The organism is Nocardia sp. JW2, from assembly GCF_051843015.1.
GTDB classification, from domain to species: domain Bacteria; phylum Actinomycetota; class Actinomycetes; order Mycobacteriales; family Mycobacteriaceae; genus Nocardia; species Nocardia coubleae.
Genome location: NZ_JBPXLK010000022.1, coordinates 1 through 57,671, shown reverse-complemented (window position 1 = coordinate 57,671; position 57,671 = coordinate 1). Strand labels below are relative to the sequence as shown.

52 protein-coding genes (1 of these 52 running past the window's edge) are annotated in these 57,671 nt (G+C 68.4%); 29 read left to right on the top strand and 23 right to left on the bottom strand.

Features of this window, described 5'->3' with window-relative positions; translation table 11 throughout:
* Positions 1-2,387, bottom strand: partial view of a DEAD/DEAH box helicase gene (locus tag ACSVDM_RS24860; protein ID WP_439268339.1) — the 5' portion only. It extends 409 nt beyond the left edge of the window; the window shows 2,387 of its 2,796 coding nt (coding positions 1-2,387); it begins with the start codon at positions 2,385-2,387; its stop codon lies beyond the left edge, outside the window.
* A 196-nt stretch (positions 2,388-2,583) separates the two neighbouring features.
* Between ACSVDM_RS24860 and ACSVDM_RS24855 the strand changes: the two genes are divergently transcribed.
* Both ACSVDM_RS24855 and ACSVDM_RS24850 read left to right on the top strand, forming a co-directional pair.
* Positions 2,584-2,946, top strand: a complete 363-nt coding sequence (locus ACSVDM_RS24855) for a hypothetical protein (RefSeq protein WP_067490527.1) — start codon at positions 2,584-2,586, stop codon at positions 2,944-2,946.
* A gap of 39 nt (positions 2,947-2,985) precedes the next feature.
* Complete coding sequence (locus ACSVDM_RS24850; RefSeq protein WP_439268308.1) at positions 2,986-3,669, top strand: HNH endonuclease family protein; 684 nt, start codon at positions 2,986-2,988, stop codon at positions 3,667-3,669.
* 12 nt (positions 3,670-3,681) lie between these two features.
* Here the strand turns inward: ACSVDM_RS24850 and ACSVDM_RS24845 are convergent, their stop codons facing one another.
* Positions 3,682-4,500: a sulfurtransferase gene (locus ACSVDM_RS24845; protein WP_439268306.1), complete on the bottom strand. Its 819-nt coding sequence runs from the start codon at positions 4,498-4,500 to the stop codon at positions 3,682-3,684.
* Between the two features lie 251 nt (positions 4,501-4,751).
* Here ACSVDM_RS24845 and ACSVDM_RS24840 point away from each other — a divergent pair, with 251 nt between their 5' ends.
* Complete coding sequence (locus tag ACSVDM_RS24840) at positions 4,752-5,957, top strand: benzoate/H(+) symporter BenE family transporter (protein ID WP_439268304.1); 1,206 nt, start codon at positions 4,752-4,754, stop codon at positions 5,955-5,957.
* 111 nt (positions 5,958-6,068) lie between these two features.
* Here ACSVDM_RS24840 and ACSVDM_RS24835 read toward each other — a convergent pair whose 3' ends face one another.
* Positions 6,069-6,560, bottom strand: a complete 492-nt coding sequence (locus ACSVDM_RS24835; RefSeq protein WP_067641500.1) for an Lrp/AsnC family transcriptional regulator — start codon at positions 6,558-6,560, stop codon at positions 6,069-6,071.
* Positions 6,561-6,731: 171 nt separating this feature from the next.
* Here ACSVDM_RS24835 and pdhA point away from each other — a divergent pair, with 171 nt between their 5' ends.
* The 5 genes from pdhA (at position 6,732) to ACSVDM_RS24810 (ending at position 12,431) form a co-directional block, all read left to right on the top strand.
* On the top strand, positions 6,732-7,814 hold the full coding sequence (pdhA, locus tag ACSVDM_RS24830; RefSeq protein ID WP_439268302.1) for a pyruvate dehydrogenase (acetyl-transferring) E1 component subunit alpha: 1,083 nt from the start codon (positions 6,732-6,734) through the stop codon (positions 7,812-7,814).
* Complete coding sequence (locus ACSVDM_RS24825; protein ID WP_439268300.1) at positions 7,811-8,785, top strand: alpha-ketoacid dehydrogenase subunit beta; 975 nt, start codon at positions 7,811-7,813, stop codon at positions 8,783-8,785. The genes pdhA and ACSVDM_RS24825 overlap by 4 nt, the downstream gene beginning before the upstream one ends.
* A gap of 17 nt (positions 8,786-8,802) precedes the next feature.
* Positions 8,803-10,110 carry a dihydrolipoamide acetyltransferase family protein gene (locus ACSVDM_RS24820; protein WP_243749867.1) on the top strand — a complete coding sequence of 436 codons (1,308 nt, stop codon included), beginning with the start codon at positions 8,803-8,805 and terminating at the stop codon, positions 10,108-10,110.
* A 107-nt stretch (positions 10,111-10,217) separates the two neighbouring features.
* Complete coding sequence (locus ACSVDM_RS24815; protein ID WP_439268298.1) at positions 10,218-11,576, top strand: uracil-xanthine permease family protein; 1,359 nt, start codon at positions 10,218-10,220, stop codon at positions 11,574-11,576.
* A 51-nt stretch (positions 11,577-11,627) separates the two neighbouring features.
* Positions 11,628-12,431, top strand: coding sequence for an SDR family oxidoreductase (locus ACSVDM_RS24810; RefSeq protein WP_439268296.1), 804 nt, complete (start codon positions 11,628-11,630; stop codon positions 12,429-12,431).
* A 5-nt stretch (positions 12,432-12,436) separates the two neighbouring features.
* Here ACSVDM_RS24810 and ACSVDM_RS24805 read toward each other — a convergent pair whose 3' ends face one another.
* On the bottom strand, positions 12,437-12,853 hold the full coding sequence (locus ACSVDM_RS24805) for an acyl-CoA thioesterase (RefSeq protein ID WP_067490558.1): 417 nt from the start codon (positions 12,851-12,853) through the stop codon (positions 12,437-12,439).
* Positions 12,854-12,875: 22 nt separating this feature from the next.
* Complete coding sequence (locus ACSVDM_RS24800; protein ID WP_439268294.1) at positions 12,876-13,826, bottom strand: AraC family transcriptional regulator; 951 nt, start codon at positions 13,824-13,826, stop codon at positions 12,876-12,878.
* An 81-nt stretch (positions 13,827-13,907) separates the two neighbouring features.
* Between ACSVDM_RS24800 and ACSVDM_RS24795 the strand changes: the two genes are divergently transcribed.
* Positions 13,908-14,750: an NAD(P)H-binding protein gene (locus tag ACSVDM_RS24795; protein ID WP_439268292.1), complete on the top strand. Its 843-nt coding sequence runs from the start codon at positions 13,908-13,910 to the stop codon at positions 14,748-14,750.
* A 116-nt stretch (positions 14,751-14,866) separates the two neighbouring features.
* Complete coding sequence (locus ACSVDM_RS24790; protein WP_439268290.1) at positions 14,867-16,147, top strand: MFS transporter; 1,281 nt, start codon at positions 14,867-14,869, stop codon at positions 16,145-16,147.
* 9 nt (positions 16,148-16,156) lie between these two features.
* On the opposite strand, the gene ACSVDM_RS24785 is transcribed toward ACSVDM_RS24790, so the two are convergent.
* The 3 genes from ACSVDM_RS24785 to ACSVDM_RS24775 all read right to left on the bottom strand — a co-directional run bounded on the left by ACSVDM_RS24785 (position 16,157) and on the right by ACSVDM_RS24775 (position 18,917).
* Positions 16,157-17,284, bottom strand: coding sequence for a DUF5925 domain-containing protein (locus tag ACSVDM_RS24785; RefSeq protein WP_439268288.1), 1,128 nt, complete (start codon positions 17,282-17,284; stop codon positions 16,157-16,159).
* Positions 17,285-17,596: 312 nt separating this feature from the next.
* Entirely contained in the window at positions 17,597-18,262 is a 666-nt protein-coding gene (locus ACSVDM_RS24780) for an MspA family porin (RefSeq protein WP_067641479.1), read from the bottom strand.
* Positions 18,263-18,287: 25 nt separating this feature from the next.
* Complete coding sequence (locus ACSVDM_RS24775) at positions 18,288-18,917, bottom strand: MspA family porin (RefSeq protein WP_245655426.1); 630 nt, start codon at positions 18,915-18,917, stop codon at positions 18,288-18,290.
* Positions 18,918-19,103: 186 nt separating this feature from the next.
* Here ACSVDM_RS24775 and ACSVDM_RS24770 point away from each other — a divergent pair, with 186 nt between their 5' ends.
* Genes ACSVDM_RS24770 through ACSVDM_RS24740 form a run of 7 tightly spaced genes read left to right on the top strand, consistent with a single transcriptional unit; the run spans position 19,104 to position 25,263 of the window.
* A complete protein-coding gene (locus tag ACSVDM_RS24770; RefSeq protein ID WP_439268285.1) occupies positions 19,104-20,102 on the top strand; it encodes a FecCD family ABC transporter permease in 999 nt (332 codons plus the stop codon).
* Positions 20,099-21,154, top strand: a complete 1,056-nt coding sequence (locus tag ACSVDM_RS24765; RefSeq protein ID WP_439268283.1) for a FecCD family ABC transporter permease — start codon at positions 20,099-20,101, stop codon at positions 21,152-21,154. Before ACSVDM_RS24770 ends, ACSVDM_RS24765 begins: the two co-directional genes overlap by 4 nt.
* 8 nt (positions 21,155-21,162) lie before the next feature.
* A complete protein-coding gene (locus ACSVDM_RS24760; protein WP_439268281.1) occupies positions 21,163-21,975 on the top strand; it encodes an ABC transporter ATP-binding protein in 813 nt (270 codons plus the stop codon).
* Between the two features lie 22 nt (positions 21,976-21,997).
* Positions 21,998-22,993: an ABC transporter substrate-binding protein gene (locus ACSVDM_RS24755; protein ID WP_439268279.1), complete on the top strand. Its 996-nt coding sequence runs from the start codon at positions 21,998-22,000 to the stop codon at positions 22,991-22,993.
* On the top strand, positions 22,990-24,222 hold the full coding sequence (entS, locus tag ACSVDM_RS24750) for an enterobactin transporter EntS (RefSeq protein ID WP_181697520.1): 1,233 nt from the start codon (positions 22,990-22,992) through the stop codon (positions 24,220-24,222). Before ACSVDM_RS24755 ends, entS begins: the two co-directional genes overlap by 4 nt.
* The gene (locus tag ACSVDM_RS24745; RefSeq protein WP_439268276.1) at positions 24,206-25,045 is read left to right on the top strand and encodes a siderophore-interacting protein; all 840 of its coding nucleotides are present in this window, start codon (positions 24,206-24,208) and stop codon (positions 25,043-25,045) included. Before entS ends, ACSVDM_RS24745 begins: the two co-directional genes overlap by 17 nt.
* A gap of 2 nt (positions 25,046-25,047) precedes the next feature.
* Complete coding sequence (locus ACSVDM_RS24740; protein ID WP_067641464.1) at positions 25,048-25,263, top strand: phosphopantetheine-binding protein; 216 nt, start codon at positions 25,048-25,050, stop codon at positions 25,261-25,263.
* Positions 25,264-25,474: 211 nt separating this feature from the next.
* On the opposite strand, the gene ACSVDM_RS24735 is transcribed toward ACSVDM_RS24740, so the two are convergent.
* Positions 25,475-27,130 carry a (2,3-dihydroxybenzoyl)adenylate synthase gene (locus ACSVDM_RS24735; RefSeq protein WP_439268274.1) on the bottom strand — a complete coding sequence of 552 codons (1,656 nt, stop codon included), beginning with the start codon at positions 27,128-27,130 and terminating at the stop codon, positions 25,475-25,477.
* 86 nt (positions 27,131-27,216) lie between these two features.
* Between ACSVDM_RS24735 and ACSVDM_RS24730 the strand changes: the two genes are divergently transcribed.
* The 5 genes from ACSVDM_RS24730 (at position 27,217) to ACSVDM_RS24710 (ending at position 40,214) form a co-directional block, all read left to right on the top strand.
* Positions 27,217-28,086, top strand: coding sequence for an SDR family oxidoreductase (locus tag ACSVDM_RS24730; protein ID WP_439268272.1), 870 nt, complete (start codon positions 27,217-27,219; stop codon positions 28,084-28,086).
* Entirely contained in the window at positions 28,083-29,255 is a 1,173-nt protein-coding gene (locus ACSVDM_RS24725) for an isochorismate synthase (RefSeq protein WP_439268270.1), read from the top strand. Before ACSVDM_RS24730 ends, ACSVDM_RS24725 begins: the two co-directional genes overlap by 4 nt.
* Before the next feature lie 29 nt (positions 29,256-29,284).
* Positions 29,285-29,941 (top strand): isochorismatase family protein, encoded by a 657-nt coding sequence (locus tag ACSVDM_RS24720; RefSeq protein WP_067490608.1) that lies wholly within the window; start codon positions 29,285-29,287, stop codon positions 29,939-29,941.
* A gap of 123 nt (positions 29,942-30,064) precedes the next feature.
* Positions 30,065-39,181, top strand: coding sequence for an amino acid adenylation domain-containing protein (locus ACSVDM_RS24715; protein ID WP_439268268.1), 9,117 nt, complete (start codon positions 30,065-30,067; stop codon positions 39,179-39,181).
* A 34-nt stretch (positions 39,182-39,215) separates the two neighbouring features.
* Positions 39,216-40,214: an ABC transporter substrate-binding protein gene (locus ACSVDM_RS24710; RefSeq protein ID WP_067641458.1), complete on the top strand. Its 999-nt coding sequence runs from the start codon at positions 39,216-39,218 to the stop codon at positions 40,212-40,214.
* 68 nt (positions 40,215-40,282) lie between these two features.
* Here ACSVDM_RS24710 and ACSVDM_RS24705 read toward each other — a convergent pair whose 3' ends face one another.
* From ACSVDM_RS24705 to ACSVDM_RS24695, 3 genes are read right to left on the bottom strand one after another with little or no spacing between them, the layout of a single operon-like run.
* Positions 40,283-41,701, bottom strand: coding sequence for an NAD(P)(+) transhydrogenase (Re/Si-specific) subunit beta (locus ACSVDM_RS24705; RefSeq protein WP_357147714.1), 1,419 nt, complete (start codon positions 41,699-41,701; stop codon positions 40,283-40,285).
* Positions 41,702-41,718: 17 nt separating this feature from the next.
* Positions 41,719-42,021 carry an NAD(P) transhydrogenase subunit alpha gene (locus ACSVDM_RS24700; RefSeq protein WP_056818017.1) on the bottom strand — a complete coding sequence of 101 codons (303 nt, stop codon included), beginning with the start codon at positions 42,019-42,021 and terminating at the stop codon, positions 41,719-41,721.
* On the bottom strand, positions 42,021-43,163 hold the full coding sequence (locus ACSVDM_RS24695) for a Re/Si-specific NAD(P)(+) transhydrogenase subunit alpha (RefSeq protein WP_439268265.1): 1,143 nt from the start codon (positions 43,161-43,163) through the stop codon (positions 42,021-42,023). The genes ACSVDM_RS24700 and ACSVDM_RS24695 overlap by 1 nt, the downstream gene beginning before the upstream one ends.
* A 398-nt stretch (positions 43,164-43,561) precedes the next feature.
* On the opposite strand from ACSVDM_RS24695, the gene ACSVDM_RS24690 reads away from it, so the two are divergent.
* The 3 genes from ACSVDM_RS24690 to ACSVDM_RS24680 are packed head-to-tail and all read left to right on the top strand — an operon-like array spanning position 43,562 to position 45,545.
* Positions 43,562-44,059 (top strand): HIT family protein, encoded by a 498-nt coding sequence (locus tag ACSVDM_RS24690; RefSeq protein ID WP_245655424.1) that lies wholly within the window; start codon positions 43,562-43,564, stop codon positions 44,057-44,059.
* A complete protein-coding gene (locus ACSVDM_RS24685) occupies positions 44,056-44,898 on the top strand; it encodes a maleylpyruvate isomerase family mycothiol-dependent enzyme (protein ID WP_067490622.1) in 843 nt (280 codons plus the stop codon). Before ACSVDM_RS24690 ends, ACSVDM_RS24685 begins: the two co-directional genes overlap by 4 nt.
* Complete coding sequence (locus ACSVDM_RS24680) at positions 44,898-45,545, top strand: Type 1 glutamine amidotransferase-like domain-containing protein (protein ID WP_439268263.1); 648 nt, start codon at positions 44,898-44,900, stop codon at positions 45,543-45,545. Before ACSVDM_RS24685 ends, ACSVDM_RS24680 begins: the two co-directional genes overlap by 1 nt.
* A gap of 5 nt (positions 45,546-45,550) precedes the next feature.
* On the opposite strand, the gene ACSVDM_RS24675 is transcribed toward ACSVDM_RS24680, so the two are convergent.
* Both ACSVDM_RS24675 and ACSVDM_RS24670 read right to left on the bottom strand, forming a co-directional pair.
* The gene (locus ACSVDM_RS24675) at positions 45,551-46,063 is read right to left on the bottom strand and encodes a GtrA family protein (RefSeq protein WP_245655423.1); all 513 of its coding nucleotides are present in this window, start codon (positions 46,061-46,063) and stop codon (positions 45,551-45,553) included.
* A 60-nt stretch (positions 46,064-46,123) separates the two neighbouring features.
* Entirely contained in the window at positions 46,124-46,417 is a 294-nt protein-coding gene (locus ACSVDM_RS24670; RefSeq protein WP_067490675.1) for a hypothetical protein, read from the bottom strand.
* 300 nt (positions 46,418-46,717) lie between these two features.
* Between ACSVDM_RS24670 and ACSVDM_RS24665 the strand changes: the two genes are divergently transcribed.
* Positions 46,718-48,091: an FAD-binding oxidoreductase gene (locus tag ACSVDM_RS24665; protein ID WP_439268260.1), complete on the top strand. Its 1,374-nt coding sequence runs from the start codon at positions 46,718-46,720 to the stop codon at positions 48,089-48,091.
* Positions 48,092-48,126: 35 nt separating this feature from the next.
* On the top strand, positions 48,127-48,411 hold the full coding sequence (locus tag ACSVDM_RS24660) for a GNAT family N-acetyltransferase (RefSeq protein WP_439268258.1): 285 nt from the start codon (positions 48,127-48,129) through the stop codon (positions 48,409-48,411).
* A gap of 4 nt (positions 48,412-48,415) precedes the next feature.
* Here the strand turns inward: ACSVDM_RS24660 and ACSVDM_RS24655 are convergent, their stop codons facing one another.
* From ACSVDM_RS24655 to ACSVDM_RS24630, 6 genes are all read right to left on the bottom strand, one after another.
* A complete protein-coding gene (locus ACSVDM_RS24655) occupies positions 48,416-49,084 on the bottom strand; it encodes a hypothetical protein (RefSeq protein ID WP_439268256.1) in 669 nt (222 codons plus the stop codon).
* A gap of 207 nt (positions 49,085-49,291) precedes the next feature.
* Positions 49,292-50,449 (bottom strand): acyl-CoA dehydrogenase, encoded by a 1,158-nt coding sequence (locus ACSVDM_RS24650; RefSeq protein ID WP_067641442.1) that lies wholly within the window; start codon positions 50,447-50,449, stop codon positions 49,292-49,294.
* Positions 50,450-50,619: 170 nt separating this feature from the next.
* Positions 50,620-51,279 (bottom strand): TetR family transcriptional regulator, encoded by a 660-nt coding sequence (locus tag ACSVDM_RS24645; RefSeq protein WP_439268254.1) that lies wholly within the window; start codon positions 51,277-51,279, stop codon positions 50,620-50,622.
* Between the two features lie 63 nt (positions 51,280-51,342).
* Positions 51,343-52,224, bottom strand: coding sequence for a hypothetical protein (locus ACSVDM_RS24640; protein WP_439268252.1), 882 nt, complete (start codon positions 52,222-52,224; stop codon positions 51,343-51,345).
* A gap of 108 nt (positions 52,225-52,332) precedes the next feature.
* Entirely contained in the window at positions 52,333-52,839 is a 507-nt protein-coding gene (purE, locus tag ACSVDM_RS24635) for a 5-(carboxyamino)imidazole ribonucleotide mutase (RefSeq protein WP_439268250.1), read from the bottom strand.
* A 45-nt stretch (positions 52,840-52,884) separates the two neighbouring features.
* Complete coding sequence (locus ACSVDM_RS24630) at positions 52,885-54,108, bottom strand: 5-(carboxyamino)imidazole ribonucleotide synthase (RefSeq protein WP_439268248.1); 1,224 nt, start codon at positions 54,106-54,108, stop codon at positions 52,885-52,887.
* A 39-nt stretch (positions 54,109-54,147) separates the two neighbouring features.
* Here ACSVDM_RS24630 and ACSVDM_RS24625 point away from each other — a divergent pair, with 39 nt between their 5' ends.
* Positions 54,148-54,690, top strand: a complete 543-nt coding sequence (locus tag ACSVDM_RS24625) for a GtrA family protein (protein ID WP_357146913.1) — start codon at positions 54,148-54,150, stop codon at positions 54,688-54,690.
* Between the two features lie 18 nt (positions 54,691-54,708).
* Here the strand turns inward: ACSVDM_RS24625 and ACSVDM_RS24620 are convergent, their stop codons facing one another.
* The 3 genes from ACSVDM_RS24620 to ACSVDM_RS24610 are packed head-to-tail and all read right to left on the bottom strand — an operon-like array spanning position 54,709 to position 57,277.
* On the bottom strand, positions 54,709-56,016 hold the full coding sequence (locus ACSVDM_RS24620) for a sensor histidine kinase (protein WP_439268245.1): 1,308 nt from the start codon (positions 56,014-56,016) through the stop codon (positions 54,709-54,711).
* Positions 56,017-56,022: 6 nt separating this feature from the next.
* Positions 56,023-56,712, bottom strand: coding sequence for a response regulator transcription factor (locus tag ACSVDM_RS24615; RefSeq protein ID WP_067490653.1), 690 nt, complete (start codon positions 56,710-56,712; stop codon positions 56,023-56,025).
* Positions 56,713-56,743: 31 nt separating this feature from the next.
* On the bottom strand, positions 56,744-57,277 hold the full coding sequence (locus tag ACSVDM_RS24610) for a PH domain-containing protein (RefSeq protein WP_439268243.1): 534 nt from the start codon (positions 57,275-57,277) through the stop codon (positions 56,744-56,746).
* 128 nt (positions 57,278-57,405) lie between these two features.
* On the opposite strand from ACSVDM_RS24610, the gene ACSVDM_RS24605 reads away from it, so the two are divergent.
* On the top strand, positions 57,406-57,671 hold a 266-nt coding region (locus tag ACSVDM_RS24605; RefSeq protein WP_439268241.1), incomplete at its 3' end, for an acyl-ACP desaturase.

Here is a 57,671-nt window from a genome sequence, read left to right as displayed (position 1 = left end):
GTGCCGAACCGTTCGGTGAGGAACGGCAGGATCAGGTCCCCGAACTCACGGAATTGGGTGAACAGCAGGGCCTTCTCGCCGTCGGCGAGGACGGCGTCGAGGATGTCCTCCACCAGGGCGAGCTTGCCCGAGCGATGGCCCCCGCGGCGCATGATGGGCGAGGCGTCGCCGAGGAAATGCGCGGGATGATTGCAGACCTGCTTGAGCCTGGTCAGCGCGCCGAGCACCGCACCCTTGCGCGCCATGCCCTTGGCGTCTTTGAGCTTCTCCAGCATGTCGTCGACCACGGCCTGATACAGCGCGGCCTGCTCGACGGTGAGATTCGCGCGCACCGTCATCTCGAGCTTCTCGGGCAGATCGCTGATGACCGCCGGATCGGTTTTGAGCCTGCGCAGCACGAACGGTTCGGTGATGAGCCGCAACCGGTCGATGGCGTGCTGGTCGCGTTCGCGTTCGATGGGCGCCGCGAAGCGGGCACGGAAGGACTGCGGACTGCCGAGCAGCTTGGGCATGGCGAAATCGAACAGGGCACGCAGTTCTTCCAGCCGGTTCTCCACCGGTGTTCCGGTGAGCGCCAAGCGATGCCGGGCCCGCAAGGCGCGGGCAGCCCGTGATTGCCTGGTGGTCGCGTTCTTGATGTGCTGGGCCTCGTCGAGAACCACCCGCTCCCAGTGCTGTTCGCTCAGCAACGTGGCATCGCGCGCGAGCAGGGCATAGGTCGTGACGACCAGATCCGCATCCGCGACCGCGGCGGCGAAATCCGCGCCCTTGCGCCGATCGGTCCCGTGGTGCACGAGGACGCGCAGGTCGGGTGCGAAACGTTCGGTTTCGCGCTGCCAGTTGCCGACCACCGACATGGGGCACACCAGCAGCGTCGGCCCTACCGGGCCGACGGCCTCGCGTTCGTGCACGAGCAGCGCGAGTACCTGCACGGTCTTGCCGAGACCCATGTCGTCGGCCAGGATCGCGCCGCAATCGAGCCGGCTCATGGTGGCCAGCCAGCTCAGGCCGCGCTCCTGATAGGGGCGGAGCTGGGCTTTCAGGCCGATCGGCACCGGAACCGGCTCGGGATGGCCGTGTCCGGTGAACAGTTCGGCCGCCCAGCCGTCGGCGGTGACCTCGGTGACCGGCACATTGTCGACCCGTTCGGCGGCGAGCTCGCCGATCATGTCGGCCAGGGTGATCGGGGTGTCGTCGGCGTGCAGTGCCACGTACCGGGCGGCGGCCGCCAACGCGCGATGGTCGGCCTGCACCCATTCACCGCGCAGCTGGACGAGATCGGATTTGCTGCGCACCAGCCGTTCCATCTCGGCCGGGGTGAGCACCATGTCCCCGAGCGCCAATTCCCAACGGTAGGAAAGCAATCCGCTCAGACCGACGGTGGATTCGGCGGCGGCCGGGCTGCTCACCCGCAGGCGCATGCTCGGCTCGGCGATGTTCCAGGCGCGCGGCAGCAGCAGGCGAATCCCGGCCTCCTGTAGCGCATGCGCGCCGTGGGCGACCAGGTCGGCGACCACCTGGGTCGGCAGCAGGAGGTCGAGTCCGCGCGGGTCGGTCGGCAGGTCACGCAGACGCGGGTAGGCCTTGCGTGCCTGGCCCAGCTTCTCGGCGGCAGTGCGCACCAAGACCGGATCATCATCGAGGGCAACAGGTTTCGGCGCGTCGTCGACGGGGCGCAGGCACACCTGTAGTCGCCACAGCGCCACCGAGTCGTCGTCGGTGCCGAATTCGCCGTCGGGTTCGCACAGGCGAAGGACCAGTTCGGGTTCGTCGGCGGCGTATCCCTCGCGCCACTGCGACAGCGTTTCGGCCAGCCGGTAGGAGCCCTCGTCGAGCGGGGTGTCGCTCATCAGCGCCGCCAGCAGCGGGTGCGTCATCGAACGGTGGCTCAGGTATTCGCGGGCGATCGGGTCGGTCAGTTCGGTGACCAGGTCCTCGAGCACCCCGGCGGGCGACCCGGCCACCCGCAGCGCGGCGGGCATGGCCGTGGCCAGCTCGGCGAGCCACGCCCGCTGACGTTGCCCGCCGACCAGCCGCCACCGCACCCACCACTGCCCGTCGGCACGATCCACCTGCGGCACCACCCGACCGGCCCGCACCCAGCGCTCGATGCCACGGGCGACGTGCGCGAGGAAACGCAGGTCGCCGGAGATGTGCTCGCGGGGCAGCCTGCTGCGCAGCACGACGGCGGCCGTCGGCGGCGCGAGCGCGTGCGCGCGGACCTCGGCTCGACCCGGTGCGCCCGCCTCGTCGACGACGAGCACCTCGGCGCGGTGCCGGAACCGCGCGCGCTCGAGAATGTCGCCGAGCACCGAACCCACCGCAACGGGCTGCCCGTCGTGCCACAGCAGCAGGCCCGAACCGGGGGACCACAGACCGTGCAGCATGGTTGCCATCCAAGCAGGAGCCACCGACACCCCGCGCTCGGCCATCGCTCTGGATTTCTGGGCTCCCACGGAACATACTTGGATATTCCCTGGTCACGGCCGGAAGATCACCGGCGACAACTGCATACTCACCCAGGCGAACCGGCCACGAACCGGCTCGGCCGATGAACCCCCTGAATGCGTGCGGAGGGCAGCGATGACGATTCTGCTCCAGGTTCTCGAGCAGAGCTACACCCCCACCACCCCGTGGGAGCGGCGCAAGTTCACGTTCGTCGATGCCGGGAAGATCGTCGGCATGCGCCTGGACGGCCAGTCCGGCGTATGGATCGATCTGTCCCGGCCCGGTGAATCCCAGCGGCTGGCCCACACGGCCGACCCGCGCGATTCCATCACCTTCCTGCTCACCGTGTTCGCCAAGATCGCCGAGTGCGAGGACCGGGGTGGTTCGTGGTTGATCGGCCACGACGGCACCCACATCTCCTCGATCGCGGCCACCCGGTTCCCACCACATGCCGCCGAGCTCGCGGCAGACGACATCCTGGCGCGCGCCTGGTTGTAGTACGGCGAAGTTGTCGGTGGGGTCGGCTACAACCTGTGCATGGGGAGACTCGCGTGGCTGGTCCTGCTGGTGCTCGCGTGCGCGGGTTGCGGGGTGCTGGCGCCCGAACCGATCGCGCCCGCGCCGGGTAGTCCGACGCGGGCAGAGGTGAGCGCGCTGCTCGATCAGGTGCGCGTGATCGATGCGCGACCGCACCCCGGCGGGTACGAACGCGGCTGCAAGGCCGGGCAGGGTTGTGTGTTCGGTCCGGCCTGGTCCGACGACACCGACGCGCCCGGCGGTCACGACGGCTGCGACACCCGCAACAACGTGCTGGCCGCCCAGCTGCGCGATGTGGTTCGCCGGGGTCGCTGTGTGGTGGTGGAAGGCGTGCTCACCGACCCCTACACCGGCACCGACATCGCTTTCCGCAAATCCGACGGCGGCGACATCCAGATCGACCACGTCTATCCGCTCGCCGCCGCCTGGGATATGGGCGCACACGCCTGGCCACCGGAACGCCGTCTGCGCTTCGCCAACGACCTCTCGGTCAATCTGCTGGCCACCAGCAAGGCGACCAATCAGTCCAAAGGCGACGACATGCCTGGCGAATGGCTACCACCCGCGAAGCCCAATCACTGCTTCTACGCGGCGAAGTACCTCACCGTCGCCGTGGCCTACGACTTACCGATCACCGCCGCCGACAACGCCGCCCTCCACGACGTCGCCCGAACATGCCCTTGATGGGTCTCGTCGTCAGGCGCCCGTCGCCACCGGGCGCTTGGGGTCGTTGGACCACTGCGACCACGACCCCGGGTAGAGGGCGGCGTCGATCCCGGCGATGGCCAGGGCCGCGATTTCGTGCGCAGCGGTGACGCCGGAACCGCAGTAGACCGCGACCGGTCCGTCACCGAACTCGGCGAAGCGCTCGCGCAATTCCTCGGCGGTGCGGAAATGTCCTGTGGGGTACAGGTTTTCAGCGGTCGGTGCGCTGACAGCGCCGGGAATGTGACCGGCCTGCGGATCGACCGGTTCCACCTCACCTCGGAAACGTTCGCCCGCGCGAGCATCGAGCAAGACACCCGACCATTTCGCGGCGGCGTCCGCATCGATCACGGGCAGCGCGCCGGGGCGAACAACCAGGTCACCGGGGGTCGGGTCGGGTTCGGCACCGGTCGCGAGTTCCCCGCCGGACGCGGTCCAGGCGGGCAGCCCACCGTCGAGAATGCGCACGTTGTCGACACCGGCCCAGCGCAACAGCCACCATGCGCGGGCCGCCGCCATGCCGCCGGTCGCGTCGTAGACGACCACGGGCTCATCAGTGCCGAGCCCCCAGCTGCGGGCGCACTTCTCGAAGGTTCCGGGGTCGGGCAAAGGGTGCCTGCCACGGGCCGGTGACGGTGCGGCGGCCAGTTCGGTCTCCAGGTCGACGAACACCGCGCCCGGAATGTGCCCGTCGAGATAGTGCTGCGGACCGTCCGGATCACCGAGCGCCCACCGCACGTCCAACAGGTGAATCTTGTTCGCCGCCAGCTCCTCCCGAAGCTCGGCCGCCGAAATCAGCACCGCACCCACGCCAACTCCTCACTCCCGGTCCGTCCCCCGCCGCCACCCTACGCACTCCCCGCCCACCCACACCCGAAACGGCACCCCACGCATCGGACGGAGGCTGGACAGATGATCGTTACGCTCCGGTGGCGGCAACGGCCGAGAGCCGCACGCCACCAGAGCGTGGTGACCGAGCGGCCGGCACCGCGGGCCGGATCAGGCCAGTTTCGCGCTACTGGCCGGTGACGCTCCCAGACCCGTCGGGCAGGATTTGCCGAATGTCGCAGGTCTCCACCAGTTCGTCGTCCGATGTCACCGAGAAACCGGCCGGGATAGGTCAGCCGCTCGGTGCGGGCGCGGTGACGGCACTGGTCGGGTTCACCAGTTCCTTCGCGGTGGTCCTGAGCGGGTTGCGGGCGGTGGGAGCGAGTCCGGCGCAGGCGGCGTCGGGGCTGCTCGTGCTGTGTTTCACGCAGGGCATCGGCATTCTGCTGCTGAGTTTCCGGTACCGGATTCCGATCACCCTTGCCTGGTCGACACCCGGCGCGGCGCTGCTGGTGAGCACCGGCCTGGTGGCCGGTGGGTGGCCGGGCGCGGTCGCGGCGTTCGCTGTGACGGGCGTGCTGATCTTCGTCACCGGTCTGTGGCAGCGGCTCGGTTCGCTGGTCGCGGCGATTCCGGTGCCGATCGCGCAGGCCATGCTCGCCGGCGTGCTCGTTCCGCTGTGCTTGGCTCCGGTGCAGGCATTGCGTACCTCGCCCGCCGTGGTGGTTCCGGTGATCGTGGTGTGGCTGGTTCTGCAACGGTACGCACCGAAGTGGGCGGTGCTCGTGGCCTTCGCGACGGCGGCCGTCGGCACCGGCATCGACATCGTGGTCGCCGACCGGCATCTCGACCTGTCCGCCATGATCCCCACCGTGGAACTGACTGCCCCACAATGGCATTGGCAGGCGATCATCGGCATCGCCGTTCCGCTCTACATCGTCACGATGGCCTCGCAGAACATCCCCGGCGTCGCCGTGATGCGTTCTTTCGACTACCAGGTGCCGTGGCGGCCTGCCATGCTCGTCACCGGGATCGGCACCGTCCTAGGCGCCCCGGCGGGCGGTCACGCCATCAATCTCGCCGCCATCAGCGCCGCGCTCGCGGCCGCCCCGAGCGCGAGCCCGGACCCGAAGCGCCGTTGGATCGCCGCGGCCACCGCTGGCGCCTCCTACCTGGTCCTCGGCCTGGCCTCCGCCGCCCTGGTCACCCTCATCGCCGCCGCCCCCGCGGGCACCCTCGAAACCGTCGCGGGCCTGGCCCTGCTCGCCACGCTCGCCGCTTCCCTCTCCGCCGCCCTCACCGATCCGGGCGACCGCCTCGCCGCCCTGGTCACCTTCCTGGTGGCCGCCTCCGGCACCACTCTGCTCGGCATCGGCGGCGCCTTCTGGGCGCTGCTCGCCGGCCTCATCGTCCGCCGCATACTCCCAGCTCAGAAGTAGGTGCGCTGAGGTCGGTCCGGACCTCACCGCCTGACCCGCGCGCTCCGCCGAGCCTTCAGCCCGGGCCAAGTGAATCGGCCCTCACGGCGTGACCCGCAGGTTCCGTCGATCTCAGTCCGGGTCGGCGAGGCGGTCGAGGAGGGGTGCGGTGCGTGGTCCGACCAGTTCGCGCATGACGAGGGCCATGTTGGTGCGTTCGACGCCGGGGATCTTCAGGATGGCGCCCGCGATGCGGTAGAGGTCGTCGGCGTCGCGGGCCACGATGCGGACGGTGAGGTCGGTTTCGCCGGTCATGCCGCAGACCTCGGTGACCTCGGGAACGTCGGCGAGCTCGTCGACCACCGCGTCCAGCTGGTGCTGATCGACGACCACCGCGACGAAGGCTGCCAGCGGATAGCCGAGAGCACGCGGTTCCACGCGGCGCTCGAAACTGCCGAGCACCCCACCGCTGTCCCAGCGCGCGAGTCGCGCCTGCACCGTATTGCGTGACAGCCCGAGGCGGGCGGCCAGTTCCACCCCGGTGGCTCGGGGGCTGGCGATCAGTTCGCGCAGCAATCGCGCGTCGGTCGCGTCGAGGGTCACGGCGGGTTCGCGACTGGTCATACAACGCAGTATGACAGCGCGTCACCCCAGCACAACGTGCATTCTGCTCAGTCACGTGTCGTTCACTTGCGCAGGCGGCGGTATCGTGGATGCTGTGTGATACACATCGCACTCAGCGATCAGTCGTACCCGCATCGGCCCACAAGGCGCGGTGGAGAGGAGGCGATCTCGATGCCGGAGAAGCAGACCTACCCGGTCCAGTTGATCCAGCCGGACGGACGTCGCGTATTCGATCGTGAGCACGGCGCGCTGGTCGCCGATATCGATGCCGAACGATTGCGGGGCCTCTACCGGGACCTCGTCGTGACCCGCCGGATCGATCTCGAGGCGACCGCACTGCAACGCCAGGGTCAGCTCGGCCTGTGGCCACCCATGCTCGGCCAAGAAGCGGCACAGGTCGGTTCGGTGCACGCACTGCACCCCGACGACTACATCTTCTGCTCGTACCGCGAGACCGCGGTGGCGTACTGCCGTGGCGTACCGCCCGAGCAGCTGACGCGGCTGTGGCGCGGAGTGGCCCACCACTGCTGGGATCCCGACGCGGTGAACATGACCAACGCCAATATCGTCGTCGGCTCCCAGGGTCTGCACGCCACCGGTTACGCCTACGCCGCCCACCTCGACGGCGCCGACATCGCCACCATCACCTACTTCGGCGACGGCGCGACCAGTCAGGGCGATATCGCCGAGGCGCTCGGTTTCGCCGCCACGTGGAGCGCACCGGTGGTGTTCTTCTGCCAGAACAACCAGTGGGCGATCAGCGAACCGGTCACCGTGCAGAGTCACGCGCCGCTGGTGCGCCGGGCCGACGGGTACGGCATTCCCGGTGTGCAGGTGGACGGCAACGATGTGCTGGCCGTGCTCGCCGTCACCCGCCAGGCGGTCGAACGCGCCCGCAGCGGCGGCGGCCCCACCTTCATCGAGGCGATCACCTACCGGATGGGCCCGCACACCACCGCCGACGATCCGAGCAGGTACCGCACGGCCGCCGATATCGAGTACTGGGAGCGGCGCGATCCGATCGAGCGGGTGCGACTGTTGCTCGAACGCGAGGGTCTGCTCGACGACGAGTTCGCCCGCTCGGTCGCACGCGCGGCCGACGAGGTCGCCGACCGGGTACGCACCGCGACACTGCAGATGCCCGACCCCGACCCCCTCCGCATGTTCGACCACGTCTACGCGACCGAGCACCCACTGATCACCGAAGAGGCACACCAGTTCTCGGCCTACCTCGCCGAAGGAGCGCAGTCATGATCACCACCTTCGCCGCCGCTCTCAACACCGGTCTGCGCCGCGCCATGGAAGACGAGCCGAAGGTGGTGTTGCTCGGCGAGGACATCGGCAAGCTGGGTGGTGTGTTCCGGGTGACCGACACGCTCCAGAAGGATTTCGGCGACAATCGCGTCATCGATACGCCCCTGGCCGAATCCGGCATCGTGGGAACGGCTTTCGGAATGGCCTTGCGCGGCTACCGGCCGGTGGTGGAGATCCAGTTCGACGGTTTCGTCTACCCCGCGTTCGACCAGATCGTGTCCCAGGTCGCCAAGATCCACTACCGGACGGGTGGAAAGGTGAAGGCGCCGTTGACGATCCGCATTCCGTTCGGCGGCGGTATCGGTGCCGTCGAACACCATTCGGAGTCGCCGGAGGTGTATTTCGCGCACACCGCCGGTCTGCGTGTGGTGTCGCCCAGCACGCCCTTCGACGCGTATCACATGATCCGGCAGGCTATTTCGCTCGACGATCCGGTGGTCTTCTTCGAGCCGAAGCGCCGGTACTGGGACAAGGCGGACGTGGACTTCCACAGCGAACCCGACCTGCCACTGCACAAGGCGCGTGTGCTCACCGAGGGCACCGATGCCACCGTCCTCGCCTACGGCGGCACCGTCGCCACCGCGCTCACAGCCGCGAAAATCGCTGGCGAGGAAGGCAACTCGATCGAGGTGATCGATCTGCGCAGCCTGTCCCCGCTGGATGTCGACACCATCGCCGAATCCGTCGACAAGACCGGACGGCTGGTGATCGTGCACGAGGCGCCGGTGTTCGCCGGGCTCGGTGCCGAGATCGCGGCGCGGATCACCGAGCGCTGCTTCTATCACCTCGAGGCGCCCGTGCTGCGTGTAGGCGGCTACGACATCCCCTATCCCCCGGCTAAGCTCGAAAAGCACCATCTGCCTGATCCCGATCGCATCCTCGCCGCGGTCGACCGTTGCCTAGCCGCATGACGACGAAAGGTGCGCCCGTGCCGCAACCAGCTGGCGACGACGGACACGTGCTCGAATTCCGTCTCCCCGACCTGGGTGAGGGCCTCGCCGACGGCGACCTGGTGTCGTGGGCCGTCGACGTGGGCGACACGGTGGAACTGAACCAGACCATCGCCGAGGTGGAGACCGCCAAGGCGGTGGTCGCGCTGCCGTCGCCGTTCTCCGGGACGGTCGTCGAATTGCTTGCCTCGCCCGGCGATACGGTGCCGGTAGGCGCCCCGCTGATCCGGGTGCGCAACGATCTCGAGGTCACCGACCCGCCCACCGCCGAGGACCGCAGGGACGTGCTGGTCGGGTACGGGCCCGAGGCCGAAGCCACCTCACGACGGCGCAAGCCGACACCGTCGATGGCATCCACCACGCCGAGCACGCACCGGGCAGCTGCCACGCCCGCGGCCCGGAAACTGGCCAAGGAGCTCGGGATAGACCTGTGGTACGTCGCGGGTTCGGGACCCGAGGGGGCGGTCACCGTCGAGGACGTGCGCTCGGCCGTGCCGGTCACCGGGCCGCGCGCCAAGCCCGGGGCCGAGCTCGCCGCTGTCGCCCAGCAGAACGGTCACGACGCGGGTCTCATCGAGTCGAGGGCTCGCGAGGAACGCACGCCCGTCACCGGAATCCGCAAGCGCACCGCCGCCGCGATGCTGGCCAGCGCCCGCACCATTCCGCAGGCGAGCACATTCGTCACCGTCGACTGCACGGCCTCGATGGAACTGCTCGACCACCTGCGCACCACGAAGTCGTTCGAAGGACTCACGCTCACCCCACTCGCCCTGGTCGCGCGTGCCGCCCTGGCCGCCATCGCCGAACACCCCGGCGTCAATGCCGCCTGGGACGAGCAGAATCAGCAGATCGTCACCAAGCACTACGTGAACCTGGGCATCGCGGTCGCCTCCGACCGTGGGCTGCTCGTTCCGAACCTCAAAGACGCGCAAACCCTGAGCCTGCGCGAACTGTGCCGCGAGATCAGCTGGGCCGCCGACACCGCCCGCTCCGGCAACGCCACCCCCGCCGACCTCCTCGGCGGCACCTTCACCATCACCAATGTCGGTGTCTTCGGCGTCGACACCGGCGTCCCCCTGGTCAACCCCGGCGAAGCCGCCATCCTCTGCCTCGGCTCGATCCGCAAGCGCCCCTGGGTATTCCGCGACGAACTGGCCGTCCGCTGGACAACCACCCTCGGCCTCAGCTTCGACCACCGCATGATCGACGGCGAACTGGGCGCCCGCTTCCTCGCCACCACCGCAACCTTCCTCGAGGACCCCCTGACCCTCCTCAGCCGCGTCTGACCTGGCCAGACCGCCCCTCCTGACCGGACCGGGGAATATACGAGTCCCGCAACGCAGGCGAAACACGGTGCGCTCCCGCTGTAAAAATCGGGGGCTACAACCTGTGTATGAGCGAGGCACATCCTGTCGACACCCGGTTGCCGTTGGGTCGGCAACTGGCCTTCGGCCTGCAGCACGTCCTGATCATGTACACCGGATGTATCACCGTGCCCTTGGTGTTCGGGGCGGCGGCGGGGCTGGACAGAGCGACGATCGGGTTGTTGATCAGCGCCGACCTGCTGGTGGCGGGCATCATCACGCTGGTGCAGAGCCTGGGGGTCGGGAAGCTGGCCGGGGCGAGGCTGCCGATCGTGTGTGGGGCCACGTTCGTCGGGCTCAATCCGATGATTCTGATCGCGAAGGAGTACGGGCTCGACGCGGTGTACGGGTCGATGCTGATCGGTGGCGTGGTCGGTGTGGCGCTGGCGTGGCCGTTCGCGCGGGTGGTGCGGTTCTTTCCGCCGCTGGTCACCGGGACCGTGCTGACTGTGGTGGGTGTGTCGCTGATCGGGGTGGCCGGTGGGCTGATCATCGGCAGCGATCCGAAGGCGCCGAGCTTCGCGTCGCCGTCCACTATCGGGTTGGCGGCGGTGGTGGTGCTGATCGCGGTCGGGTTCGTGTGCCTCGGTCGTGGCGTGTGGTCGCAGCTCGGCGTGCTCATCGCGCTGGTCGCCGGCATCGTGATCGCGCTGCCGATGGGGCTGGTCTCGACGGCGGGCGTCGGTGCCACCGACTGGATCGGCATTCCGCAACCGTTCCACTTCGGGTCACCGCAGTTCCCGGTGACCGCCGTGGTGGCGATGAGCATCGTGATGGCGGTGGTGTTCGCCGAGTCGACCGCGAGCATGCTGGCGATCAGCGAGATCACCGGAAAGCCGCTCGGCAGAGGCGATCTCGCGCGTGGCCTGGTCGGTGACGGCCTGTCCGGTGTGCTCGGCGGCATCTTCACCGCGTTCATCGACACCATCTTCAACCAGAACGTCGGTGCGGTCTCGACGACAAGGGTCTACAGCCGGTACGTGACCGCGGTGAGCGGGGCGATCCTGGTGCTGCTCGGGCTCGTCCCCCGCATCGGTGAAGTAGTGGCGGTGATCCCGAAACCGGTGGTCGGCGGCGTGGGGCTGGTCCTGTTCGCGACGGTCGCCGTGGTCGGCGTGCGGACCTTGCTGCAAGCCGACCTCACCGACCGGGTGAACGCAACCATCGCGGCCACCGCCATCGGCATCGGTCTGCTGCCGGTCTTCACCAAGGACATGTTCGACAAGTTCCCCACCTCGGCGCAGATCCTGCTGGACAGCGGCGTCACCCTCGGCGCGGCCACCGCCTTCCTGCTGAACCTGGCCTTCAACCACACCGTCCTCGGCACCCTCGCCCGCAGCGCGAAGGCACCCGTCGAACCGGTCCGCGAGCCGGTGGCCGCCACCTGAACCGTCCGCGATCCGGTGCGGGACCGGCGGCACCGCCGTTAGGGTGCCAGCATGGAGACAGCAGGCAAGGTCGCGATCGTCACCGGCGCGGGTGCGGGCATCGGTGCCGCGCTCGCCGCCCGGCTGGTCGCCGGTGACGCACGGGTCGTCGTCGCCGATCTCGACGGTGACAGCGCGGCGAAGGTGGCCGCCGAACTCGGCGACAAGGCGACAGCAGTCGGTGGCGACGTGGCCGACGAACAGGTGGTCGCGCAGCTCATCGCCACCGCCGAACGTGAATTCGGCCCCGTGGACATGTATTTCGCGAATGCCGGAATCGGCGGTGGGCCCGGCCTCGACAGCACCGAGGACCAGTGGGCCGCCGCGATCGATGTGAATGTGATGGCGCATGTGCGGGCCGCGAAGCTGCTCGTGCCGGGCTGGGTCGAACGGGGGGGAGGGTACTTCGTTTCCACCGCGTCGGCGGCGGGCCTGCTCACCCAGTTGGGTTCGGCACCGTACTCGGTGACCAAGCACGCGGCGGTCGCGTTCGCCGAATGGCTGTCGATCACCTACGGCGACAAGGGTGTTCGCGTGAGTTGCCTGTGCCCGATGGGCGTGGACACGCGGCTGCTCAGTGGCGACCTCATCCCGGAGAACCCCGACGCGGCGGCCTTCGCGATCAAGGCGGTGAAGACTGCGGGCGCGGTGCTGTCGGCCGAGGAGGTCGCCGACACCGTCATCGAGGCGATGGCCGCCGAACACTTCCTGATCCTGCCGCACCCCGAGGTGCTGCAGATGTATCGCAACAAGGGCGCCGACTACGACCGATGGATCGCGGGCATGCGCCGCTTCCAGGAAGCATTGCGCGCGTAGGACTGTTACTCGGTCACGAGTTCCGCGGCGGCCGCCCGCACCACTTCGGGGATCGGCACCGGCTTGCGTGTCTCGGTGTCGACGTAGACGTGCACGAAATCGCCGGTGGCCGCCAGCTCGAGACCACCGTCGGTTTCCCGGAAGATCGCCAGGTCGTAGGTGATGCTCGACTTGCCGAGCCGGGAGATGCGCAGCCCCACCTGGAGCTGGTCGGGGAAGCTGACCGAGCCGTGGAACCGGCACGAGGTCTGGGCGACCACACCGAGCGCGGGCAGCGCCGTGATGTCGGTGCCGGTGGCCCGCATGAGCCAGGCATTGACCGCGGTGTCGAAGTAGGAGTAGTAGGTCACGTTGTTGACGTGACCGTACTGGTCGTTGTCGGCCCAGCGGGTCGGCATCGGCCACAGCACGGGGTAATCCATGCCGTCATGATGCCAGCCCCGTTCAGGCCGACGACGACAAAGCCGCTCCCCCACCCTGCCGGTGGTCACGCGGACTCACCCCGAAGTGCCGTTTGAAGGCGGTACTCAGGGCGAACGCACTGCCGTAGCCGACCTGGCGGGCGATGGATTCCACGGTCGAATCGGTTTCGGCGAGCAGGTCGGCGGCCAGCGACAACCGCCATTCGGTCAGAAAGGTCATGGGCGGTTCGCCGACCAGTTCGGTGAACCGGCGCGCGAGCGCGGCCCGCGACATGCCGACCGCGTCGGCCAGCGCGACCACGGTCCACGGGTGGGCCGGGTTGTGTTGCAGCAGCCGCAGCGCCTTGCCGACCAGCGGGTCGCTGTAGGCGTGGTACCAGGCGGGCGCGTCGTCGCGGGCGAACCAGGCACGCAGGGCGGCGATGAGCAGCAGGTCGAGGAGGCGGTCGAGGACGGCGCCCTGGGCGGGGCGGTCCCTGGTCGCCTCGTCGACGAGCAGGTCGAGCAGCCGGGAATCCAGGTCGCCACGCGGTAGGACCGCCACCTGCGGCAAGGCGCGCAGCAACCGGGTACTCACGGCACCGGCGGACTCGTAGGTCCCGGTGACCATCAGCGTCTCGCCGTCGGGGTCGGTCCCCCACTGCCGGACGCCGAGAGTCAGTGTCTCGCAGAGGATTTCACCGTCGGGTGTAGTCGTCACCTGCCCCGGTTGCACGACGATCTGCGGCTCGGTCGCCGGATCGTCGGACACCGTATACGGTTGCGGCCCACGGAAGATCACCACATCACCGGCGCCGACCTGCTGCGGCGAACCGGATTCGGTACTCACCCAGCCTTTTCCGCGAATCATGGCGAGCACCGTCAACGGCGCCTGATCCTGGACCCGCAGCGACCACGGCGGGTCGAGCAGCGAGCACATCAGAAACGCACCGCGTGCACGTGGGCCCTCGAGCAGACCGGCTAACGCATCCACATCTTTCACAGTAGACGACGGCGCATGTCGGCGAGCGTTCCGACGATGGTGACGCACAGCTGTGGACGGTGTACTTATGTCATGACAAAAACCGCTGCTCACCAGCCTCTTTTCCTCGTCACCGGCGCCAACGGCAAGACCGGCAGCCGCGTCGCCGCCCTCCTGGACGCGGCGGGTCACCCGGTGCGACGCGGTTCGCGCACCGCCGAGATCCCCTTCGACTGGACCGACCGCGACACCTGGGGCCCCGCCCTGGCCGGGGTCACCGCGATCTACCTCGCCTTCCAGCCCGACCTCGCCGTCCCCGGCGCACCGGACACCATTCGCGCGTTCACCGCCGCCGCCCGCGCGGCCGGCGTCGGCTCGGTGGTGTTGCTGTCCGGCCGCGGCGAGCCCGAAGCCCTGGAATGCGAAGCGGCAGTTCGTGAGTCCGGGCTCGCCTGGACCGTGGTGCGCTGCAGTTTCTTCGCCCAGAACTTCAGTGAGAGCGCCTTCGTCGGCGATGTCCTCGCCGGTGTGGTCGCACTGCCCAACGGCGATGTGCCCGAGCCGTTCGTGCACGCCGACGACATCGCCGAGGTGGCCGTCGCCGCCCTCACCGATGCTCGCCACGCGGGCGAGGTCTACGAACTCACCGGGCCCCGGGCGCTCACCTTCGCCGAAGGTGTCGCCGAGGTGGCCGAGGCGACCGGCCGTGAGATCGCCTTCGTCCCGCTCACCCGGCCCGATTTCGTCACCGCCCTCGGTGAACTCGGCCTGCCCGAACCCGAGGTCGCGCTGCTCGACTACCTGTTCGGCACCATCCTCGACGGCCGCAACTCCGCCACAGCCGACGGAGTCCAGCGAGCCCTCGGCCGCGCACCCCGCGACTTCACCGAATACGCCAAGGAGGCCGCCGCCACCGGGGTCTGGACCCCGCGGTAAATCCTGGATTGATCACCACGCTCTGGTGGCGCGACCCTCCCGCGAAACGCCGCAACCAGAGCGTGGTGATCTTGAATTCGGGGAGGGTCCGACGGGTGGCCGGTAGCGTCGATGGGGTGACGCCAGCGATTGATCGTCGGCTGCGGTCGGCCAGGGGGGCGGTGTTCGGCGCTTTCACGCTGAACGGGGTGCTGCTCGCGATGTGGGTGGTGCATATTCCGGCGATCACCGACCGGACCGAGGTGTCGGCCTCGACGCTCGGGATGTTCGTGTTGTTGCTCGCCGGGACGGCGCTGATCGGGATGCGGCTGGCCGGCCCCGCCGCCGACCGGCTCGGCAGCCGGACGCTGGTGGCGCTGGCCGCGTCGGCGATCTCGGTGACGATCGTCGGTCCAGGCCTGGCGACCGGGCCGGTGACCCTGGCGATCGCGTTGGCCTGCTTCGGTTTCGGCAACGGTGCGCTCGATGTGTCGATGAACGCGCAGGCGGTGCTGGTCGAACGTGCGTACGGCCGCCCGATCATGTCGGCCTTCCACGCCATGTTCTCGGCGGGCGGTTTCGTCGGCTCCCTCATCGGCGCCGCCACCCAACGCGCGGGCATCGCCCCCGAGGTAACGCTCACCGCCGCGAGCCTTCTCGGCTTGGTCACCACCGCGGCCCTTGTCCCCCATCTCGTCTCCCACCACCGCGAGCCCGCTTCCCACCCCGAGCACTACGACACACTTCCCGCCGAAGACCTCTCACCGACATCGTCCGAGAATCTCACCGGCGCTCCCGGATCGCGCATCAAGAAAGCCCGGGAGCAGCGGGCCCGAGACGAGGACTCGAGCCTGAACGACGCAGAGCGGCAATCGCACCGGAACCGGAAGGTGCTGTGGCTCGGGCTGATCGCATTCGTGCTGCTGCTGGCCGAAGGTGTGGCCGCCGATTGGAGCGCACTGCAGGTCCGCGAACACCTCGACGTGTCCGAGGGTGACGCGGCACTGGCGTTCGGCGCGTTCTCCGCGACCATGACGATCGGCCGTTTCCTGGCCGACCGGGTGAGCGGGGCGATCGGGCCGGTGGCGCTACTGCGCTACGGAAGCTTGTTGTGCGCTGCCGGTTTCGCGGTCGTGATCGTCTCACCCTGGCTGCCGCTGTCGCTGGTCGGCTGGGCGATGTGCGGTCTCGGACTCGCGGGCGGCGTGCCCCAGATCTTCACGGCGGCAGGCAATCTGGGCGGGCCGAAGGCGGCCACCGAGATGTCGCGGGTCTTCACCATCGGCTATCTCGGCTTGCTCGCGGGCCCGGCGGTGATCGGCTGGTTCACCGCGATCATCCCGCTCACCGCGGCGCTGATCGTCCCCCTCGTCCTCACTCTCGCCTGCGCGGCGGCCGCCTCCGTCGTCCATCGCTGAGGGCGAGCCCTACAGGTACATACCGACTTCGGTCGTTCGCTCGACCGTCGAGCGGATCTGAATTCCACCGTCACGATGGGCCACCAGTTCCGCGAGCGTGGCACCGTCGGGGAAGGCGGCGGCGGCATGGTCCTGGCGAACGAGCCACCGCGTCGCCTCCTCGGGCGAGAGTCTGCCCACCTCGAGCTGCGCGAGACACCGCCCGGGCCGCACGACCGCCGGGTGCAAGCGGGACAGGTCCTCGTTGGTCGTGATCGCGAAGAGCACCTTGCGTCCCGAACCGAGCATGCCGTCGGTGAGGTTCAGCAGCCGCGAAAGCTTTTGTCCCGCCGCTTCTTTGGCTTCGCCGCGAATCAGCTCGTCGCAGTCCTCGAGCACCAGCAAGCGCCAGCGACCGTCCTCGTCGTCACCGTCGGCACCGGCCGCCACCTCCATCAGATAGCCGGGATTGCTGAACAGTTCCTCCGGGTCGACCACGCAGTCGACCTGGCACCACGGCGCCCACGCCCGCGCGAGCGCCCGCAGGGCGGTGGTCTTCCCGGTACCCGGCTCGCCGTGCAGCAGCACGAGCCTGCCGCGGATGGCATCGGTGCCCAGGCTCATCAGCCGGTCGAACGCCGCCGAAACCGGCGCGGTGTAGTTGCCGCGGATCTCCGGCCACGCGGGCGCGACGATCTGCCTGCGCCTGCGCGCGGGCCGCCGCACATCCATGTGCCAGAAGCCCATTTCCACCGTCGAGGAGGTGTCGCGAGCCTGGGCCGCGCCCTCGGTGGCGCGCGCGAGCACCTCGACGGCGAGCTCATCGCTGGCGGCGGTCACCTCGACCGTCGCCGAGCCACCCGCCCAGCGCACCGCCCGCAGCGACCAGCCGGCCCCGGCGGCCAGCATCGCACTGCTGTCGTCGTCGAAGACCGAGCGCAGGATCGTCGACCCCTCGGGCCGCAACGGCGCGTCGGGATGGACCCGGTCGAGGTGGGCCTGCCGCGCGAAGGGCTGCTCGCCGCGCAGGAACGGGGCGAGCGCGAGCGCGTCGATGGCGTCGCGGGTGGAATAGGTCGAATCGATGGCCGCCGACCACGGAAACGGCTCGCCCGTCTCCCGCGACGGTTCCCGGAGCTGGTCGATAGGTGTGGACACCGCGCCAATGATCGTGGTCGCGGGCCCGGAATGTCCAACGACTTCCCGGCTGTGCACTGCGTCACCGGGCCCGGCCGAGCAGTTCACAGCTGTTGTGGATCCTGGACATCTACGGGTTCCTCGTCGCGGGCTTCCTCATCACGATGGGCACCCTCGGCGACCGGATCGGCAGGCGCAGACTGTTGATGATCGGCGCGCCGGCCTGGTCGTCGTCCTGCTTCGCCACGTTCCGGCACCGAACGAGCGTGCCGACGAGCAGAAATCAGCCGGGGCCCCGCCGGGAGCGTGCAGCTCCCCGCGGGGCCCGGAAAATCAGCCGAGGCTGAACGGCTGGCCCCACAGGCGCAGCTCCGAGCGACCGAACTGGGTGGTCACCTCGACGGAAACGAAGGCACGCGCCTGGGCGTAACCAGCGCAGCCCGACAGACCCAGGGTCGAATCGGCCCAGGTGACCGAGCCCTCCGGACCGAAGAACTTGATCGCGGGGACGTAGCTCTCCTCGCCGTAGGCATCCGGGCCCTCGACCTGGAGCAGCCAGAAGGTGGTCGCCTGGCCGGGGCCGAGGGTCAGGTTGCCGCCGGAGGTCACGCCGCCGCTGCCCTTGCCCTCGTGGGTCACCGCGCCGTTGGCACCGGCATTGGCGTTGCCGCCGGAGATGTCGACCTGGCAACCGACGACGTATCCGGGCGAGATCTTGACGCCCTTGTGCTCGCCGTGCACCTGCACCTCGGCCCGGCCGGACGCCCACACGTTGCGATGCAAGGGAGTCGCGCCCATGGAGGGGCTGATGTTCACCGACTCGCCGACCAGGCGGATGGTCACCGGGGTGCCGTCGGGGAGGGTCTGGGTGATCTCGCCGCCGGGCAGCGGGATGAAGGTGTCGGCATGGGCGGCACCGGTGGAGAACAGGCCGAGCGCGACGGTCGCCGCCGCTGCGGCACCGGCGAGCCGGGTGGTCGCCTTCGTGAAGATGCTCATGGAGTTGTTCCTATCCGTCGAGAAGTCAGCCGATGCTGAACGGGGCACCGTAGAGGGAGGTCTTGGAGTAGTTGTCGCCGATGATCTCCACGACGGTGTAGGCGCGTGCCTGGGCGTACCCGGCGCAGCCCTGGATCTGCAGCTCCACGTCCTTGTAGCTGACGTGGTAGTTGCCCTTCTCGACGATGTCGAAGCCCTCGATGCCGACCCACTTCACCTCGCCCGGACCGAGTTTCACGCCGATCGAGCCACCGGCGTTGAAGCCGCTGGTGTTGATGCCGCCCGAGACACCCGCCGAGATCGCGTCGTCGGCGATGCTCACCTGGCAGCCGACGATGTAGCCGGTGCTCACGCGCGAAGAACCGTGCGTGGAGGAGTTGTTGGTGCCGGGCGCGCCGTTACCGCCGACGAACGGGCGGGGCTCACCCTTCGGGGTCTCGGCCACCTCGGCCAGCACGGTTCCGCTCACCCACGCCACGCGGCCTGCGCCGTTGGCCGCCATGGACGGCGAGATCAGGGCGCTTTCCGCCACCCGCTTGATCAACACACCGGGGCCGGCCTTCTCGCCGTCGGGCAGCGGAACGAAGGTGTCCGCACTCGCCGTTCCGCCGACAACGGCCAGCGCGGCCGTGGCCAGCGCAGTGGCCGCAAGCATTTTTCGCATCGTGGATGTCCTCATCAACTGTTGTGACCGATTCGCACCGATCTTGAACAGCTCGGACTGTAGACAGGTTAGGCTCACCTATCAAGACCTTGCCCTAGCTAACTTTGAATAAGCCTAGGCTCACCTAAACATGAGCTACCCTCCTCGTGACACGGTTCCATATGAGAGAGATCCCTGATGAGAAGTCTGCGCTGGTTCGGCTGGTTGCTGACGGTGGCGCTGCTGACCGCGGCCTGTCTGCTGAGCCTGCTGGTCGGCACGAAATCGATTCCGGTCGGCGAGGTCTGGCAGGCGCTGACCAGCGCCGCGACCACTCCCGACCACGTCACCGTCACCGAATACCGGCTGCCGCGAACGGTTCTCGGGCTGCTCGCCGGGCTGGCGCTCGGCGTCGCGGGCTGCCTGATGCAGGGACTCACCCGTAACCCGCTCGCCGACCCGGGACTGCTCGGCGTGAATGCCGGTGCCGCGTTCGCGATCACGGTCGCGGTCGGTTTGCTCGGTGTGGAGGAGATCACGTCCTACGTCTGGTTCGGCTTCGCCGGCGCCGCGCTGGTGTCGGTGGTCGTGTACCGGCTCGGCACCGCGGGGCACACCGGTACCGATCCGATCCGGCTCACCCTGGCCGGAGTTGCCGCCACCGCCGTCCTCGGCGGTCTCACGCGCGGCCTCATCCTGCTCGATCCCAAGGCTTTCGACGAGATGCGGCGCTGGGACGCCGGTTCCCTCACGGGGCGTGGCTTCGACATCATCGCCGGTGCCGCGCCGTTCATCGTGGTCGGGCTGCTGATCGCCGCCGTCTGCGCGCGGTCGCTCAATGCCGTTGCGCTCGGTGATGATCTGGCCCGGTCGCTCGGCGTGCACGTCAACCGCACACGGCTGCTCACCGCGCTGGCTTTGGTGCTGTTGTGCGGTACCGCGACGGCCGCGGTGGGCCCGATCGCCTTCGTCGGTCTCGCGGTTCCGCACATCGCCCGCTGGCTGGTCGGTCCCGATCAGCGCTGGATCTTCGCGTACTCGCTGGTGTTGGCACCGCTGCTCGTTCTCACCGCGGATGTGCTGGGCCGCATCATCATTCGCCCCGACGAAGTCCCTGCCGGGCTGGTCACGGCATTCCTCGGCGCACCTATGCTGATCTGGCTGGCACGCCGTTCACGAGTGGGAGCTGCGGCATGAGCACGAGGATCGACTTCGGACGAGCAATGCTCGTGGTGCGTCCCGAGCGCACGGGTATCACGGCGCGGATCGGGGTGCGCACGGTTGCGGTGTGCGCGGTCCTCCTGGTGATCGCCATCGCGACCGCTGTATTCGCTTTGGGTAGCGGCGATTTCGAGATCCCCGCACCGCGTGTGCTGCGCGCCCTGTTCATCGGTGACGAACCCTTCGATCGGCTGGTGGTTTTCGACTGGCGGCTGCCGCGCATCCTGCTGGCGCTCGCCCTCGGTGCGGCGCTCGGTGTGAGTGGCGCGATCCTGCAGTCGGTCACCCGCAATCCCCTTGGCAGCCCCGACATCATCGGGTTCAGCACCGGCGCCTACACCGGCGCGCTCCTGGTGATCCTGACCCTCGGCGGCGGGAGTTTCCAGACGGCGGCGGGCGCGATGGTCGGTGGCCTCGGTGCGGCGCTGGTCATCCACCTGCTCGCCTTCCGGCACAACGTGACCGGGTTCCGCCTGATCATCGTCGGTATCGGTGTGAGTGCGATGCTCGCCTCGGTCAACACCTGGTTGATCATGCGGGCGGATCTCGACGCGGCGATGTCGGCGGCGGCCTGGGGTGCGGGTTCGCTCAACGGGTTGTCGTGGCCGCAGATCGCGCCGACCATGATCGTGCTCGCCGTGCTGGCGGTGGCCCTGATCCCGGCCGCGCCGCGTCTGCAGATCCTCGAACTCGGCGACGACACCGCCCGCGCCCTCGGACTCGACGCGGGCAAGGCCACCGGCTGGCTGATCGCGCTCAGTGTCGGATTCACCTCCCTGGCAACAGCTGTGGCCGGGCCGATCGCCTTCGTCGCCTTGGCGGCGCCGCATCTGGCGCGCAAACTCACCCGCACCCCGTCGATCGCGCTGGTCCCGGCGGCGGTGATGGGCGCGACGCTGCTGGTCACCTGCGACTGGATCGCCCAGCACGCCTTCGCCCCGACCACCATTCCGGTCGGCATCGTCACCGGTTCGATCGGCGGCCTGTACCTGGCGTATCTGCTCGTCGCCGAAGCGCGACGGAAATAGGAAGCGACATGAACGACATTCACGCCGCGCGGTTGCGCGCCGACCAGGTCCGCCTCGGGTACAAGGGCCGAACGATCAGCGACCAACTGTCCGTGGACATCCCGGACGGCAAGTTCACCGTGATCATCGGCCCGAACGCCTGCGGCAAGTCCACGCTGCTGCGCGCACTGGCCCGACTGCTCGCCCCGGAATCCGGCAAGGTGCTGCTCGACGGCAAGCCGGTGACCGACTATCCGGCCAAGGAACTGGCTCGCCAGATCGGCCTGCTCCCCCAGACCTCCACCGCACCCGACGGCATCCGGGTGGCCGACCTCGTCGCACGCGGCCGCTACCCGCACCAGACGCTGCTGCGGCAATGGTCCAAGGCCGACGAGGAGGCGGTGGCGGCGGCGATGGCGGCCACCGGTGTCACCGAGCTGTCGGCCCGCCCGGTCGACGAACTGTCCGGCGGTCAACGGCAGCGGGTCTGGATCTCGATGGTGCTCGCCCAGCAGACACCCATCATCCTGCTCGACGAGCCGACCACCTTTCTCGACATCGCCTACCAGATCCAGCTGCTCGACCTGTGCCGCGCGCTCAACCGCGAATCGGAACGCACGGTCGTCGCCGTACTGCACGACCTCAATCACGCCTTCCGCTACGCCGACCACCTGATCGCCATGCGCGACGGGCGGATCGTCGCCACCGGCACCCCCGCCGACATCGTCACCGCGGACCTGGTCCACGAGGTGTTCTCGCTGCGCTGCCGCATCGTCGACGACCCGGAAACCGGGACGCCGCTGGTGATTCCGCTGGCCGAGAACGCCGCACCGGTGCACTGAAGAAATGAGGAAAACCCCGTCCATGTTCACCAACCGTTCCTCGGGCCGGCTTCGCGCCGCCCTCGTCGTCCCGGTTCTCGCGCTGGTCGCGGTGCTCGCCGGGTGCGGTGACTCGTCGTCGAACTCCGCCGATTCCGGCCCACGCGAGGTGCCGTCCGCGAAGGGCCCTGTCAAGGTGCCCGCCGATCCGCAGCGCATCGTCGTGCTCAACGGCAACCTGGCGGGTTACCTCTACGACCTCGAGGCGCCCGTCGTCGCGGCCGACCCGCGTCTGCTCGGGGTACCGACCAAGCCGGGCGAGTTCCCGACCGGCTGGGCCGAGGATGCCGAAGCCCAGGGAACACAGGCTGTTCCGTCCGGTGACAACATCAACCTCGAGTTCATCGCCGCCCAGCGTCCCGATCTGATCATCGGCGGTGGCCAGGGCTACCCCGGCCAGCAGTCGGTGAACGCCTACGACCAGCTCAGCGCCATCGCCCCGACCGTGCTGATGCCGACCGAGACGACCAACTGGCAGGACCAGCTGCGGTTCATCGCCGAGACCGTGGACAAGCCGGCCAATGTCGACACCTTGATCGCGAACTACCAGGCCAAGCTGTCCGAGGCCAAGAGCAAGATCAAGCCGCCCGTCGGCGCGACGACGGTGTTCCAGTCGATCAAGAGCCAGAAGCCGACCGTCTTCGTGCCGACCGCCGCGCTGCCCGCGCTGCTCGCCGAGGTCGGTTTCACGCTGGACACGCAGGTGGAGGCCAAGGCCGGTAACCCCGCCAAGGAGCAGAGCGCCGACTTCATCAGCTTCAGCCCGGAGCTGCTCAACACCGTGATCGATGCGCCGGTGCTGTTCACCATCCCGCTCAGCGGTGGCCGTTCGCTCGAGGAGCTGCGCGCCGATCCGCTCTACGCGTCGCTGCCGTCGTTCCAGGCGGGCAAGGTCTTCGAACTGCCCGCGACCAGCTCGCGTCCGGACTACCGCACCGTCATGGCGACACTCGATCTGCTCGTGGAACGTTTCCGGTGACGTCGGGACTGCTCATCGACCTCAGCCCGCTGCGGGCGTCGCGCCCCTTCCGGTGCGCGTTCGCGGCGCGGCTGGTGTCGGTGCTCGGCATCGGGTTGCTCATGGTCGCCCTGCCGCTGCAGATCTATCAGCTGACCGGCTCGAGCGTGCAGGTGGCCGGTGTCGCCACCACCACCGCGGTCGCGCTGTTCGCGGGCAGTCTCGCGGGCGGTGTGGTGGCCGACCGGTACGACCGGCGGACGGTGATCCAGTGGTCGCGCAGCGCGGCCGGTATCGGCTTCCTGATCCTCGGCGTGAATGCCGTTCTGCCCGAGCCGTTCCTGTCCGCCATCTATCTCGCGGCCGTCGTCGACGGTCTCGCGGGCGGGGTGAGCGGTTCGGCGCTGATGGCCATGGTCCCGGTGCTGGTCGGACGTGAAAAGGTCGCGGCCGCAGGCGCTCTCGTCTCGCTCACCACCGACCTCGGCACCATGATCACCCCCGCGTTCGCCGGTCTGCTCGTCGCGAAAACCGGTGTGGCCACGGCCTATTTCCTCTGTGCTCTGGCGACCACCGCCACCGTCGGGCTGATCACCGCGATCGGCCCGTCGCCACCACCGCAACGCGACCTGGAGAACCCGGTGCGTGAGCTGGTGGCCGGTATCGCGTTCGCGGTGCGGCACGAGTCCATCCGGCTCATTCTGCTCACCGGGCTGATCGGGATGCTCGTCAGCGGCCCGCTGGTGCTGCTGCCCGCCTTTGCCGATGTGGAACTCGACGCGGGACCGGGCACGCTCGGCCTGCTCTACGCGGCACCCGGCGCGGGTGCGGTGCTCGGCACGTTGACCAGCGGCTGGATGGGGCGCGCGCACACCGGTCGGGCGTTGCTGATCTCGCTCGGGCTGATGCCGATCGGCGTGATCGCGGCCGGACTGTGGTCGCACGCCGCGCTGGTATTCCTCGGCCTTGCCGGGTTCGGCCTGGCCAGAGCCGTGAACATGGTGCTGCGCTACACGATGCTGCAGCAAGCCGCACCCGACCACATGCGCGGACGGATGTCGGGCCTGCTGATGGTGCAGTCCGTCGCAGGCACCGCCGTCGGCTCCATGGTGGCCGGTTTCGTCGGCCAGACCTTCGAACCCGGACGCGCGCTCGTGCTCTACGGCGTCGCCGTCCTGGTACTCACCGGCCTGATGGCGCTCGTCGCCGGGCCACTGCACAGAAAGGAAAACGGTGAAGGATCGCAGTGACTACGCGGCGAACATCGCCGAGGTGCTCGCCGGGAACCATTACGCCAAGGTGCCGTACCCGATCGGCCTGCGGGAAGTGGAGGTGGTGCGGGTCGTGCCCGTCGGCGCGGCGCTGCTGCGGATCACCTTCGGCGGTCCGGACATCGCGAAGTTCCACAGCTATGTGCCGGACGAGCATGTGCGCCTGATCTTCCCGGGCGAGGACGGTGTGCTCCGGTTGCCGAAACTCGACGGCACGATGCTCGAGTGGGGCAATCCGCGGCCGATCTCGCGGGAGTACACGGTGCGCCGCCACAGCGTCGAGGACGGCGAACTCGACATCGATTTCGTCATCCACCCCGGCGGACTCGCCTCGGACTGGGCCGCCTCGGTGAGCCCGGGCACCAAGGTCCACATCGCCGGTCCGCCCGGTGGCGTCGTCATCCCGGAAACCTACGACGACTACCTGCTCGCCGGTGACATCACCGCGCTGCCCGCCATCGCCCGCTGGCTCGAGCGCATGCCGCGCGACACCACCGGCTGGGCCTTCATCGAGGTCGCCGGACCCGCCGAGGAGATCCCCCTCGATCCGCCCGCGGGCGTGACCGTGCGCTGGCTGCACCGGGGTGACGCGGCACCCGGCACGAGCGACATCCTCGAGCAGGCTGTCCGCGAGGTGAAAGTCGCTGCCGGACACCGGGTTTTCGCGTGGGTGGCCGGCGAGGCCGGGTGCCTGCGTGGTGTCCGCAAGATCATCCGCGACGACCTGGGCATCGGCCCCAAGGACTCGCTCATCGCCGGCTACTGGAAGCGCGGCGTCGCCGACTTCGATCGAGAGGAATGACCATGACCGACGAACAGGTGATCGCCGATGTGGCCACCGTACTGGGAGTCGAGGCGACCGAACTGAGCGCCGAGACCGATCTGCTCGACGCCGGACTCGATTCGGTGCGCATCATGTCGCTGGTGGAGAAATGGCGGTCGGCTGGTCATGCGGATATCGACTTTCCCACGCTCGCGGGCGAACCCGTGCTCGGGTCGTGGATCGAACTGCTGGCGTGAGCACCGGGGCGGCGCAACCCTTGCGCCGCCCCGGCTCCCCTGGCGCCGCCACCTCTGGCTGCCCTGCGCCGCCTCCGGGGGATCAACTCCCGCGCGACATTCTCGGCGCGCATGGTCGGCGTCCGAGGTGGTTCAGCTGCCGCGCGTCACGCCCGGCGGGAGTTTGCGCGCGCTCCACTCGTCGGCGGCGGCCGTTCTGCACCGGGCGAGATCAGTTCCCGTACGCACCCTCGGTGAGCAGTTGCCGCAGCTCCTTGCGGCTGGTCTTGCCGACGCCGGTCTCGGGGAACTCTTCGATCACGACCACCGCGTCGGGCATCTTCCATGCCGCGACGCCGCGCTCCCGCACGAACTTGCGCACGGCGGTCAGCGTCGGCCGCTGCTCCGGATCGGCGGGCTGCACGAAGGCGCAGATACGTTGTCCCAGCACCGGATCGGGCGTGCCGACGATCACGGCGTCGCGGATGCCGGGGTGCTCGAGCAGATGCGCTTCGAGCTCCTCGGCGGAAACCTTCTCGCCGCCGCGGTTCACCCAGTCGCCCGCGCGACCGGCGACCACGAGGTTGCCGTCGGGGCGGATCGACACGATGTCGCCCGTGCGGTACCAGCCGTCGGAGGTGAAGCTGCGGGCGTCGGCGTCGGGATTGTCGTAGTAGCCGCGAATCGTGTACGGGCCCTGCGTGATCAGGTTGCCCTGCTCGCCCGGGGCCACCTCGACGCCGTTGTCGTCGACGACCGCGATCTGGTCGAACTCCGACATCGGCCTGCCCTGGGTGCTCACCACCACGTCGATCGGGTCGTCGAGCCGGGTGTAGCAGACCAGGCCCTCGGCCATCCCGAACACCTGCTGCAGAGTGACGCCGAGTGCGGGACCGATCCGGCGCGCCAGCTCGTCCTGGCACCGAGCGCCACCCACCTGAAGTACCCGGAGGCTCGAAAGATCCGGCGTGTCACCGGCTTCGGCGCGCTCGGTCCACAGTCGCGCCAGGGGCGGGACCAGACCGGTGATGGTGACGCCGAACCGCTCGATCAGCGGGAAGGCCGTCGCCGGTGTGGGATCGGGGGTCATGGCCACCGCGCCGCCCGCCCACAACGCGCCGAGAATGCCCGGCGAGCTCATCGGGAAGTTGTGGGCCACGGGCAGCGTCGCGAGATACACAGCGTCGCTGTCGAGTTCGCAGATCTCGGCGCTACGGCGCACGCTGTAGAGGTAGTCGTCGTGGGTGCGGGCGATGAGCTTGGGGATACCGGTGCTGCCACCCGAGAGCTGCAGAAACGCCACGTCACCGGCCGAAGGACCCGGCAGTTCCACCGGCTCGTCCCGGAATTCGGCGATATCACGCGCACCCTCGGGCAGTTGCTGCCCCTCGTCGAGGACGAGCAGCACGTGCCGCAGGCTCGGCACGTTCTCCCGCACCGTCGCCGCGAGCGCCGCGTAGTCGAAGCGTTGATGGGTTCCGCAGGTGATGACGGCTGTCGCGGCGGCGGCCTCGGCGATCGGCACCAGCTCGGCGGCACGGTGCGCGGGCAGGCAGAACACCGGCAGGGCGCCCAGCTCGAAGAGCGCGAAGATCACCTCGACGAATTCGGCCCGGTTGGGCAGTTGCACCAGCACGCGATCGCCCGGCGTGATGCCGAGGCGGGCCAGGCCGGCGGCGAGCGAACGCGCGCGGTGACGGAGTTCGGCATAGGACCAGCTGTTGGCAGTGTCGAGGACCGCGAGCCGGTCCGGTGCGGCGGTGGCCCGTGCGGCGAGGACTTCGCCGAAAGTCTCTCCGGTCCAGAGGTTCTGGGCGCGATAGCGGTCGGCCAGGTCGGCGGGCCAGGGGGTGAAGCCGGCGAGGGCGGGTTCGGTCAAGTCGAGCACCTCTTTCGAGCAGGCGGTTCGGTGTTTCGGCCAAAAGTTATGAGGGAAGCTAACCAAATAATCGACAGTCAGGTTAGGCTAACCTCATGTTTAATGGTGATTCTCGCGGTCGGGTCGTCGTCGTGACCGGCGCGGCCGGGGGCATCGGCGCCGCGATCGCCGCGCGGTTCGCGGCCGAGGATCGGGTTGTCTCGTTGTGGGACCGCGATCCCGCGGTGCACGACACTGCCGCAGCCCTCGCTACCGCCGGCAACCGGGCTTCTCGTCCGAACACGCAGAGTTACAGCGCCACAGCAACTTCCGTTGCCTGCACGAGAGTGGGCACCGCGTCCGTGCACGGCGTCACCATCGACATCACCGATGCCGATGCGGTGCGCGCGGCGTTCGATCGCCTGACTTCCGAACACGGCCGCGTCGAGGTGCTGGCGCACGCCGCCGGGCTGATGGTAGGCGGGACAGCCCTCGAACTGGATGCGGACGACTGGGCACGATGCCTGACCGTCAACGCCACCGGAACCATGCTGGTCACCCAGCGCGCGGCCGCCGACATGGCCGCCGTCGGACGCGGATCCATCGTCGTGGTCACCTCCAACGCGGCGGCCACACCGAGAGTCGGTATGGCCGCGTACGGCGCCGCCAAGGCCGCCGCGACCGCGTTCACCAGGTCGCTTGCCCTACAGGTGGCGCCGCTGGGCGTGCGGGTCAACCTGGTCTCCCCTGGCTCCACCGACACAGCCATGCTGCGCGACATGTTCGGCGGCACACCGCTGGACGACGACGCCGAGACCGCGCTACTCGACGGTGATCCCGCCGCCTACCGGCTGGGGATCCCGTTGCGGCGCATCGCCACTCCCGCCGACATCGCGGGCGCAGTCCACTTTCTGGCGTCCGAAGACGCCCGCCACATCACCATGCACGACCTGCGGGTCGACGGTGGCGCGACGCTCGACATGTGACCGAGAGGATGATCCCCATCAGTACCGCCAGTTCAGACCCCGCTTTTGTGCTGTCCCGTCCGCAGCGGACCGTGTCCGCGAGCGCGGGCGGGACGGTTTTCCGCTCGGCACACGACGCGATCACCGCGCTGCGCAGTGGCCGGATCAGCCACATCGTCGGCGCACTCCCCTTCCGGCCCGGCGCACCGACAGCGTTGTGGGCACCGGAGTCGGTGACGATCACCGACGCGCCCTACGAACCCCGGATGCTCGAGCGCGAGTCGATGACCGATTCGCGGTCACTGCCGCAGTTCGCCTTCGACGCGGCGCTGCCCGCGCCGGACGAGCACCGCAGGCGCGTCGCCACCGCTGTCGAGCTGCTGGCCGACCCCGCCCATCCCCTGCGAAAGGTCGTGCTGGCACGGGCGATTCGGGCTCGCTCGGCGACTCCCGTTCGCGCGCTGGACATCCTCGACCTGATGGTCGCCTCGGACCCGATGTCGAACGGTTTCCTGGTCGACCTGTCGGCGGCGGGTGGCCGATATCCCGGCCGCCATCTCATCGGCTCCAGCCCCGAGATCCTGGTGCGCCGCGACGGGAACCGCGTCGTGAGCTATCCGCTGGCCGGCTCGGCCCGCCGGGTACTCGACGACGGCGATGCCGACCGGGTGGCCGCCGAGACGCTGCTCGCCTCGACCAAGGACCTGGCCGAACACCGCTTCGTCACCGATCAGGTGTCGGCCGTGCTGCGTGATCGCTGCGCCGAAGTGCACACTCCCGCACCGGAACTCATGTCCACCCCGGCGATGTGGCACATCGGTACGCCGATCACCGCCGCCGTCCCGCTGGCCGGCCCGTCGGCACTCGAGCTCGCCGTAGCGCTGCACCCCACTCCGGCGATCTGCGGCACACCCACCGCCGCGGCGGCCCGTCTCATCGCCGAACTCGAGGGCGAACGCGGTTTCTACGCGGGCGCTGTCGGCTGGTGCGATGCCGACGGCAACGGCGAATGGATGGTGAGCATCCGCTGCGCCGAGCTGTCCGAGCACGGCACCACGCTGCTCGCGCACGCGGGCGGCGGGATCGTCGCCGCCTCCGATCCGGCCGCCGAATTGGCCGAGACCACCGGCAAATTCCAGCGCATCCTCGCACCGCTCGGTATCGCGGATCTGCCCGTCACCGTTTGCTGAGCCGACTTCCGTTCGAACGAAAGACCGTCATGCCTATCCCCCCGATCGCGCCCTATCCGATGCCGGGCGTCGACGAGTTCACCGCCGACCAGGTCGACTGGACTGCCGAACCAGGGCGTTGCGCCCTGCTGATCCACGATATGCAGCAGTACTTCCTCGACGCCTACGACCTGCACCGCGATCCCGCCCGCACCCTGATCGCCAATATCGCCCTGTTGCGCGACCGCTGCCACGAGCTCGACATCCCGGTGATCTACACGATGCAACCCGGTAATCAGCACCCGTCGCGACGCGGCATTCTGGCCGACTTCTGGGGCAGCGGGATGGCCGAAGGCGCCGACACGCAGGTAATCAATGCCCTCGCGCCCGAACCACAGGACATCCAGGTGACCAAGTGGCGCTATTCGGCGTTCCAGCGCACCGACCTGCGTGAACTGCTCGGTTACTACCGGCGCGATCAGCTCCTGGTGACCGGCGTCTACACACACATGGGTTGCATGCTCAGCGCCGCCGAGGCATTCATGGGTGATGTGCGGCCCTTCCTCGTCCACGATGCGACGGCGGATTTCAGCCGCGACGAGCATGTGATGGCACTGAACTACGTCGCCCGGCGTTGCGGGGCGGTGGTCGGGACCTCGGAGCTGCTGCGTCAGCTGGATCCCGCACAGGTCGAAGCAGACGCCTGACCCGTCGGCGGACGCTCCGCCATTCGAACCAAGACAAACCTGACTCGCCTCGCGCGGCTGCCGGACTCTTCCCGAGTCCGGCAGCCGCGTGGGTGGGTGGAGAACTTTGACGAAGGAGTTGCTGTGGGCTCGGTGGAACGGGACGACGTGAGCGCCGAACATCCCGGATTACCGCTCACCGGAGCGCAATTGGGCATCTGGAACGCGCAGCGGCTCGACCCCGAGTCACTCAGTTACCTGGTCGGCGAGGTCCTCGAGATCTCGGGTAGCGAGCCGGTTGACGTGCCGTTGCTGGACAATGCGATTCGCCGGACCATCGCCGAAACCGACACGATGCGGCTGCGTTTCAGCGAGACGCCCGATGGCCCGCGCCAGCGGATCACCGACCTGGAACCGGAGCTGCGCCCACTCATCGATCTGCGCGCCGAAGCCGACCCGGTCGCCGCGGCGCACCGGCTCGTCGCCGCCGAACGCGAACGCGCCGCCGCCTATTGCCGCGACATGGTCGACCGGCAGCTCTACACCTACACACTGCTGCGCCTCACCGACAACGACGTGTGGTGCATCCAGCTCTATCACCACCTGATCATCGACGGCTACAGCGCGGCCATGGTGTCGCGCCGGGTCGCGGCCCACTACACCGCGCTGCGTCGCGGTACCGAGGCGCCGCGCCTGCGCTGGGGGTCGGTCGAGACGCTCGTGGCCGAGGACCTGGAATACCGGGCGAGCCAAGCACATCGGCAAGACCGCGAGTACTGGCGCGACCGGCTCACGCCACTGCCACCGCTGGACGGGCGCGGGCGGGCACCCGAGGGCGTGGTCGAGCAGACCCACGAGGTGCGCGCGGTCCTCGACGCCGACCTGATGGCTCGCGTCAAGACAGCGGCCACCGAAGCCGGTATCACGTGGGCCGACGTGCTCGTCGCCGGTTACGCGGGGTTCGTGCACCGGTTGCTCGGTGAGACCGATGTGGTCATCGCGCTGCCGGTGATGGCGCGCGTCGGCAAGACCGCCCTCACCACCCCATCGATGGCGGTCAACGTCCTGCCACTGCGAGTTTCGGTGTCCGGCCAGGACCGCCTGGGTGAACTGGGCAAGCGGGTGGCCGACGCACTGCGAGAGATGCGCGCCCACCAGCGTTTTCGCGGTGAGGACCTGGCCCGCGAATTCGGTGGGGCACAGACCGGTGCCCTGCTGCACGGCATCGGCGTCAACCTCAAGGCCTTCGACTTCGCCCTCGATTTCGACGGTGCCACCGGCACCCTGCGCAATGTGGCCGGTGGGCCGCCCGAAGACCTCGGCCTGACCGTCACCCCGCTGTCGGAGGACCGCGTGCAGCTCGGCTTCGAGGTCGACGCGCGGTCACTGGACGCGGCCACTGTGCGGCGGCGGATGGACGCGCTGGTCACACTGATCACTCAGCTGGTCGATGCCGACGAGCCGATCGGCACGATCACCCTGTACCCGGCTTCGCTCACGGCGCACATCGCCGTCGACCGCGCCGGTGCGGCCCTGCCCGTTCGTCCCGACGACGTCGTCGAGGTCTTCGACCGCATGGTCGCGGCCCAGCCCGACGACATCGTCCTCGTCGACGGCACCCACCGGCTCACCGCGGCGGAACTCGGCGCCCGCGTGCACCAGCTCGCGCGCTACCTGCGTGGCCGAGGCGTCGGCCCCGAGGACATAGTCGGCATCGCCCTCCCCCGCTCGGTCGACCTGGTGATCGCCCTCCTGGCGGTCCAACACGCAGGCGCGGCCTTCCTGATGCTCGACATCAACCACCCCGCCCAGCGCCTGGCAGACATCATCGACGACGCCGATCCTGTCCTGATCCTGACGGATGACATCGTCGCGCAAGCGGTCTTCACGGATCGGCGCACGACTGCCGGGGCCACGGACCTGACCTCCGACGTCGAAGCGACATCGGCCTCGCTGCGTACCACCGACGAGCAGGCGACCGACTCGCCTGCTGCGCCCCTCCCAGACGACGGCGAAGCTGACGCGGTGTTTGCAGCGCAGGGGCAAGCACCGTCCTCCTCTCCCGCCGTGACTGCCGCAGCGCAGCAGCCAGGCGTACCGCCTTCGACTCCCACCAGGACTAGGGCCGCAGCGCAAGCGGACGCCCTGTCCATGACTGGCGACGTGGTGAACCGCCATGTGGCAACGGGAATACTCCTGTTGTCGGACAACGGGGTTCGAGCAGCCATCACCAGCCTGCCGAGCGGGCCGCTGTCGACGGCTGAACTCGCCGCGCCTCGTTCGGCCGGACATCTCGCGTATGTCGTGTACACCTCGGGCTCCACTGGCAGGCCGAAGGGTGTGCAGATTTCGTGCGGCGCGATGGCTCAGCTGTTGCACCACCACCGGCGAACCGTCTACGCCGATACCGCCGGGCGAGTGGGCGGGCGGCAGCTGCATGTGGCGCACACCTATTCCTTCGCTTTCGATGCGGCCCTGGATCAGCTCTTGTGGCTGTGGTGCGGACACCGGGTCCATCTGTACGACACCGATATTCAGAAGGATGCGTCCGCGCAGGTAGCGGCGTTGCGGGCCGACCGCATCGATGTCGTCGACACCACTCCCTCGATGGCGACCGCGCTGATCGACAACGGGTTGCTCGGCAACGCGCATCGTCCGGAGCTGCTGCTGCTCGGTGGTGAGGCGACGCCACCTGCGTTGTGGTCGGCCATTGTTGCGTCGAAGGTGTTCGCCCGCAACATGTACGGGCCGACAGAGGCCACCGTCGACGCACTGAGTGCGCCGGTGACCGGTGCTGTGCCGAACGTCGGCGGACCGCTGGCAGGTACCCGTGCCTACCTGCTCGACGGCGCGTTGCAGCCGGTGCCCGACGGCGAGATCGGCGAGTTGTATTTAGCGGGGCCACAATTGGCTCGCGGTTACCTAGGGCGCATGGTGGTGACGGCGGAGCGGTTCGTCGCCGATCCGTTCGCCTCCGGGGAACGCATGTACCGCACCGGTGACCGGGCGCGCTGGCTCCCCGGCCACGGCTACGACTATCTCGGGCGCGCCGATTCTCAGATCAAGGTGCGCGGGTATCGCGTGGAACTGGGCGAGGTCGAAGCCTCGCTCGGCGCGCTGCCCGGCGTAGCCGCAGCGGCCGCCACCATCCGCAAGTCCGGCGACAGCACCCGACTGGTCGGCTACCTGGTCCCCGAGACCGGTCACACCCTCGACGCCGACCAGCTCCGACAGCTGCTGACCACCCTGGTCCCCGACCACCTCGTCCCCTCGGCCCTGGTGATCCTCGATGCCCTACCGACCACCGTCAACGGAAAACTCGACCGCGCCGCCCTCCCCGCACCCCAGCTGACCTCGACCGGCCGACCGCCCCGCACCGAACAGGAGCGGGCACTGTGCGGAATCGTCGCCGAGGTCCTGGGCGTGGCGCGGGTCAACGCGACCGACGACTTCTTCGGTCTCGGCGGCGACAGCATCACCGCGATCGGTGTGAGCAGCCGCCTCCGCGCCCTCGGCTGGGAAGTCCAACCGAAGAACCTCCTTGCCCAACGCGACCTGGCCACCATCGCCGCCACCGCCCAGATGGCCGAGGTACGCACCGGCGCACCGACCCCGGACGAACCGACCGGTGCCGTCCCGATCCCGCCCATGGTTGCGGCCCTTCTCGAGGCGAACGCGGACTCCCGCACCATCGCCGGCTACGCCCAATGGACAGCTCTGACCCTCCACGAAGACCTCACCGTCGACCACCTCACCACCGGCCTGCAAACCCTCCTCGACCGCCACGACACCCTCCGCCTCGTCCTCGACGAGTCCGGCACCGAGGCCCGGCTCGAAGTTGCCGCAGTAGGCACGGTGCGCGCATCCGATCTGGTCCGCGAGATCGTTCCCGGCGTGCCAGGGCATGGCGAGATGGCTGCGCTGATCGAGTCGGTGGCATTCGCGCTGGCAAAGGAATTGGCGCCCGCCGAGGGTGTCCAGATTCGTGCCGCGCTAGTACGTGGCGGGCATGGCGTCGCCGATCGGTTGGTGCTGGTTGCCAATCACCTGGTGGTAGACGGTGTTTCGTGGCGAATCCTGGTGCCCGAGCTGTATGAGGTCTGCTCCGCCGCGCAGGAAGAACGCCCCGCGCGACTTGCGGGGAAGGGAAGCTCGTGGCGGCGGTACGCCACGCTGCTCGCCGAGTCCGGTGTTGCGGGTGAGTACCGCTCGGAACTGGCGCACTGGGAGCGGGCGCTCGGCGACGCGAGCGTCGGACCCCTCGGAGAAAGGGCGCTCGATCCCGCTGTCGACCTTGTCGAGAGTGCCGAGAAGACAAGAACTTTCGCGACACCCGCGATCACCGAGGCCTTCCTCACGACCCTGCCGACCGCCTACCGAGCGAAGACCGACGACGTATTACTCGCCGCACTCATGCTCGCCCTCAACGCCTGGCGGCACGAGCGCGGCGAGGCGCTCGAGCCGGGCAGGCCGGTCACCGTCGAGGGGCACGGGCGCGAAGCCCTGCGCCCCGATACCGATTTCGCGGGTACCGTCGGCTGGTTCACCAGCGAGTTCCCGGTGTGGACGCCTGCGACCGGCATCGATGATCCCGCCGGACTCACCGAGGCCTTGTCCGGTGGCGCGGCGGCCGGACACCTGCTGCGCGCGGTCAAAGAGGCCAAGCGCGCCGTTCCCGGCAACGGCGTCGGCTACGGCGTGCTGCGCAGGCTCGACCCCGAGACCGCGCCGCGATTCGCCGGTCGCCGCGCACCGGAGGTGCTGCTCAACTACCTCGGCCGGTTCGGTGGCGGCGGGACTGCAGGTTGGAGCCTGCCCGAACACGACGCGTTCGCGGTGACGGAACCACCGGAGAAGGCACTCACCGAAGTGCTGGCGCTCAATGTCTTCGTCCACGAATCCACGCACGCCGGTGCGCCGCGCCTGGCCGTGGAGTGGACAGCCGCGAGCCGAATTCTCGGCGCCGACCAGGTCGCGGGTATCCAGCGGCACTTCGAGCTCGCACTGGAGGCGTTCGCCGCCCACGCGAGGCTGTACCCCGGCGGACTCACACCGTCGGACTGCCCCGGCGTGGTCGTCGACCAGGACACCATCGATGCGCTGGAGGACGCGCACGGCCCACTGGCCGAACTGCTCCCCCTCTCCCCGTTGCAGGAAGGTTTGCTGTTCCACGCGATTCGCGACGGCGCCGCCGATGTCTACACCCTGAGCGCCCGCGTAGACCTGCACGGTCCACTCGACGGCCCACGGTTGTCGGCGGCCTTCGACACCGTCGTCGGCAGACACCCGACCATGGCGGCCGCCTTCCACTACGAGGACCTCGACCAGCCGGTACAGGCGGTTCCACGTTCGGTCGGCATGCCCTGGCGTGAGGTCGACCTCTCAGATCTGCCGCTGCGCACCGCCGAGGCCGCAGCCGACCGCATCGAAGCCGAAGCGACCCGCCACCGGTTCGCGGTCGACCGCTCACCGATGTTGCGCGCCACGCTGATTCGCCTACCCGGTGATTCACACCGCCTGGTGCTCAACACCCATCACCTGGTCATCGACGGCTGGTCGACCCCGATAGTTCTGCGCGAAGTACTGGCCACCTACCACGGCGACGAACTCCCCCCGGCGCCCGCGTACAGCGACTATCTGACCTGGCTCGCCACCCGCGACCGCGACGCCGTGCGCACCGCCTGGTCTCGCCGACTGGCCGGGCTCGAGGCACCGACGCTGGTAACCGGGACGACCGTCGATGCCGCCCACACTCCCCGCGAATCCGAAACCGGTCAGCAGCAAATCGGACGCCCGTCATCGCCGGCCACCACACCGGCACTCGATCAGGGCACCACTTCCCGCGAGGTTCGGCAGTGGCAGGTTGCGCTCCCGGCATCGCTCGCAACCACACTGGCCGAGCTCGGCCGATGCCGCGGTCTCACGATGAACACCCTGGTGCAGGGCACCTGGGCGCTGGTGCTCGCCGCGCTCACCGGTCGCCTCGATGTCGTGTTCGGTGCGACCGTCTCCGGACGTCCTGCCGAGCTGCCCGGCGTAGCGGGCATGGTCGGCCTGTTCGCCAATACCGTGCCCGTCCGCTGCACCTTCGATCCGGCTCGTCCCTTGCTCGACCAGTGGGCCGACCTGCAGGAAAACCAGTTCGCCATGCAGGAGTTCGACTTCGCGAGCCTCGCGGAGATCGAACGCATCACCGGCCTCGGCACTCTCTTCGACACCCTGGTCGCCTTCGAGAACTTCCCCAACTCCGGCCCCGGACAACCAAACGCCCACGACCTACGTCTCGGCGAATTCCACAACCACGGCAACACCCATTACCCACTGACCCTGATCGCCCCGCCGGGCGACCACCTGACGCTGGTCATCTGGTACGACCGCAGCGTCATCCCCGACGCCACCCTCGCCCGGATCGCCGACCGAATCACCACCACGCTGACGGCGATCACGACGACCCCCGACACCCCCGCGACCCAGTTCATCGAGCCCCTCACTCCAACCGCCACACCCCCGGCCGCATCGGCACCACCCATCGCATCGCCACCAGAAGTCTTCGCCGAGCCAGTCGTCACAGCGCGGCCCACCGCAACAGCTGTCGACGGCACTCCAGCGACAGCCCGCGTCGACACTGACGCCCGATCTGCTGCTCCGCTCAACAATGGGGCCTTGCTCAGTCGCCCGATCGTGGCGGCTCCGAGCGGTACCACCCTGGCCGAGTGGGGCATCGCTGTCGATCCGACAGCCCCGGCGGTGACGGCGGACGGTGTCACGATCGACTTCGGCGAATTCGATGCCAGGGTGAATCGTCTCGCCCGGTGGCTCGTCTCGCGTGGTGTCGGTCCCGAGACCGTGGTCGCCGTCGCCATGCCGCGCACTATCGATTCCGTCGTCACGGCGCATGCGATCTGCCGTGCCGGCGGTGTCTATCTCCCGATAGACCCGGAACAGCCCGCAGAACGCGTCGAGAAGATTATCGATACCGCTGCTCCTGCAATGGTTCTGAGCTCGCTCGATGACATTCGCACGATGATCGACGAGCAATCGGACGACCGCGGGCAGGACGAATTCGCCGTTGCTCCGCTCACCGATGCGGACCGCCTCGCACCGCTGCGCCCGGCGAATACCGCCTGCCTCCTGTTCACCTCCGGCTCCACGGGTGTGCCCAAGGGGGTGAGCCTGTCGCACGCCGCGATCATCTCCACTTTCGAATGGCTGCAGCGCGAAGTCGGGTTCGGTCCGGGCGACACCATGCTCTACCGCACCCCGCCGATCTTCGACGCCTCGCTCATGGAGATGTTCCTGCCGCTGCACGTCGGCGCCCGGATCGTGCTGACCCGCCCCGGCGGCCACCGCGACCCCTACTACCAGGCACAACTCATGAGCGCGGAGCGAGTCACGGCGATGTGGATGACGACCTCCATGCTCACCGTGCTCGCCGAAGAGGCCGACCTCTCGGGATGCGCGGACCTTCGCTGCGTCCTCACCGGCGGTGAAGTGCTGCCACCGGCGACGGCACAGCGGATGCGCGCACTCACCGGCACCGCTGTGTACAACTTCTACGGTCCCACCGAGGCCGCGATCGGCTTCACCTTCCACGAGACCGTCGACGCCGACACCGCGTCGGTCCCCGTCGGTGCACCCGCCGATACCGTCCGCATCCTCGACGACCAGCTGCAACCCGTGCCCGAGGGCACCGTCGGTGAGCTCTACATGACCGGAGTGCGGTTGGCGCGCGGCTATCTGGCCCGCCCCGACCTGACCGCCGCGGCCTTCGTCGCCGACCCGTTCGGCAGCGGCGAAAGGATGTACCGCACAGGTGATCTGGTGAAACTGAACCCGGACGGCGAACTCGACTACATCGGCCGCACCGACAGCCAGGTGAAGTTGCGCGGCCAGCGCATCGAACTGGGCGATATCGAATCGGCCATGCTCACGTGCCCCGGCGTGGCCCATGCGGTGGTGCAGCTGCGTGAGGACACACCAGGCGATCAGCGGCTGGTCGCCTATCTCATGGCGAAGTCCGGAATCACGCTCGACACAGATGCGGTCCGCGACCAGCTCCGAACCAAGTTGCCCGCCTACATGATTCCCGCCGCCGTCGTCGTACTGAATCACATCCCTCGCACGGCGACGGAGAAGATCGATCGCCGGGCGCTCCCAGCGCCGGAGTCACGCACCCCGGAAGGTGACACCCCCGTACCCGCCGAGGCCACGGCTACCGAGACACCTCTCGACGCTGTCACCGACGACAAGCTCGTCCGCCGCTCGGCCCAGCTCGTCGATAGAACCCACGACGAGAATGTCGACACCATTCGCGCGGCAATGGCAGCTGTTCTCTCGGTCCCCGACATCGACACAGACGACGACTTCTTCGACAAGGGCGGCCACTCACTGCTCGCCGTGCGGCTGGTCGGCAGACTCACCCGCGCGGACCTACCCGTGGTCCTCGACGACGTCTTCACCGCCTCGACCCCCCGCAAGCTCGCAGCCCGCATCGGCGCGGCAGACCCCGCCACACCCCCGAAGGACGGCCTCGCCGGCCTGGGCCGCCGCCTCGACCCGGTCCTGGAACTGCGCGCCGAGGGCTCGGTCCCGCCGCTGTTCTGTGTCCACCAAATCGGCGGCACCGCATGGAAATACGCTCCCCTGGCGAGGCTGCTGCGGGCCGAACGACCCATCATCGGCCTACAGATGCCCCACCTCACCGAGCCGACCACCCGGATCCGCACCCTCGACGACCTGGCGCGCTACTACCTGGCCGCCGTCCGCCGCATCCAACCGCACGGCCCGTACCACTTCCTCGGCTATTCGCTGGGCGGCAATCTCGCCCACGCCATGGCCGCCATCCTCGAAGCCGAGGGTGAGCAGGTCGCCTATGTGGGTCTGCTCGACTCGCACCCGTTGTCGAACCTGACCGAGCGGGCCACCGCGACCCTGGCGGATCCCTCCGGGATGGCCGCACTCGTACCCGAAATCGACGAGTACCCAGCCGAATTGGCAGCCGTGGTGACACACGCCGCGACCGAACTGCTGCGCATGGTCACCGAGTCGCAGTCCCCCTCCTACAGCGGCCCGATGGCCCTGTACTGCGCGGACAACGGCCTCGAACCCGAGCGCGTGCACGCCCAGCTCACCGGCTGGCGGGCCGCGGGCGCCCAGCTGGTGGTCCGGCGACTGCCCTACACCCACAACGAGATCGCGATGCCGACCGGCTGGATCGAGGTCGCCGCGCTCATCGACGCGGATCCCGCCATCCGCACCTGAACTTCCACCTGGATAGAAAGAAGGAACAACTCCTATGTCAGCGCACCGAATGACGGCCCGCATGCGCGCCGCCGTCGCACTCCTGATCGTCGCGGTCACCGCGACGGCAGTGGGCTGCGGCACCTCCACCTCCGAAGGGTCGACCGACACCGGCACCCGCCAGGTGGAAACCGCCAAGGGCCAGATCACCGTGCCCGCCGACCCGCAGCGCATCGTGGTGCTCAACGGCGCCCTCGCCGGATTCCTCTACGACCTGGACGCGAATGTGAAGGCCGCGGATCCGCGCATCCTCGGTGTCACCCTCGCACCCGGCGAGTTCCCCCCGGCCTGGGCCGCCGACGCGAAAGAGCAAGGCACCGAAGCGGTTCCCTCCGGTGACGACCTCAACCTGGAGTTCATCGCCGCCCAGCGGCCGGACCTCATCATCGGCGGCGGGCCCGGTTTCCCCGGCCTGCAGACCATCAAGAACTACGACAAGCTCAGCGCCGTCGCACCGACCGCCCTCGTCCCCTCGGATCTCGCCAACTGGCAGGACCAACTGAAGACGGTGGCCGACTTCGTGAACCGCCCCGACAAGGTCGAGCCCATGATCACCGCCTACAAGGACCGGGTCGCGGAGGTGAAGGCCGAGCTGAAGATCCCCCAGGGCGCGACCTCGGTGATGCAGTCCCAGGCCGACGGCAAGCCCATCCTGCTCGCCCCCGGCACCCCGCTGTCCAACCTCCTCGCCGACGTCGGCTTCACCATCGACGACAAGATCGAGGCCAAGGCGGGCAACCCGCCCCGCACCCAGGCAGGCGACTGGGTCACCTTCAGCCCCGAACTCCTGAGCACCGTCGCCGACGCCCCGGTCCTGTTCGTGATCCTGCTCGACGGCGGCCGCAACATCCCCGCCCTGAAACAGGACCCGGCCCTGGCCATGCTCCCCGCATTCCAGAAGAACCAGGTCTACGAACTCCCCGCAGCCAGCAAGCGCCCGGACTACCGCCAGTCCATGGCCACCCTCGACCTGCTGGCCGACACCTTCAAGTAGCCACGCGACAGCGAGAGGCCCCGCCGGTGAAATACCGGCGGGGCCTCTCTTGTTCGATGTCGCTTGTCTTACAGCGCCTTCAGTTCCTCGGTGACCGCACCGACGGACTTCTTGGCGTCGCCGAACAGCATGGAGGTGTGGTCGGCGTAGAACAGCGGGTTGTCGATGCCGGCGAAGCCGGAGTTCATCGAGCGCTTGAGCACGATGACGCTCTTGGCCTGGTCGACATTGAGGACCGGCATGCCGTAGATCGGGCTGGACGGGTCCTCGCGGGCGGCGGGGTTGGTGACGTCGTTGGCGCCGATCACCAGGACCACATCGGTGCGGTTGAACTCACCGTTGATGTCGTCCATTTCCTTCATCGCGTCGTAGGAGACCTCGGCCTCGGCCAGCAGCACGTTCATGTGCCCGGGCATGCGACCGGCGACGGGGTGGATCGCGTACTTGACCTCGACACCCTTGCCTTCCAGCAGCGACGCCATCTCCTTGACCGCGTGCTGGGCCTGGGCCACGGCCATACCGTAGCCGGGGACCACGATGACCTGATTGGCGTAGGCCATCTGGATCGCGGCATCGGCGGCGGAAGTGGCCTTGGCCGTCTTGGCCTCACCACCTGCACCGGAAGCGACCGCGCCGCCACCACCGAACCCACCGGCGACGATCGCGGGGATCGACCGGTTCATGGCCTTGGCCATCAGGTTGGTGAGGATGGTGCCGGACGCGCCGACGATCATGCCCGCCACGATCATCGCGGTGTTGTTCAGCGCCAGGCCGGCGGCCGCGGCCGACAGACCGGTCAGCGCGTTGAGCAGCGAGATGACGACAGGCATATCGGCGCCACCGATGGGCAGCACGACCATCAGGCCGAGCACACCGGCCAGCACAAGCAGCGCGATCATCCAGAGCTGCGACACGCCACCGTCGTTGGCGCCGAGACCGATCACCACGGCACACACGATGGAGCCGAGCAGCAGCAGCAGGTTCAGCGGCTGCTGCAGCTTGCCGATGCCGATCGGCTTGCCGGACAGGATCTCCTGCAGTTTCGCGAAGGCGATGATCGAGCCCCAGAAGGAGATCGAGCCGATCACCGCGGCGAACAGCGAACCGATGATGATGTGGATGGTCGGCTCGTCGTGCAGCGCGGAAAAGCCCGAGCTGTCGATGAATTCGGCCCACGCGATGAGCGCGACGGTGCCACCACCCACGCCGTTGAACGCCGCGACCAGCTGCGGCATCTCGGTCATCTTGGTGCGCACGGCGGGCGGAACACCCAGTGCCACACCGACGATCAGGCCACCGGCGATCAGGATCCAGTTCAGCATCGCGGTGTGCCGGATCGAGATCAGCGTGGCGATCACGGCGATCGCCATACCGACGGCGGCGATCTGGTTGCCGCGCACGGCGGTCTTGGGGCCGGTGAGCCCCATCAAGCCGTAGATGAACATGGAGAAGGCCACGATGTAGAGGCCGTTGACCAGGTAGGTCATATTGTCGACTGCGTGCATCACTCGGCCGCCTTCTTCTTACCCTTGAACATGCCGAGCATGCGGTCGGTGACCACGAAGCCACCGATGACGTTCAGCGTTCCGAACACCACGGCGACGAACAGGATCACCTGGACCAGCAGGGAGGGATCCTTCACGTTGCCCAGCGTCACCAGCGCACCGAGCACGACGATGCCGTGAATGGCGTTGGTGCCCGACATCAGCGGGGTGTGCAGGGTGTTGGGGACCTTGGAGATCACCGCGAAGCCGACGAAGCCGGACAAAACGAGAATGGCGATATTGGCGAGAAGTTCGGTGTACATCAGGCTTCCACGCTCGATTCATTCTTGTCGCTGCGCTCACGAGTGACGCAGGAATCGGCCAGCACCTGATCACTGAAATCGGGCGCGAGCTTGCCGTCGACCAGCATCAGTTCCAGCAGCGCGGCGATGTTCTTGGAGTACAGCTCCGACGCGTGCTCGGGCATGGTGGCGGGCAGGTTGAGCGGCGAGGCGATGGTCACCTCGTGCTTGACGACGATCTCGCCGGGCTCGGTGAGCTCACAGTTGCCACCGGTCTCCCCGGCCAGGTCGACGATCACGCTGCCGGGCTTCATGCCCTCCACCGCGGCCGCCGTCACCAGACGCGGCGCCGGGCGACCCGGCACGAGCGCGGTCGTGATGACCACGTCGAAACCCTTGATGGCGTCTTCCAGCGCCTGCTGCTGCTTGGCCTTCTCCTCCTCGGTGAGCTCGCGGGCGTACCCACCCTCACCGGCGGCATCGATACCCAGGTCGAGCCACTGCGCACCGACCGAACGCACCTGGTCGGCGACCTCGGGACGCACGTCGTACCCGGTGGTGCGACCACCGAGACGCTTGGCGGTCGCCAGCGCCTGCAGACCCGCCACACCCACACCGAGCACCAGCACGGTCGCCGGCTTCACGGTGCCCGCGGCGGTCGTCAGCATCGGGAAGAACCGGGTCGACTCCGACGCGGCGAGCAGCACAGCCTTGTACCCGGCGACATTGGCCTGCGAGGACAGCGCGTCCATCACCTGCGCACGCGAGATACGCGGAATCGCCTCCACCGCGAAGGCCTGCACACCGGCCGCCTTCAGCGCACCGATCTGGTTCTCCGCGTTGCGGGGCGCGAGGAAGCCGATCAGCGTCTGCCCGGAGGACAGCTTGGCCACCTCGGCATCGCTGGGCGGAGCCACCTTCACCACGACATCGGCCGACCACGGATCGCCGATCGTCGCACCGGCCTCTACATAGGCCGCGTCGGGAATGAGCGCGCCGAGGCCCGCACCGGCTTCCACGATCACCTCGACACCCTGCTTGGACAGGGTGGGGATGATCTTGGGTACCAGGGCGACTCGCCGCTCACCCACGCCGGACTCGCGAACGACTCCGACACGCGCGCCGCGCGGCGAATCCTCGCCAACGTTTTGCGTTGTCTCCACTAGTCAGACTTCCTTTTCGTGCTGGCTTCGAGCCTGGGAACAACGGTTCAGCCGACGTTACCGGTCAGTAAGTTCAACTGAAATCCTCGCAACTGTACTCGGCTCGCGGTGAGCCTAGCGGAGATGCCCGTCACAGCGGAGAACTGGACTCTTGACCACAAAACGGACAGAGCGGACCTGTTTCCGCAGCGACAGCCACTTCCTCGGCCCGCCGGGCGCCGGGTGGCGCCTGACTACACATTCGTAGCCGCAGGTAGGCGAGGACAAGAACGCACAAGCAGGTCCGATACTTACCTGGACGTGAGAGTGCGGGTAGGACGGCCGACCACCGAGCGGGACGTGACGTGTGTCATGCAAGGACTGTTGCGTCCCGAGGGCCACGCCGTAGGGTTCACGGTGTGAACGACTGCGTCTTCTGTCGGATCGTGGCCGGTGCCGCGCCGGCGACCAAGGTCTACGAGGACGACGCCGTCTGCGCGTTCCTCGACATCCGGCCCATCACGCGAGGCCACACCCTTGTGGTTCCCAAGACCCACGCCACCGAACTCGACGACCTCGACCCCGATCTCGGCGCGCAGGTCTTCCGTGTGGGCCATCGCCTGGCCCGCGCCCTGCGCCGGAGCGGGCTGGCCAGCGACGGCGCCAATCTCGCGATCAACGACGGCACCGCGGCCTTCCAGACCGTCGGTCATGTGCACCTGCACGTGGTGCCGCGCAAGCACGGTGACAAACTCGGTTTCGCCAAGGGGTTCCTGCTGCGACGTCCGCACGAACCAACCTCGACGGCGGCGGCGATCCGCGCGGGCATCGACGCGCTCGACGCCGAGGCGAATACGCCGGGGCGGCAACCGGATCGGCCTGGCCCGTCGAGCGAAGCAGAAGGAGTACAGGGATGACCGAACCGACACCGCCGCGCGAACTGCTCACCGATCTGCTCGCCCAGCAGTGGGAGACCATCGCCACCTTGGTCGCCGACCTCGACGAAAAGGCCTGGCGCCGGCCGTCTCCCCTGCCCGGCTGGACGCTGTTCGATGTGGTCGCGCATGTGATCGGTACCGAATCGTGGCTGCTCGGGCGCACCCCGCCCGCCCATGATCCGTTGCGCCCCAAGACCGATGTGCGCACGCTGCCGCATGTGCGCAACGAGGTCGCCGTGCTCAACGAGATCTGGGTCGACCGGTTGCGGCCCCTGTCGGGCAAACGCCTGCTCGCGCTGTTCGACGAGGTCACCGAGCTGCGCCGGGCCGCCCTCGCCGCCATGACCGACGAGGAGTGGGAGGCGCCGACGGTGTCGCCGGTCGGGCAGGTGGCCTACGGCCGGTTCATGCGGGTGCGCCTGTTCGACTGCTGGATGCACGAGCTCGACCTGGCCGACGGGATCGGGCGCAGTGTCGACGAGGGCGGTGCGCGCGCGGAGGCGGCGTTCACCGAACTCACGCTCGGGCTCGGGCGCGCGGTGGTGAAAGGCGCCAAGGCACCGGATGGTTCACGGATCACACTCGATCTCACCGGTCCGGTCACCCGGCAGGTGCACCTCGCGGTGGAGGGCGGGCGCGGTTCGGTGCTCGACGAAGCCGACGGGGAGCCGACAACCGTGATCCGTTTGGACTCGGGGCTTTTCGCGCGTCTGCGTGGTGGCAGGCAGTCGGCGGCGACGCACCCGGGGAAGGTGGTCGTCGAAGGCGATGCCGCCCTCGGCGATCGGCTCGTCCAGAATCTGGCCTTCACCATCTGATGCGGTTGTTCCTGGCCTCCTACCGATTCGGCGGATTCGCCGAGCGGCTCGCCACGCTGGCGGGCGGCAAGGGCAAGGTCGCGGTGATTCCGAACGCGTGTGATGCCTGGCCCGCCGCATGGGCGTCGGCGGTCGCCAGCGACATGGAACCCCTACGCAGGCAGGGTTATTCGCCCGAGGTGCTGGACCTGCGCGAGTACGTCGGGCAGCCCGCGCAGCTGGAGCGTCGGCTGCGCGGTTACTCGATGGTGTGGGTGCGTGGCGGCAACACCTTCGTCCTGCGTGCCCAATTCGCCCGCAGCGGAGCAGATTCGGTGCTTCCCGCGCTGTTGCGGGAGGACGCCTTGACCTATGCGGGATACAGCGCGGGCGCCTGCCTGCTCACGCCCGATCTGCACGGGCTGGAGACGATGGACGACCCGCGCGAGGTGTTGCCCACCACCGGGGCCGCGCCGCGATGGGACGGGCTCGGGCTGGTGGATCGGCAGCTGGTCGTGCACCTGGACTCGGCCACCGATCCGGATGGGGAGTCGGCGAAAATGCTTGCGCGCTACCAGGAAGAAGGCGTCCCGCACTGGGCGCTCACCGATGACGATGTCGTCGTGGTCGACGGCGAGCACACCGAGGTGCTGCGCGGGTCACGCTGAGGGTCTCAGCGCGCGGTGTCGGCCGCGGCCAGGTCGGGTGCCGGTGTCCGTTTGCGGAATACGATCCAGCGCATCGCGCAGTACATGTATACGGCCTCGCATCCACCGGCCAGCAACCGCGCCACGTGGTATTGCACGCCGAGCGCGGTGAGACCCGAGCCGACGCCGAGGATGAACGCCAGGTAGTTCACCACGACCACAACCACATACACCGCCGCCTGCTTGCCCATCGGGGCGTGCGAGTGGAAGTTGAAGGTGCGATTCAGCAGGAAACTCAGGCCGAACGCGACGATATAGGCGCAGGTGATGGACAACCACACCGGCAGATCGAATCCGTCGTGCAGCAGGGTGAGCAGCAGCAGATCGACGCCGAAGGTGAAGCTGTTGATGAGGGCGAAGCCGAGGAAAGTGGCGGGCACGTACCGGTCGAGTCCCCACGGCAACCGGGCGACAACGCCCTCGCACCAGCGGGTGAACCGGTCGGCGGCCGAATCGGTGACACTCGCCTGCTGCTCCACCCGGCCAGCCTGCCAGCGGCATATGACATCGAGGTGAGCAACGGGCAAACGCCCCGAGCGCTAGCGGCCCACGGCCACGACCGGACCGCGCTCGAGCGCCGCCCACTCGGCGAGGCAACGGCGGCGGGTGAATTCGTCGGCCTCGGCCAGCAGCGCGTCACGCAGTACGCGCGGGTCGGCGGCCCACGAGCTCGCGATCTCGGCGAGCGCGCGCAGATCGAAAAGACCCGTCGATTCGAGCGCCGTCATCCAGTCGTCGTGGTCGCCCGCGTACACGCGACGCATCGCGTCGGCCTCGATATCGGCGCCCAGCAGCGCGCCGACCAGCTCGGCCCGGTCCCGAGGTTCCCTCATCATCCGATCCTCCCTGCGAAAAACGGTGCGGCACAACGACATCGCGTACGCGATGCGCAGGCGACGGAACAGGAAAACACGCCGGGCGCCCCGACAAATCACACCCTCCCCTGCATTGTGACCACTCGGACGCCGTATACACCAACCAGCCGCGCCGAATCACAATCATGCCCGTGCGGCCCTGTTCGGGCGCACATCACATCTGGACGGTTGATCACCACGGTTCGGCGCCCCAACGATGCCGCCACCAGAGCGTGGTGATCGCATACTCGAGAGGGCCTGGTCGGGTTAGCGTTGGGAATGGACGATCGCCGGGTGGATCTGGATTCGCTGGTTTCGGAGGTTTCCGAGGGGGCTGTTGTAGTAGATGCCGATGTGATGGAGGGGTATCGGCAGGACTGGGCTCGTGATCCCGAGGCGGGGACGCCGGTCGCGGTGGTGCGGGCGCGCAGCACCGCCGATGTGGCGGCCACGCTGCGCTGGGCGCAGGCGCGTGGCGTGCCGGTGGTGCCGCGCGGGGCGGGGTCGGGGCTCTCGGGTGGCGCGACGGCGGTCGACGGCGGGATCGTGCTGTCCACCGAATTGATGCGCGAGATCAGCGTCGATCCCGTGACGCGCACAGCGGTGGTGCAGCCGGGGCTGCTCAATGCGGAGGTGAAGCGGGCCGTCGCGGCGGAAGGGTTGTGGTATCCGCCGGACCCGTCGTCGTTCGAGATGTGCTCGATCGGTGGGAACGCGGCAACCAACGCGGGTGGGCTGTGCTGCGTGAAATACGGTGTGACCACCGATTATGTGCTCGGTATGGAGGTGGTGCTCGCCGACGGAACCGTGGTTCGGCTCGGTGGGCCTCGGCTGAAGGACTCGGCGGGGTTGTCGCTGACCAAGCTGTTCGTCGGCAGTGAGGGCACTCTCGGGGTCATCACGGAACTCACCTTGCGCCTGCTGCCCGCCCAACCGCCGCAGGCCACCGTGGTCGCCGGTTTCGCCACACTCACCGCCGCCACCGATGCGATCCTCGCGATCACCTCGGCGCTGCGGCCGGCGATGCTCGAGTTCATGGACACCGTCGCGATCAATGCCGTCGAGGACGAGATGCGGATGGGGTTGGATCGCACCGCCGCCGCACTGCTCGTCGCTCGGTCGGACGCACCGGGCGAGTACGCGACGCACGAAGCCCAGACGATGCTCGGGCTGTGCGAAAAGGCCGGGGCGACAGAGGTTTTCCACACCGCAGATCCCGAGGAAGGGGAAGCCTTCACCGCCGCTCGGCGGTTCGCGATTCCGGCGGTGGAACGGATCGGACCGCTGCTGCTCGAGGATGTCGGCGTGCCGTTGCCCCGGCTCGGTGAGCTCATCACCGGCGTGGCCGCCATCGGGGAACGCAACGACGTGCTGGTCTCCGTCATCGCCCACGCGGGCGACGGCAACACCCACCCGCTGATCGTGCACGACCCCACCGATCCCGACAACACCGCCCGGGCCCACCGCGCCTTCGGCGAGATCATGGACCTGGCGATCACCCTCGGCGGCACCATCACCGGTGAACACGGTGTGGGCAGGCTCAAGAAGGCGTGGCTACCCAACCAGGTGGGCCCCGAGGTGATGGACCTGACCCGCCGCATCAAGGACGCGCTCGACCCGGCGGGCATCCTCAACCCCGGCGCGGTCCTGTAGGAACATCCGCCGACCGCGACGGGTTAGCATCCGGTATGACCACCAGGCTCGAGCACAACGTCGCCGATACCCGTTACGAGATCTACCTCGACGATGTCCTCGCGGGATACGCCGACTACGCCGAACGCGAGGACGCCAAGGTCCGCGACTTCCACCACACCATGACCTTCCCCGAGTTTCGGGGCCGCGGAGTCGCCGCCGACGTGGTCAAATACGGCCTCGACGACTCCCGGTCCAACGGCTACCAGGTCGTGCCCACCTGCTGGTACGTCGAGAAGTACATCGCCGAGCACCCCGAATACGCCGAACTGGTCCCCTGAGCGCTCACGCGGTTTCGCGGGCCAGTTGGTCCACGGCGATCTCGTAGACCCGCCGCAGCACCTCGAGCTCGGCGGTCTGACTCTGCTCCGACATCGAGGACAACATCACCAGCGCGGAGACCACGTACTTCCCGACCCTGGCGACAACGCGCTGCTGCGCGACGGGGGTCTGCACCGGGGGCGCGCCCTCGATACGCGTCTCCTGATTCCCGTTCGTCCGGATGACGACGGCTTCCGTGGCCACCGTCTTCGGCGCCTCCACCGTCGACACCGCCATCTTCAAGGTGCGGTCGCCGGTGCGCGCCTCGACGTTCGCGCACCGCTGCACCAGGCCGGTCAGACCCGCCACATCCGAGTCTGATTCGACGATCTGGACAAGGAACACCGCCGGACTCGTATTCGAAGCCACCGACTCCCGCGCCCCCGCACCGATCGGATTCTCGATCAGCGGACGGCACGCCTCATCGGTGAAGGTGAGCGGCAACGCCGTACCCGCCTCGGCGGCGGTGATACTCGCCGGCTTGCCCACCAGCGAATACCCGGCCGGATACTCGGCCAGCCGAGGCAACGATTTCAGCGCCACGATCCCCGGCGCCTCCTCGGCCGCACACCCGGCCAACGCCACCCCCACCCCCAACACCGCGACCCACCGAACCACCCGGTCACGTCGCACCACATCACCTCGAGACTCACCCGGCCGCATTCCCGGCCACTCGGGCGATCACGCTAGTGAACCGCGCCATCCACGGCGGGCTCCCCGCAGCGAGCTGTGTCGATTACCAAAGGGCGCGTAAGTCCTTCGGGTCTTCTGAACACCACTGCAGGCAGATAGAACGAGGCCCCCGGCAGGAATCCTGCCGGGGGCTTTCGTGCTGAGGGATCAGCGCAGGAGCTGGCGGCTCATGACGAGGCGCTGGATCTGGTTGGTGCCCTCGTAGATCTGCGTGATCTTGGCGTCGCGCATCATGCGCTCGACCGGGAAGTCGGTGGTGTAGCCGGCGCCGCCGAAGAGCTGGACGGCGTTGGTGGTGACTTCCATGGCCACGTCCGAGGCGAAGCACTTGGCGGCGGCGGAGATGAAGCCGAGGTTCTTCTCGCCACGCTCGGCGCGGGCCGCGGAGGTGTAGACCATGAGGCGGGCGGCCTCGATCTTCATCGCCATGTCGGCGATCATGAACTGGGTGTTCTGGAAGTCGGCGATGGACTTGCCGAACTGCTTGCGGTCCTTGGTGTAGGCGATCGTGGCGTCGAGCGCGCCCTGGGCCAGGCCGACGGCCTGCGCGCCGATGGTCGGGCGGGTGTGGTCGAGGGTCTGCAGCGCGGTCTTGAAGCCGGTGCCGGGCTCGCCGATGATGCGGTCGCCGGGGATGCGGCAGTTCTCGAAGTACAGCTCGGCGGTCGGCGAACCCTTGATGCCGAGCTTGTGCTCGAGCGGGCCGACGACGAAGCCCTCGTCGTCCTTGTGCACCATGAACGCGGAAATGCCGTTGGCGCCCTTGTCGGCGTCGGTCACGGCCATCACGGTGTACCACTCGGACTTGCCGCCGTTGGTGATCCAGCACTTGGAGCCGTTGATGATCCAGTCGTCACCGTCGGCCTTGGCGCGGGTGCGCATGGAGGCGGCGTCGGAGCCGGCCTCACGCTCGGACAGACAGTACGAGGCCATCTTGCCCTCGACCAGGTCGCCGAGGACCTTCTGCTTCAGTTCCTCGGAGCCGTTGAGGATCAGGCCCATGGTGCCGAGCTTGTTGACGGCGGGGATCAGCGAGGAGGAACCGCACACGCGGGCCACTTCCTCGATCACGATGCAGGTGGCGACCGAGTCGGCGCCCTGGCCGCCGTAGGCCTCCGGCACGTGCACGGCGTTGAAGCCCGCGGCGTTGAGGGCGGTGAGCGCCTCCTCGGGGAACCGGGCGTTGCCGTCGACGTCCTTGGCGTAGGGCGCGATCTCCTTCTCGGCCAGGCCGCGGATGGCCTGCCGCAGCTCGTCGTGGAAGTCCTCGAGCTTGAACAGGTCGAAATCGGGGTTTCCAGCCATCGAAGGCACACTCCTGGTTCTGGTGGTGTTCGCTGCGCCTCGCACAGCGGGCTTACGTTCGGCACGCAGTGCCAATCCACAGAGATTATACCCGGGGCACTCTATCGCTACATGGGGATATGGGTGTGGCACCGAGTGTCACTGGTGTGTGGTGTCGCGAGCCTGGTGGCTCACAGGTTACCGAGGCGCGCGGTGAGCCGGTCGGCCAGCTCGCGCGGCGGCATGTCGCGTGGAAACACCGCGACCACCAGCTCCTCTCCTTCCGTCGCGTCGCGCCTGCCACGGGGAATCAGCGCGAGTTCGGTCCGCAGATCGCTCACCGCCGCCCCCGGCTCGCCACGCACCATCCGCCGCAACAGGTAGTTGTGGGTGGCGGTCACCGCTGCCGTGAACTGGATGCGCGCCAGATCCGGCGTCTCCGGCAGCCGTTCGCGCAGGAACTCGGTGAACAACCGCTCGTACCTGAACACGGTGACGATCTCGCGCTCCCGCAACGCGGGCACCCGCCGCACCACCTGGTACCGCCGCGCCGCGATATCGCGCCACTGCGTGAACCGCTCGAACACCCCGATCACGGCCTCGCACACCGCATCCCACGGATCCCCCCGCACCTCGGCCAGGAACTCCTGCGCCGAAGCCAGCTGGAACTCGTGATCGGCGAAGATCACGTCCTCTTTCGACCGGAACTGCCGAAAGAACGTCCGCCGGGAAATCCCCGCCGCCACCGCGATCTCGTCGACCGTCGTCGCCTCATACCCCCGCTCGGCAAACAACCGCAACGCCTGATCAACCACCGTCAGCCGAAACTGCGCCGCATCATCCTGTGCCACGGACGTCAACCGTAGTCACCGCCCCGCAGTCACCTCACACGACACCGACAGACGTCCCCCGGATCACTCCCCGAACAAGTCGGCGACCGAGGACACGTCCAGCGCCCGGCGCAACCAGGTCGCCAACTGCGCCTCGTCCTGACAGCCACGAATGCGATCCGCGGCCGCATCGGTGACAACCACACCCCTGTGCCGCAGCACCATGAGGACATCCTCGGCGCGCCCCATGGCGACGCCCTCCGCCCGCCCTTGCGCCCTGAGCTTCTGCGCGGATTCCGAGCGGAAGAACGAGAGATCGGTAGCCATGTGATTCCTCCAGGTCTCGGCGGCTGCGGTGTGTGAGATGCCCTGCTCGATCAACTCGACGTAGAACTCGGTCGTCTCGTTGCCGCCTATTCGGCGGATCCCTGTGACGATTGCCTCCAGTATCGCACCGATATCCGCCTCGCGGGCATGGGTGACGGCCGAGAGCGCGGCCAAAGGTAGGTCTTGGACCACGAGGGCGGGGTCGGTGACGGCGGGCACGTTGTGCGGGCCGAGTGCCAGCGGGTACAGGGTGATCGTCGTCCAGAATGTGTGACCGATTTTCATGGGGGCGCCAGCCCACCGCGCCGTGACGTGGTCGTGGCAGATGACCACGAGGATGACGGGGAGGTTGTACTTGTTGCGCAGGAAGGTCACGTAATACGACCACGAGTCGGGCCGCGAATCGTCCGGCGCCGACTGTGCCTCTATCACCATCAGGAATCTGTCGTTGACAGTGGTGATGTCGAGGATCGTGTCGGCACGCCGCTCGACCGGTGCCGTTTCGGTGAGGTCGATGGAAAGCTGTTCCACCGCTATCGGTTTGGCGAACGGCAAGTTCAGCACGGTGAACGCGTGGGCGATCGCCGCGGCATCGTGCTGGAAGATACGATGCATCGCTTCGTGCGATGAAGTGACCATGGGGCGAACGTACGTGATGGCAGGTCGGCGTACGAAAAGTGCGGCGGTTCACCAGAATTCGGCAATTCGGGCGGCCGGCCGCCGGAAAATGCGACCGGCTCGGCCTTCTCAGCCCAAAAGTTTGGTGCGCAGGGCTTCGTCTTTGGCCAGGACCATTTTTTCGAGGCCGGCTTGGAACTGTTCCATGCGGGTGCGCAGGGAGTCGTCGGAGGACGCGAGGATGCGGACGGCGAGGAGGCCTGCGTTGCGGGCGCCGCCGATGGAGACGGTGGCTACGGGGACGCCTGCGGGCATTTGGACGATGGAGAGGAGGGAGTCCATGCCGTCGAGGTATTTCAGGGGGACGGGGACGCCGATGACGGGGAGGGGGGTGGCGGAGGCGACCATGCCGGGGAGGTGGGCGGCGCCGCCCGCGCCCGCGATGATGACTTTCAGGCCGCGGCCCGCTGCTTCGCGGGCGTAGTCGAGCATGCGTTGGGGGGTGCGGTGGGCGGAGACGACGCCGACCTCGAAGCGGATACCGAACTCGGCGAGGGCCTCGGCGGCGGCTTCCATGGTGGGCCAGTCGGAGTCGCTGCCCATGATCAGGCCGACCTGGGGTCCGGTGGTGCTCATCTGATTCCTTTCGGCGGAGGTGCGGTGCGCGGGGTTGTCAGCGATTCACTCGCCGTGCGGGTCCCAACCGTCGGTCCAGACCGCGTGCGACATCCAATGCGCGGCGCGCTCGGCCTGCTCGCGGACCTCGGCCACGTCGTCGCCGAGGATGTTGATGTGCCCGATCTTGCGGTCGGGGCGTTCACCCTTGCCGTAGAGATGCACCTTGGCCTCGGGCATCCGGGCGAACAGGTGGTGCAGCCGTTCGTCCATCGACATCTCGGGCGCCTCGGCAGCGCCGAGAATGTTCGCCATCACCGTGACAGGCGCCAAGGGGGTGGTGTCACCGAGCGGGTAGTCGAGTACCGCGCGCAGGTGCTGCTCGAACTGACCGGTCCGCGCGCCGTCCATGCCCCAGTGCCCGGAGTTGTGCGGGCGCATGGCGAGCTCGTTGACCAGCAGTTCGCCGTCGTGCGTTTCGAACAGTTCGACCGCCATCACACCGACCACGCCGAGCCCGGCCGCCAGCTCGAGCGCCATCGTCTCCGCGCGGGCGCCGGTGTCCTCTTGCAGGTCGGGGGCGGGCGCGATGACGACCGCGCACTGACCGTTGCGCTGCACGGTCTCAACGACCGGCCAGGTGGCAGCCTGCCCGAACGGCGAACGAGCGACCATCGCCGACAGCTCACGCTTCAGGTCGACCTTCGCCTCGGCGAGCAGCTGCACACCGTGCGCCAGCTGGTCGGTGACCAGCGCCGTCGCCTCCTCGGCATCGGCGGGCATCCACACCCCGCGCCCGTCGTACCCACCGCGCACGGCCTTGAGCACGAACGGCCAGCCGTGCTCGTCACCGAAGGCGACCGCGTCGGCGGGCGAGGTGACCTCGACGAACGCGGGCACCGGCAGACCCAGCGAGGACAGCTTGGTCCGCATCGCCAGCTTGTCCTGGGCGAAGATCAGCGCCTGCGGCGGCGGCGCCACGTTCACGCCCTCGGCGACGAGCACGTCGAGGTGCTCGGTCGGCACGTGCTCGTGGTCGAAGGTGAGCGCGTGTGAGCCCTTGGCCGCCGTGCGCAGCGCGGACAGGTCGTCGTGGCTACCGAGCACGACATCGGGACTCACCTGGGCGGCGGGGTCGCCGGGGTTCTCGGCGAGCACCCGCAGACGCTGGCCGAGGGCGATCGCGGCCTGGTGCGTCATGCGCGCGAGCTGGCCCCCACCGACGATCGTGACGGTGGGCATGGCAGACGGATCGAACGAACGTGCAGTCACGTCGTGCAATGTTGTCATGTCGAATGCGAATCTTTGCTACCGGTACACTCGGAACTCGTGTCAATCGTCGACGACGTGGTCAGCGTCCTTCCCCCGCGCCTGCGCGAGCTCGCGCTCCGGCATAAAGAGCTGATCAAGTTCGCCATCGTCGGCGCGACGACGTTCGTGATCGACAGCGGCCTGTTCTACCTGCTCAAATGGACCGTTCTGTCGGAAAAGCCGGTGACGGCCAAGATCATTTCCGGCGTGGTCGCGGTGATCGCGTCGTATGTGCTCAACCGCGAATGGTCGTTCAAGAATCGCGGCGGCCGCGAGAAACATCACGAGGCATTGCTGTTCTTCGGCGTCAGCGGCATCGGCGTGGTGCTGAGCAATATCCCGCTGTGGATCTCGAGCTATGTGTTCGATCTGCGCCAGCCGAATGTGAGTTTCCTGACCGAGAACATCGCCGACTTCGTGAGCGCGTTCGTCATCGGGAATCTGCTGCAGATGGCGTTCCGGTTCTGGGCGATGCGGCGGTGGGTGTTCCCCGACGAGATGGACGAGATCGTCGCCGAGCTGGAAGACCTCGTCGAGGAAGAACCGCTCGGCAAGAGCTGAGCAGGCGCGGTTCGTAACTCAGCGCGGTTCGGTGAGCGTCGCGTTCTGCGACCGGTTGACCTTGGATCCGAGGAACACCGCGAACAGCGCCGGACGACGACGCTGCAGCTCGAGCCTGCCACCATCGGCCTCCACCAGGGCCCGCGCCAGCGCCAGCCCCACACCGGTCGACCCACCGGCCGAGAAACCCCGGTCGAAGATGTGCGGGGCCATTTCGTCGCGAATGCCTTCGCCCTCGTCGGCCACCTCGACGCAGACAAGTGGGTCGCGCGAACTCATCGTCGGGACCGTGCGCACCGACACCGTGCAGGTGCCGCCGCCGTGCATGAGGGCGTTGTCGACCAGCACCGCGACAGCCTCACGCAACCGCGAACCGGTGATCGGCGCGCGCAGGGATTCGTCGCCGATCAGGCTCAGTTCGCGGCCCGCCTCGTGGAACGGGTGCGTCCATTCGGCGACCACACCGCGCAGCTCGGCCATCACCGGCACCGGGTCGCGATCGGCGGCGTCCTCGGAGCGGGAGGCGCGGACCAGGTCGTCGATGGCGTCGGTGAGCCGGTCGACCTGCGCCATCGCCTCCTCGGCTTCGTGCACGACCTCTGGATCGTTGTGGGTCGACAGCTCGTCCAAGCGCAGCCGCACGGCCGTCAGACGACTGCGCAGCTGGTGGGAGACGTCGGCGACCAGGGCGTGCTCACGTTGCAGACGGCCGGCGATCTCGACGGTCGCCGAGTCGAGCACATCGGACACCCGGTCGAGTTCGGCGATGCCGTGCCTGCGGGGGTCGGGCCGGAAGTCGCCCATCGCCAGCCGGGCCGCGCGGGCGGCCACGTCGCGTAGCGGATCGGCGACGCGGCGGGCGGTCACCACGGCTACCGAGAACGCCGCACCGAGCGAGGCGAGCACGGCCAGCGCCACCGCGGCGACGGCCTGCTCCTGGCGAGCATGCATGGGCCCGGCGGGCACCTCGAGCCGCAACGACGCCGAGGTCCCCATCGACAGCGACTCCACCAGGGGATCGTCGATCTTCTCGGCACCGATATCGGTGCGCGCGGCATTGTCGGTCGGTGTGGGGTAGACGACGGTGAGCCTGCCGCCCTCGGGCACCAGCGCCCGGATGGCGCGCACGTCCAGCCCGTCGTGGACGTAACCGTCGACCTGTTCCTGGGCGATCACCTCGGCCGCGATGCGTTCCAGCCTGCTCTGCAGATCGTTGCGGGTGATGTCCTCCACCCAGAGCCAGGCGGTGTAGATCAGTGGTACGCCGAGCACCACCGTGGTGATGGTGAGGACGGTGAGGATCGAACGCAGGATGCGACGACGCACGACCCGTCAGCTCCGGTGCGTGTCGGTGTTGAGGCGAAAGCCCACCCCGCGCACGGTGACGATGCGCCGCTCGGCCATCGGGCCCTCGTCGCCGATCTTGCGGCGCAGCCAGGACATGTGCATGTCGAGGGTCTTGGAACCGCGCAGGTCGGCATCGCCCCACACCTCGCGCAGGATCGTCTCGCGGCCGACCACCTGACCGGCCCGGTCGATGAGCACCTTGAGCAGCTCGTACTCCTTGTTGGCCAGGTTCACCTCGGCACCGTTCACCAGCACGCGGCGCGCCGCCGGTTCCAGCCGGATGCCGCCGACCTCCACCGCGTCGTCACCGATTCCGCTGCGCCGCAACAGAGCTCGCACGCGGGCGAGCAGTTCGGCGAGGCGGAACGGTTTGCCGACGTAGTCGTCGGCGCCCGCGTCGAGCCCGACGACGAAGTCGACCTCGTCGGTGCGCGCGGTGAGCATCAGCACCGCGATGTCGGCGCCGCCCGCGCGTACCTGCCTGCATACCTCGAGCCCGTCCATTCCGGGCAGGCCGAGGTCGAGGATCAGCAGGTCGTGGTTGCCTTCGAGAGCGCGCCGCAGCACCGCCGGGCCGAAGCGTTCGACGGTGACGGTGTAGCCCTCACGCCCCAGTGCGCGCGACAGGGGTGCGGCGATCGCCTCGTCGTCCTCGGCCAGAAGTACTGCGGTCATGTGCCCAGGTTAAGTGGTCTGGACCCGCGGCTCACCGGTAGCCGCCACCCCAATGTTGATCGGTCGACGAGCGGCCCGCCTCGAAAACCTGGTGGTAGAGCAGCGAGTGCACCTGCTGCACCTGGGGGATGTCGTCGTATTCGAGCGGCTCCTCCGACGACGACCCGATGATCAGGGTGCCGGTGCCGAGCAGCCGGTCGAAGACGCCGTGACTGAACTGCACGCTGGAGATACGGCTGAGCGGGATGTCGATCCCGGTGTGGGTGAGCACGCCCTCACGCACGAGCACCCGCCGCTGGGTGACGATGAAATGCGTTGATTTCCAGGCGATCACCCGCGCGATCACCCGCCAGGCGATGATCCCGAACCAGATCAGGCCGATGAGCACCAGCAGCACGGTTCGCACGTGCCCGGTGGTGTTGCGCCAGGCCAGCCCGCCGAGGAAACCGGCGAGGGCGGTGGCGACGATGAGCGTGATGATCGGCCAGACCAGCATCTTCCAGTGCGGGTGGCGGTGCAGGATCAGCTGCTCGTCGGGCGCGAGGACATCCTCCGGGTAACCCATATGCGCACAGTACCGCGCGATGACGGTGCATTTCTCGATGCCACGGCGGAGGCGATACTGTGGATTCCGCGCTAGAAGCCAGGTTTTGCCCATTTCTCCTTGCTCGCCAAACGACAGTGGAGGCTCGCGTGACCAAAGCTCTGACTCAGCTCGAAATCCTCACCGCTCTCGAACCCGTCGCCGAACAGAATCTGAACCGGCACCTGTCCATCGCCAAGGACTGGCACCCGCACGACTACGTGCCGTGGGACGAGGGTCGCAATTTCGCCGCGATGGGCGGAATCGATTGGGAGCCGGAACAATCCAAGCTCACCGATGTCGCCAAGGCGGCGATGATCACCAACCTGCTCACCGAGGACAACCTGCCCTCCTATCACCGCGAGATCGCCGAGAA

Bases quoted from the DNA above. Each gene is read 5' to 3' on its own strand.
- ACSVDM_RS24850 (WP_439268308.1), top strand. From the start codon at position 2,986: ATGGGGAGACTCGCGTGGCTGGTCCTGCTGGTGCTCGCGTGCGCGGGT.
- ACSVDM_RS24665 (WP_439268260.1), top strand. From the start codon at position 46,718: ATGGACGATCGCCGGGTGGATCTGGATTCGCTGGTTTCGGAGGTTTCC.
- ACSVDM_RS24805 (WP_067490558.1), bottom strand. From the start codon at position 12,853: ATGGATTACCCCGTGCTGTGGCCGATGCCGACCCGCTGGGCCGACAAC.
- ACSVDM_RS24685 (WP_067490622.1), top strand. From the start codon at position 44,056: ATGACCGAACCGACACCGCCGCGCGAACTGCTCACCGATCTGCTCGCC.
- ACSVDM_RS24650 (WP_067641442.1), bottom strand. From the start codon at position 50,449: ATGGCTGGAAACCCCGATTTCGACCTGTTCAAGCTCGAGGACTTCCAC.
- ACSVDM_RS24810 (WP_439268296.1), top strand. From the start codon at position 11,628: ATGGAGACAGCAGGCAAGGTCGCGATCGTCACCGGCGCGGGTGCGGGC.
- ACSVDM_RS24815 (WP_439268298.1), top strand. From the start codon at position 10,218: ATGAGCGAGGCACATCCTGTCGACACCCGGTTGCCGTTGGGTCGGCAA.
- ACSVDM_RS24670 (WP_067490675.1), bottom strand. From the start codon at position 46,417: ATGAGGGAACCTCGGGACCGGGCCGAGCTGGTCGGCGCGCTGCTGGGC.
- ACSVDM_RS24730 (WP_439268272.1), top strand. From the start codon at position 27,217: ATGTTTAATGGTGATTCTCGCGGTCGGGTCGTCGTCGTGACCGGCGCG.
- ACSVDM_RS24755 (WP_439268279.1), top strand. From the start codon at position 21,998: ATGTTCACCAACCGTTCCTCGGGCCGGCTTCGCGCCGCCCTCGTCGTC.
- ACSVDM_RS24740 (WP_067641464.1), top strand. From the start codon at position 25,048: ATGACCGACGAACAGGTGATCGCCGATGTGGCCACCGTACTGGGAGTC.
- ACSVDM_RS24835 (WP_067641500.1), bottom strand. From the start codon at position 6,560: ATGACCAGTCGCGAACCCGCCGTGACCCTCGACGCGACCGACGCGCGA.
- ACSVDM_RS24770 (WP_439268285.1), top strand. From the start codon at position 19,104: ATGAGAAGTCTGCGCTGGTTCGGCTGGTTGCTGACGGTGGCGCTGCTG.
- ACSVDM_RS24855 (WP_067490527.1), top strand. From the start codon at position 2,584: ATGACGATTCTGCTCCAGGTTCTCGAGCAGAGCTACACCCCCACCACC.
- ACSVDM_RS24640 (WP_439268252.1), bottom strand. From the start codon at position 52,224: ATGGTCACTTCATCGCACGAAGCGATGCATCGTATCTTCCAGCACGAT.
- ACSVDM_RS24775 (WP_245655426.1), bottom strand. From the start codon at position 18,917: ATGCTTGCGGCCACTGCGCTGGCCACGGCCGCGCTGGCCGTTGTCGGC.
- ACSVDM_RS24615 (WP_067490653.1), bottom strand. From the start codon at position 56,712: ATGACCGCAGTACTTCTGGCCGAGGACGACGAGGCGATCGCCGCACCC.
- ACSVDM_RS24825 (WP_439268300.1), top strand. From the start codon at position 7,811: ATGATCACCACCTTCGCCGCCGCTCTCAACACCGGTCTGCGCCGCGCC.
- ACSVDM_RS24760 (WP_439268281.1), top strand. From the start codon at position 21,163: ATGAACGACATTCACGCCGCGCGGTTGCGCGCCGACCAGGTCCGCCTC.
- ACSVDM_RS24680 (WP_439268263.1), top strand. From the start codon at position 44,898: ATGCGGTTGTTCCTGGCCTCCTACCGATTCGGCGGATTCGCCGAGCGG.
- ACSVDM_RS24630 (WP_439268248.1), bottom strand. From the start codon at position 54,108: ATGACAACATTGCACGACGTGACTGCACGTTCGTTCGATCCGTCTGCC.
- ACSVDM_RS24765 (WP_439268283.1), top strand. From the start codon at position 20,099: ATGAGCACGAGGATCGACTTCGGACGAGCAATGCTCGTGGTGCGTCCC.
- ACSVDM_RS24705 (WP_357147714.1), bottom strand. From the start codon at position 41,701: ATGACCTACCTGGTCAACGGCCTCTACATCGTGGCCTTCTCCATGTTC.
- ACSVDM_RS24610 (WP_439268243.1), bottom strand. From the start codon at position 57,277: ATGGGTTACCCGGAGGATGTCCTCGCGCCCGACGAGCAGCTGATCCTG.
- pdhA (WP_439268302.1), top strand. From the start codon at position 6,732: ATGCCGGAGAAGCAGACCTACCCGGTCCAGTTGATCCAGCCGGACGGA.
- ACSVDM_RS24795 (WP_439268292.1), top strand. From the start codon at position 13,908: ATGACAAAAACCGCTGCTCACCAGCCTCTTTTCCTCGTCACCGGCGCC.
- ACSVDM_RS24840 (WP_439268304.1), top strand. From the start codon at position 4,752: ATGTCGCAGGTCTCCACCAGTTCGTCGTCCGATGTCACCGAGAAACCG.
- purE (WP_439268250.1), bottom strand. From the start codon at position 52,839: ATGAGCACCACCGGACCCCAGGTCGGCCTGATCATGGGCAGCGACTCC.
- ACSVDM_RS24700 (WP_056818017.1), bottom strand. From the start codon at position 42,021: ATGTACACCGAACTTCTCGCCAATATCGCCATTCTCGTTTTGTCCGGC.
- ACSVDM_RS24720 (WP_067490608.1), top strand. From the start codon at position 29,285: ATGCCTATCCCCCCGATCGCGCCCTATCCGATGCCGGGCGTCGACGAG.
- ACSVDM_RS24780 (WP_067641479.1), bottom strand. From the start codon at position 18,262: ATGAGCATCTTCACGAAGGCGACCACCCGGCTCGCCGGTGCCGCAGCG.
- ACSVDM_RS24660 (WP_439268258.1), top strand. From the start codon at position 48,127: ATGACCACCAGGCTCGAGCACAACGTCGCCGATACCCGTTACGAGATC.
- ACSVDM_RS24710 (WP_067641458.1), top strand. From the start codon at position 39,216: ATGTCAGCGCACCGAATGACGGCCCGCATGCGCGCCGCCGTCGCACTC.